Source organism: Pseudomonas sp. UBA6753, from assembly GCF_002453565.1.
Lineage (GTDB): Bacteria > Pseudomonadota > Gammaproteobacteria > Pseudomonadales > Pseudomonadaceae > Aquipseudomonas > Aquipseudomonas putida_Z.
Map to the genome: position 1 here is coordinate 229,543 of NZ_DKHD01000032.1, position 55,301 is coordinate 284,843.

53 protein-coding genes and 1 pseudogene (2 of these 54 only partly in view) are annotated in these 55,301 nt (G+C 64.2%); 24 read left to right on the forward strand and 30 right to left on the reverse strand.

Going from position 1 to position 55,301, the window contains the following annotated elements; all coding sequences use genetic code 11:
• Window positions 1–104, forward strand: partial view of a lysylphosphatidylglycerol synthase transmembrane domain-containing protein gene (locus B2790_RS12715; RefSeq protein WP_061551882.1) — the 3' portion only. It extends 889 nt beyond the left edge of the window; only the last 104 of its 993 coding nucleotides appear in the window; its start codon lies beyond the left edge, outside the window; its stop codon occupies window positions 102–104.
• A 285-nt stretch (window positions 105–389) separates the two neighbouring features.
• Here B2790_RS12715 and purU read toward each other — a convergent pair whose 3' ends face one another.
• Window positions 390–1,241 (reverse strand): formyltetrahydrofolate deformylase, encoded by an 852-nt coding sequence (gene purU / locus B2790_RS12725; RefSeq protein WP_023662871.1) that lies wholly within the window; start codon window positions 1,239–1,241, stop codon window positions 390–392.
• A 283-nt stretch (window positions 1,242–1,524) separates the two neighbouring features.
• Here purU and mvaT point away from each other — a divergent pair, with 283 nt between their 5' ends.
• Window positions 1,525–1,902 carry a histone-like nucleoid-structuring protein MvaT gene (gene mvaT / locus B2790_RS12730; protein ID WP_003259590.1) on the forward strand — a complete coding sequence of 126 codons (378 nt, stop codon included), beginning with the start codon at window positions 1,525–1,527 and terminating at the stop codon, window positions 1,900–1,902.
• Between the two features lie 85 nt (window positions 1,903–1,987).
• Here the strand turns inward: mvaT and sbcB are convergent, their stop codons facing one another.
• The 3 genes from sbcB to B2790_RS12745 form a co-directional block, all read right to left on the reverse strand.
• Window positions 1,988–3,421, reverse strand: coding sequence for an exodeoxyribonuclease I (gene sbcB / locus B2790_RS12735; RefSeq protein ID WP_286918947.1), 1,434 nt, complete (start codon window positions 3,419–3,421; stop codon window positions 1,988–1,990).
• A gap of 75 nt (window positions 3,422–3,496) precedes the next feature.
• Window positions 3,497–3,856, reverse strand: a complete 360-nt coding sequence (locus tag B2790_RS12740) for a PilZ domain-containing protein (protein ID WP_025340502.1) — start codon at window positions 3,854–3,856, stop codon at window positions 3,497–3,499.
• A 123-nt stretch (window positions 3,857–3,979) separates the two neighbouring features.
• Window positions 3,980–4,366, reverse strand: coding sequence for a hypothetical protein (locus tag B2790_RS12745; protein WP_025340503.1), 387 nt, complete (start codon window positions 4,364–4,366; stop codon window positions 3,980–3,982).
• A gap of 179 nt (window positions 4,367–4,545) precedes the next feature.
• On the opposite strand from B2790_RS12745, the gene pyk reads away from it, so the two are divergent.
• Window positions 4,546–6,000, forward strand: coding sequence for a pyruvate kinase (pyk, locus tag B2790_RS12750; protein ID WP_013974057.1), 1,455 nt, complete (start codon window positions 4,546–4,548; stop codon window positions 5,998–6,000).
• A gap of 138 nt (window positions 6,001–6,138) precedes the next feature.
• On the opposite strand, the gene B2790_RS12755 is transcribed toward pyk, so the two are convergent.
• Complete coding sequence (locus B2790_RS12755; protein WP_286918948.1) at window positions 6,139–7,059, reverse strand: iron-sulfur-binding ferredoxin reductase; 921 nt, start codon at window positions 7,057–7,059, stop codon at window positions 6,139–6,141.
• Between the two features lie 375 nt (window positions 7,060–7,434).
• Here B2790_RS12755 and B2790_RS12760 point away from each other — a divergent pair, with 375 nt between their 5' ends.
• Window positions 7,435–8,958: a fumarate hydratase gene (locus B2790_RS12760; RefSeq protein WP_025340505.1), complete on the forward strand. Its 1,524-nt coding sequence runs from the start codon at window positions 7,435–7,437 to the stop codon at window positions 8,956–8,958.
• Between the two features lie 120 nt (window positions 8,959–9,078).
• On the opposite strand, the gene B2790_RS12765 is transcribed toward B2790_RS12760, so the two are convergent.
• Window positions 9,079–9,951, reverse strand: coding sequence for a carbon-nitrogen hydrolase family protein (locus B2790_RS12765; RefSeq protein WP_286918949.1), 873 nt, complete (start codon window positions 9,949–9,951; stop codon window positions 9,079–9,081).
• Window positions 9,948–10,538, reverse strand: a complete 591-nt coding sequence (locus B2790_RS12770; protein WP_013974061.1) for a GNAT family N-acetyltransferase — start codon at window positions 10,536–10,538, stop codon at window positions 9,948–9,950. The genes B2790_RS12765 and B2790_RS12770 overlap by 4 nt, the downstream gene beginning before the upstream one ends.
• Before the next feature lie 115 nt (window positions 10,539–10,653).
• Between B2790_RS12770 and B2790_RS12775 the strand changes: the two genes are divergently transcribed.
• Window positions 10,654–11,052: a nuclear transport factor 2 family protein gene (locus B2790_RS12775; RefSeq protein ID WP_025340507.1), complete on the forward strand. Its 399-nt coding sequence runs from the start codon at window positions 10,654–10,656 to the stop codon at window positions 11,050–11,052.
• A gap of 118 nt (window positions 11,053–11,170) precedes the next feature.
• Here B2790_RS12775 and B2790_RS12780 read toward each other — a convergent pair whose 3' ends face one another.
• The 6 genes from B2790_RS12780 to B2790_RS12805 form a co-directional block, all read right to left on the reverse strand.
• Window positions 11,171–11,749: a DJ-1/PfpI family protein gene (locus B2790_RS12780; RefSeq protein WP_025340508.1), complete on the reverse strand. Its 579-nt coding sequence runs from the start codon at window positions 11,747–11,749 to the stop codon at window positions 11,171–11,173.
• Window positions 11,750–11,800: 51 nt separating this feature from the next.
• Window positions 11,801–12,958, reverse strand: coding sequence for a phospholipase D-like domain-containing protein (locus B2790_RS12785; RefSeq protein WP_025340509.1), 1,158 nt, complete (start codon window positions 12,956–12,958; stop codon window positions 11,801–11,803).
• 1 nt (window position 12,959) lies between these two features.
• The gene (locus B2790_RS12790; RefSeq protein ID WP_025340510.1) at window positions 12,960–13,541 is read right to left on the reverse strand and encodes a YceI family protein; all 582 of its coding nucleotides are present in this window, start codon (window positions 13,539–13,541) and stop codon (window positions 12,960–12,962) included.
• 44 nt (window positions 13,542–13,585) lie between these two features.
• The gene (locus tag B2790_RS12795; protein ID WP_025340511.1) at window positions 13,586–13,882 is read right to left on the reverse strand and encodes a hypothetical protein; all 297 of its coding nucleotides are present in this window, start codon (window positions 13,880–13,882) and stop codon (window positions 13,586–13,588) included.
• Window positions 13,879–14,931, reverse strand: coding sequence for a serine hydrolase domain-containing protein (locus tag B2790_RS12800; protein ID WP_286918950.1), 1,053 nt, complete (start codon window positions 14,929–14,931; stop codon window positions 13,879–13,881). The genes B2790_RS12795 and B2790_RS12800 overlap by 4 nt, the downstream gene beginning before the upstream one ends.
• A 205-nt stretch (window positions 14,932–15,136) precedes the next feature.
• Window positions 15,137–16,024, reverse strand: coding sequence for an acyl-CoA dehydrogenase (locus tag B2790_RS12805; protein WP_075046236.1), 888 nt, complete (start codon window positions 16,022–16,024; stop codon window positions 15,137–15,139).
• Window positions 16,025–16,184: 160 nt separating this feature from the next.
• Between B2790_RS12805 and olsB the strand changes: the two genes are divergently transcribed.
• Complete coding sequence (gene olsB, locus B2790_RS12810) at window positions 16,185–16,940, forward strand: L-ornithine N(alpha)-acyltransferase (RefSeq protein ID WP_015271672.1); 756 nt, start codon at window positions 16,185–16,187, stop codon at window positions 16,938–16,940.
• Entirely contained in the window at window positions 16,940–17,728 is a 789-nt protein-coding gene (locus B2790_RS12815; protein ID WP_075046238.1) for a lysophospholipid acyltransferase family protein, read from the forward strand. Before olsB ends, B2790_RS12815 begins: the two co-directional genes overlap by 1 nt.
• 122 nt (window positions 17,729–17,850) lie before the next feature.
• Here B2790_RS12815 and B2790_RS12820 read toward each other — a convergent pair whose 3' ends face one another.
• Window positions 17,851–18,435 carry an ACP phosphodiesterase gene (locus tag B2790_RS12820; RefSeq protein WP_085592081.1) on the reverse strand — a complete coding sequence of 195 codons (585 nt, stop codon included), beginning with the start codon at window positions 18,433–18,435 and terminating at the stop codon, window positions 17,851–17,853.
• Window positions 18,436–18,585: 150 nt separating this feature from the next.
• Between B2790_RS12820 and B2790_RS12825 the strand changes: the two genes are divergently transcribed.
• Window positions 18,586–18,888, forward strand: a complete 303-nt coding sequence (locus B2790_RS12825; protein WP_003258229.1) for an ArsR/SmtB family transcription factor — start codon at window positions 18,586–18,588, stop codon at window positions 18,886–18,888.
• A gap of 17 nt (window positions 18,889–18,905) precedes the next feature.
• Window positions 18,906–19,955 (forward strand): alkene reductase, encoded by a 1,050-nt coding sequence (locus tag B2790_RS12830; RefSeq protein WP_013974072.1) that lies wholly within the window; start codon window positions 18,906–18,908, stop codon window positions 19,953–19,955.
• Window positions 19,956–20,063: 108 nt separating this feature from the next.
• Here the strand turns inward: B2790_RS12830 and B2790_RS12835 are convergent, their stop codons facing one another.
• The 3 genes from B2790_RS12835 to B2790_RS12845 form a co-directional block, all read right to left on the reverse strand.
• Entirely contained in the window at window positions 20,064–20,933 is an 870-nt protein-coding gene (locus B2790_RS12835) for an ATPase (protein WP_286918951.1), read from the reverse strand.
• Window positions 20,934–21,020: 87 nt separating this feature from the next.
• On the reverse strand, window positions 21,021–22,016 hold the full coding sequence (locus tag B2790_RS12840) for an NAD-dependent epimerase/dehydratase family protein (RefSeq protein WP_286918952.1): 996 nt from the start codon (window positions 22,014–22,016) through the stop codon (window positions 21,021–21,023).
• 49 nt (window positions 22,017–22,065) lie between these two features.
• Window positions 22,066–22,956 (reverse strand): LysR family transcriptional regulator ArgP, encoded by an 891-nt coding sequence (locus B2790_RS12845; protein ID WP_054573319.1) that lies wholly within the window; start codon window positions 22,954–22,956, stop codon window positions 22,066–22,068.
• A 97-nt stretch (window positions 22,957–23,053) separates the two neighbouring features.
• Between B2790_RS12845 and B2790_RS12850 the strand changes: the two genes are divergently transcribed.
• From B2790_RS12850 to B2790_RS12890, 9 genes and pseudogenes are all read left to right on the forward strand, one after another.
• Window positions 23,054–23,653 carry a LysE/ArgO family amino acid transporter gene (locus tag B2790_RS12850; protein ID WP_085592088.1) on the forward strand — a complete coding sequence of 200 codons (600 nt, stop codon included), beginning with the start codon at window positions 23,054–23,056 and terminating at the stop codon, window positions 23,651–23,653.
• 309 nt (window positions 23,654–23,962) lie between these two features.
• Window positions 23,963–24,559 (forward strand): superoxide dismutase, encoded by a 597-nt coding sequence (locus B2790_RS12855; protein ID WP_013974076.1) that lies wholly within the window; start codon window positions 23,963–23,965, stop codon window positions 24,557–24,559.
• A 351-nt stretch (window positions 24,560–24,910) separates the two neighbouring features.
• Window positions 24,911–26,965 (forward strand): annotated as a pseudogene (locus B2790_RS12860) (putative bifunctional diguanylate cyclase/phosphodiesterase).
• A gap of 158 nt (window positions 26,966–27,123) precedes the next feature.
• Window positions 27,124–28,461 carry an imelysin family protein gene (locus tag B2790_RS12865; protein ID WP_274120373.1) on the forward strand — a complete coding sequence of 446 codons (1,338 nt, stop codon included), beginning with the start codon at window positions 27,124–27,126 and terminating at the stop codon, window positions 28,459–28,461.
• A 277-nt stretch (window positions 28,462–28,738) separates the two neighbouring features.
• Window positions 28,739–30,166 (forward strand): di-heme oxidoredictase family protein, encoded by a 1,428-nt coding sequence (locus tag B2790_RS12870; RefSeq protein WP_274120372.1) that lies wholly within the window; start codon window positions 28,739–28,741, stop codon window positions 30,164–30,166.
• 20 nt (window positions 30,167–30,186) lie between these two features.
• Window positions 30,187–31,251: an imelysin family protein gene (locus tag B2790_RS12875; RefSeq protein WP_025340522.1), complete on the forward strand. Its 1,065-nt coding sequence runs from the start codon at window positions 30,187–30,189 to the stop codon at window positions 31,249–31,251.
• A 2-nt stretch (window positions 31,252–31,253) separates the two neighbouring features.
• A complete protein-coding gene (locus B2790_RS12880; RefSeq protein ID WP_075046244.1) occupies window positions 31,254–32,351 on the forward strand; it encodes a DUF1513 domain-containing protein in 1,098 nt (365 codons plus the stop codon).
• Window positions 32,352–32,582: 231 nt separating this feature from the next.
• Entirely contained in the window at window positions 32,583–33,731 is a 1,149-nt protein-coding gene (locus B2790_RS12885; RefSeq protein WP_286918953.1) for an efflux RND transporter periplasmic adaptor subunit, read from the forward strand.
• A gap of 12 nt (window positions 33,732–33,743) precedes the next feature.
• Window positions 33,744–36,788 (forward strand): multidrug efflux RND transporter permease subunit, encoded by a 3,045-nt coding sequence (locus B2790_RS12890; protein ID WP_025340524.1) that lies wholly within the window; start codon window positions 33,744–33,746, stop codon window positions 36,786–36,788.
• Between the two features lie 342 nt (window positions 36,789–37,130).
• Here the strand turns inward: B2790_RS12890 and B2790_RS12895 are convergent, their stop codons facing one another.
• The 5 genes from B2790_RS12895 to colR all read right to left on the reverse strand — a co-directional run bounded on the left by B2790_RS12895 (window position 37,131) and on the right by colR (window position 40,843).
• Window positions 37,131–37,364, reverse strand: a complete 234-nt coding sequence (locus B2790_RS12895) for a hypothetical protein (protein WP_286918954.1) — start codon at window positions 37,362–37,364, stop codon at window positions 37,131–37,133.
• Window positions 37,361–38,062, reverse strand: coding sequence for a lipopolysaccharide kinase InaA family protein (locus tag B2790_RS12900; RefSeq protein ID WP_025340526.1), 702 nt, complete (start codon window positions 38,060–38,062; stop codon window positions 37,361–37,363). Before B2790_RS12900 ends, B2790_RS12895 begins: the two co-directional genes overlap by 4 nt.
• Before the next feature lie 6 nt (window positions 38,063–38,068).
• Window positions 38,069–38,752 (reverse strand): class I SAM-dependent methyltransferase, encoded by a 684-nt coding sequence (locus tag B2790_RS12905; protein WP_025340527.1) that lies wholly within the window; start codon window positions 38,750–38,752, stop codon window positions 38,069–38,071.
• Between the two features lie 107 nt (window positions 38,753–38,859).
• The gene (locus B2790_RS12910; RefSeq protein ID WP_025340528.1) at window positions 38,860–40,170 is read right to left on the reverse strand and encodes a sensor histidine kinase; all 1,311 of its coding nucleotides are present in this window, start codon (window positions 40,168–40,170) and stop codon (window positions 38,860–38,862) included.
• A complete protein-coding gene (gene colR / locus B2790_RS12915; RefSeq protein ID WP_003255215.1) occupies window positions 40,160–40,843 on the reverse strand; it encodes a two-component system response regulator ColR in 684 nt (227 codons plus the stop codon). The genes B2790_RS12910 and colR overlap by 11 nt, the downstream gene beginning before the upstream one ends.
• 183 nt (window positions 40,844–41,026) lie before the next feature.
• Between colR and B2790_RS12920 the strand changes: the two genes are divergently transcribed.
• Window positions 41,027–41,755 carry a phosphatase PAP2 family protein gene (locus B2790_RS12920; RefSeq protein ID WP_085592104.1) on the forward strand — a complete coding sequence of 243 codons (729 nt, stop codon included), beginning with the start codon at window positions 41,027–41,029 and terminating at the stop codon, window positions 41,753–41,755.
• 201 nt (window positions 41,756–41,956) lie between these two features.
• Here the strand turns inward: B2790_RS12920 and groL are convergent, their stop codons facing one another.
• The 5 genes from groL to B2790_RS12945 form a co-directional block, all read right to left on the reverse strand.
• A complete protein-coding gene (gene groL, locus B2790_RS12925) occupies window positions 41,957–43,597 on the reverse strand; it encodes a chaperonin GroEL (RefSeq protein WP_013974091.1) in 1,641 nt (546 codons plus the stop codon).
• A gap of 48 nt (window positions 43,598–43,645) precedes the next feature.
• On the reverse strand, window positions 43,646–43,939 hold the full coding sequence (locus tag B2790_RS12930; RefSeq protein WP_003260750.1) for a co-chaperone GroES: 294 nt from the start codon (window positions 43,937–43,939) through the stop codon (window positions 43,646–43,648).
• Window positions 43,940–44,273: 334 nt separating this feature from the next.
• Window positions 44,274–44,735: an FxsA family protein gene (locus tag B2790_RS12935; RefSeq protein ID WP_286918955.1), complete on the reverse strand. Its 462-nt coding sequence runs from the start codon at window positions 44,733–44,735 to the stop codon at window positions 44,274–44,276.
• A 67-nt stretch (window positions 44,736–44,802) separates the two neighbouring features.
• On the reverse strand, window positions 44,803–45,534 hold the full coding sequence (locus B2790_RS12940) for a HugZ family protein (RefSeq protein ID WP_274120371.1): 732 nt from the start codon (window positions 45,532–45,534) through the stop codon (window positions 44,803–44,805).
• A 190-nt stretch (window positions 45,535–45,724) separates the two neighbouring features.
• Window positions 45,725–46,735: a DUF481 domain-containing protein gene (locus B2790_RS12945; RefSeq protein ID WP_286918956.1), complete on the reverse strand. Its 1,011-nt coding sequence runs from the start codon at window positions 46,733–46,735 to the stop codon at window positions 45,725–45,727.
• Between the two features lie 166 nt (window positions 46,736–46,901).
• Here B2790_RS12945 and B2790_RS12950 point away from each other — a divergent pair, with 166 nt between their 5' ends.
• Together B2790_RS12950 and B2790_RS12955 are read left to right on the forward strand one after the other, a co-directional pair.
• Window positions 46,902–47,255 carry an MGMT family protein gene (locus B2790_RS12950; protein ID WP_075046251.1) on the forward strand — a complete coding sequence of 118 codons (354 nt, stop codon included), beginning with the start codon at window positions 46,902–46,904 and terminating at the stop codon, window positions 47,253–47,255.
• Window positions 47,256–47,298: 43 nt separating this feature from the next.
• On the forward strand, window positions 47,299–48,846 hold the full coding sequence (locus tag B2790_RS12955) for an AmpG family muropeptide MFS transporter (RefSeq protein ID WP_025340534.1): 1,548 nt from the start codon (window positions 47,299–47,301) through the stop codon (window positions 48,844–48,846).
• A 133-nt stretch (window positions 48,847–48,979) separates the two neighbouring features.
• On the opposite strand, the gene B2790_RS12960 is transcribed toward B2790_RS12955, so the two are convergent.
• The 3 genes from B2790_RS12960 to B2790_RS12970 form a co-directional block, all read right to left on the reverse strand.
• On the reverse strand, window positions 48,980–50,224 hold the full coding sequence (locus tag B2790_RS12960) for an MFS transporter (protein ID WP_274120370.1): 1,245 nt from the start codon (window positions 50,222–50,224) through the stop codon (window positions 48,980–48,982).
• A 226-nt stretch (window positions 50,225–50,450) separates the two neighbouring features.
• On the reverse strand, window positions 50,451–51,293 hold the full coding sequence (locus tag B2790_RS12965) for a mechanosensitive ion channel family protein (RefSeq protein ID WP_015271698.1): 843 nt from the start codon (window positions 51,291–51,293) through the stop codon (window positions 50,451–50,453).
• Between the two features lie 114 nt (window positions 51,294–51,407).
• Window positions 51,408–51,893, reverse strand: a complete 486-nt coding sequence (locus tag B2790_RS12970; protein WP_013974099.1) for a YajQ family cyclic di-GMP-binding protein — start codon at window positions 51,891–51,893, stop codon at window positions 51,408–51,410.
• 100 nt (window positions 51,894–51,993) lie between these two features.
• Between B2790_RS12970 and B2790_RS12975 the strand changes: the two genes are divergently transcribed.
• The 3 genes in view from B2790_RS12975 to B2790_RS12985 are tightly spaced (at most 38 nt apart) and all read left to right on the forward strand, a layout consistent with a single transcriptional unit that may run on beyond the window.
• Entirely contained in the window at window positions 51,994–52,911 is a 918-nt protein-coding gene (locus B2790_RS12975) for a putative 2-dehydropantoate 2-reductase (protein ID WP_286918957.1), read from the forward strand.
• 38 nt (window positions 52,912–52,949) lie between these two features.
• On the forward strand, window positions 52,950–54,980 hold the full coding sequence (locus B2790_RS12980) for a sensor histidine kinase (RefSeq protein ID WP_085592119.1): 2,031 nt from the start codon (window positions 52,950–52,952) through the stop codon (window positions 54,978–54,980).
• A gap of 1 nt (window position 54,981) precedes the next feature.
• A protein-coding gene (locus tag B2790_RS12985; RefSeq protein ID WP_286918958.1) for a cob(I)yrinic acid a,c-diamide adenosyltransferase crosses the window boundary here: on the forward strand, window positions 54,982–55,301 show its 5' portion. Its footprint extends 247 nt past the window's final position; 320 of the gene's 567 nt are visible here — the first part of the coding sequence; the start codon lies at window positions 54,982–54,984; the stop codon falls past the right edge of the window.

A 55,301-nucleotide genomic window follows, 5' to 3' on the forward strand; every position in this document is an offset into this window, starting at 1 on the left:
GGCGGGCTGTCACTTACTACTTTTATCTGCTGGCGGGTGGGCCGGTGTTTGTGTGCCTGCTGGCGCGCCCGCTGCTGGAGCGTTGGCGGCGTCAGGCGGGTTGAGCTGCTGCCAGAGTTCGGCGGCGCCGGGGAAATCGGTGCCATCGGTGTCGGCCAGGGCTTCGGGGTCGTAGCGGGCCAGGCAGCCTTCACCGAGTGTGGGTGGGGGTGAGGCGGTGGGGTTGTTGCGGGTCTTGGCCATTGCGTATGCCTCAAGATAGTCGGGGGCGCCTTGCGCCCCCTTCGCCGGCAAGCCGGCTCCCACACCGACCGCATCGACCTCGAGCCATGTGCAAACCTGTGGGAGCTGGCTTGCCGGCGATGGGCTGCAAAGCAGCCCCAAGGCCATCAATCAAAAACTACAGTCTTGTTGCCATGCACCAGCACCCGGTCTTCCAGGTGATAACGCAGGCCACGGGCCAGCACCATCTTCTCCACATCACGGCCAAAGCGGACCATGTCGTCGATGCTGTCGGCATGGCTGACACGCACCACGTCCTGCTCGATGATCGGTCCGGCGTCCAGCTCTTCGGTGACGTAGTGGCAAGTCGCGCCGATCAGCTTCACACCACGCAGGGCGGCCTGGTGATACGGCTTGGCGCCGACGAACGACGGCAGGAAGCTGTGGTGGATGTTGATCACCTTTTCAGCATAGTCCTGGCACAGTTGCGGCGGCAGGATCTGCATGTAGCGGGCCAGCACCACCACGTCGGCGGCGTGCTCCTGCACCAGGCGCGACACTTCGGCAAAGGCCGGGGCCTTGTCCTTGGGGTCGACCGGTACATGGAAGAACGGAATACCGTGCCACTCGACCATGCTGCGCAGGTCGTTGTGGTTGGAGATCACGCAAGGGATCTCGCAGTCCAGTTCATCGGTGTGCCAGCGGTGCAGCAGGTCGGCCAGGCAGTGCGACTCGCGGCTGGCCATCAGCACCACGCGCTTTTTCTGCGCCGAGTCGGTAATGCGCCAGGTCATGGAGAACTCTTCGGCGATCGGCGCAAACGCCTCGCGGAAGGCTTCGATACCGAATGGCAGCGATTCGGCGCGGATTTCATGGCGCATGAAGAACCAACCGCTCTGCTCATCGGAGTGGTGGCTGGCTTCGTTGATCCAGCCATTGTACAAGGCCAGGAAATTACTGACTTTCGCCACGATGCCAACACGGTCGGGGCAGGCGATCACCAGACGATAGGTGCGCATGAGTGAGACTCCAGAACTTCGCAAAGGCGCTCATTCTAGCGGCCCGCCAGGAAAAACGCAGTATTGATCGCAGCGGCCGTGGCCTGTGTTCCTGACGAAATGCACTGCCAGCATTCTCTGACAGACATGACGAAATGCAGGGTTAATTGTAAATTTTTGTTCACGTAGAAAATGGTTGTCACAGCTTAGTTAACAGTTAATTGCCCAACAATATGTTTACTTGCGAGTATTGCCTGTCTATTATTGCCCCACACATTTCTGAACACGCATTAAGGAACACTCCATGTCCCTGATCAACGAGTACCGCGCTACCGAAGAAGCCATCAAGGAACTTCAGGCCCGCCTGGCCAACCTGTCGCAGGATGACAAGCTGAAGAAAGAACTGGAGTTCGAAGGCAAACTGCGCACACTGATGGGCGAGTACTCCAAGTCGCTGCGCGACGTGATTGCCCTGCTCGACCCAGAGTCGAAACTGAGCAAGGCACCTCGTGGTGCGGTCAAGACTACCGCCACCAAGCGTGCACGCAAGGTCAAGCAATACAAGAACCCGCACAACAATGAAGTGATCGAAACCAAAGGCGGCAACCACAAGACCCTGAAAGAATGGAAAGCCAAGTGGGGTGGCGATGTGGTTGAAAGCTGGGCGACCCTGCTGGACTGATTGTCCGCACACGCCTGCTGCTTATCGCAACAAGAACGCCGGCATATTGCCGGCGTTTTTGTTTGTCCGCGTTTTGTGTCAGCGCTCAGCCAATTGCAAACTGTGCCTGCAATTGCCGGACATGTACCTGCCACGCGTCCAGCACGCGCCGCCCCGCCTCGTCGGCGCCCTCCCAGGCCTGCTGCCGCGCCTGTTCGAAGTCGCCCAGCGTATTCGGCGCGCCCCAATGCGGGTCGCTCAGGCGCTGCTGGCAGAAGCTGAACCAGCGTTGCCGCTCTTCGCCGGTCAGGGTCTCGGGGAAGTTGCGCGCCCGATAGCGGAACAACAGTTCAGGCAGGCGCGGGTCATCGAACATCCACTGCCCACGGCCCAACTGCGCCGGTTCCAGTGCACGAACTTGCTCACATAAGCGGCGGTCACGGTCCCCCAGAAAACCGTCATACAACTGTTGTTCCGGGTCTTCACTCGGGGTGAAGTCTTCCTTGCCGTAGATGTGTTCCAGCTTGTCTTGCCATTGCGCCTGTTGCTTGGCCAATTCTTCGCCGCGCAATTGTAACAACGTCAAGTCCAGGCCCAACCGTTGTTGATCGGCCGGACGCAATACCGAAAGTGGCGCCAGTACCGGGCAGCGATTGATCTGCACCAGTTTGAGCGGCACGGGTAATTCGCCTTCGGCCAGTTCTTCATGGCGGGTATACAAACGCTGGCGTAGAACTTCAGCACTTTCCCGTAGTAACGGTAGGGTTTCCTGATGCAGGTCGCACACAATCAGTGCATTGCGATTACGCGGGTGCCAGGCCAGTGGCAATACGACACCAAGGTAATTGCGTGCCGCCGAGAAGCGCCCGGATATATGCACCAGTGGCTGCAACAAACGGATCTGCTCCATCACTTTATGCTTGCTGCGCAACTGGAACAGCCAGTCATACAACTTGGGCTGTTTCTGCCGGATCAGGCGGGCCAGGGCGATGGTTGCCCGCACGTCGGAAAGCGCTTCGTGGGCATGCCCATGGTCGATGCCATTGGCCTTGCTCAGCAGCTCCAGGCGCAGGCTGGTGCGCCCGTCCTGCTGCGGCCACTCGATGCCGTCCGGGCGCAATGCATAGGCCGTGCGTACGATGTCGATCAGGTCCCAGCGGCTGTTGCCACCCTGCCACTCTCGGGCATAAGGGTCGAAAAAGTTGCGGTACAGGCTGTAGCGGGTCACTTCGTCGTCGAAGCGCAGGGTGTTGTAGCCGGCGCCACAGGTACCAGGGTGCGCCAGCTGCGCATGCACCCGGGTCATGAACTCGGCTTCGCACAGGCCCTGCTCGGCCAGCAGTTGCGGGGTGATGCCGGTCACCAGGCAGGCGGCCGGGTGCGGCAGGATATCGTCGGAGGGCCGGCAATAAAGGCTGATCGGCTCGTCGATTTCGTTGAGGTCGAAGTCGGTGCGCACGCCGGCCACCTGCAGCGGCCGGTCGCAGCGCGGGTTGATGCCGGTGGTTTCGTAGTCGTGCCAGAAAATGCTGGAGGTCACGGGGTCGTCCTGTATCGAGGTCGACCCGATTCTAGCGCGATTCTGGCGCGACTCCAGCGAGCCTGGGCCCGAGGCTCAGGCAGAGGCGTTGGCGGGGCGGAAACTGAAATAGTCGCGCAACGAGCGGACGAATTCGTCGTACTCGCGGGGCGCCTGCAGCAGCATGAAGCCCGAATCGTAGTGCCCGGGCGTCTGGTCTTCGCGGCACCACAGGCAGCTGGCGGTAAGGTTGACGAATTGATGCCCGCCACCAACCAGCGGCAGGCGTAATTGCAGATCGTAGTCGGGCCCGACCAGCACAGGTAGCTGGCTTATCAGCATCAGCCCGTCTTCGGAGGCGTTGCCCAGCTGGCCGATGGCCTGGCCGGTAATGCGGTTGAACACCTTGAGAACACAAGGCAGCTGATGGCGTTCGATGTGGCGCTTGTTGAACATGATCGCAAGTGCAGTCCGTATCCGATGCCAGGAATACGTGGAACTGGCGGTTGTTGTAACAGCTGAGTTACAGATTAGCGCAGCACGCGCGGCAAATCCCGTGAAATAAATCACACCTTGGTGTTAACGCCAAGGTGCGGCGGTCACCGGGTTTGCCACGGCGGCTTCGGCGCCGCGCAAATGGCCGAGTTTCTCCAGGGTCTGCAGGCGTGCCTGGGCGCGATAGGCGTATTCATTGCCCGGGTACTGCTGAATCAGGTACTGGTAGGTCTGCGCCGCATCCACGTACAAGGCCTGGCGCTCCAGGCACTGGCCGCGCAGCAGCGACACCTCGGGGTGGATGAACGGTCGCGCACGGCTGGTGCGGTCGACCTGCGACAGCTCGAGCATGACCCGTGCGCAATCGCCACGGTCGTAGGCGCGGTAGGCATTGTTCAGGTGGTGGTCCATGGACCAGCGGGTGCAGCCGACGGCGCTGGCCGCCAGGGCTAAAACGATCAGGGCTCGCATGGGGGTCTCCTTTGATGCCAGTGTATCGGCCTTTGCCGGCAAATCTTCACACCCTTTTGCAAGGATACCCTGCCCGTTCAAATGCCACCCTGCCTTGGTCGCAGGTAGTGCAACGGAACAATGACTACAGCGAGATTCAGGAGTAGCCTTTCGCTGCGCTTCACTATAGGAGTCTGTGCATGAGCATCCGCCGTACCAAAATCGTCGCCACCCTTGGCCCCGCCAGCAACTCGCCGGAAGTGATCGAACAGCTGATCCTCGCCGGCCTGGACGTGGCACGCCTGAACTTCTCCCACGGCACTCCGGACGAGCACAAGGCCCGCGCGCGCCTGATCCGTGACATCGCCGCCAAGAACGGCCGCCATGTTGCACTGCTGGGCGACCTGCAGGGTCCGAAGATCCGCATCGCCAAGTTCGCCAACAAGCGCATCGAATTGAAGATCGGTGACAAGTTCACCTTCTCCACCGCCCACCCGCTGACCGAAGGCAACCAGGACATCGTCGGTATCGACTACCCCGACCTGGTCAAGGACTGCGGCGTTGGTGACGAGTTGCTGCTCGACGATGGCCGCGTGGTGATGCGCGTCGAGACCGCCACCGCAGATGCCCTGCACTGCGTGGTGATCATCGGTGGCCCGCTGTCGGACCACAAAGGCATCAACCGTAAAGGTGGCGGCCTGACCGCACCTGCCCTGACCGAGAAAGACAAGGCCGACATCAAGCTGGCCGCGGAAATGGACCTGGACTACCTGGCCGTGTCCTTCCCGCGTGACGCCAGCGACATGGAATACGCACGCAAGCTGCGTGACGAAGCTGGCGGCAGCGCCTGGCTGGTGGCCAAGATCGAACGCGCCGAAGCGGTGGCCGACGACGAAACCCTCGACAAGCTGATCCTCGCCTCCGACGCCGTCATGGTCGCCCGTGGCGACCTGGGCGTGGAAATCGGCGACGCCGAGCTGATCGCCATCCAGAAGAAGATCATCCAGCACGCCCGCCGCAACAACAAGGCGGTGATCGTGGCGACCCAGATGATGGAGTCGATGATCCAGAACCCGATGCCGACCCGTGCCGAAGTGTCCGACGTGGCCAACGCCGTGCTGGACAACACCGACGCGGTGATGCTGTCGGCCGAGAGTGCCGCCGGTGCCTACCCGATCGAAGCCGTCCAGGCCATGGCCCGCATCTGCCTGGGTGCCGAAAAGCACCCGACCAGCCAGAAGTCCAGCCACCGCCTGCACACCACCTTCGAGCGCTGCGACGAGAGCATCGCGCTGGCGGCCATGTACACCGCCAACCACTTCCCGGGCGTGAAGGCGATCATCGCCCTGACCGAGAGTGGCTACACCCCGTTGATCATGTCGCGCCTGCGTTCGCATGTGCCGATCTTCGCCCTGTCGCCGCACCGCGCCACCCAGGCCCGTGCCAACATGTTCCGCGGCGTGTACCCGATCGCCTTCGACCCGGCCTCGCTGCCGGCCGACAAGGTGAGCCAGGCAGCGGTCGACGAACTGCTCAAGCGTGGCCTGGTGGAGCAAGGTGACTGGGTAATCCTGACCAAGGGTGACAGCTACCACACCATCGGTGGCACCAATGGCATGAAGATCCTGCATGTCGGTGATCCGCTGGTCGGTTGATTCCGCCAAGGGGCCGCGCCATGGCCCCGTTCGCGGGCACGCCCGCTCCCACAGGGTTAGCAACAAGCCTGAGGCTAGCGCTGTACCTGTGGGAGCGGGCGTGCCCGCGAATGGGCCGGCACGATCAACACAAATGCCTCAGGCATGCTCGACAAACACATCGGCAAACACCTGCCCCCGCGGCACCCCGGCAATGAACAGCCGCCGGGCAAACCGCTCGACACTCCCCGGCGCCCCGCACACCAGCGCTATCGTCTGCCGCGATGACGGCCGCAACCCGGCCAACGCTTCATCCAGCTGCTCTGCCAGTACCAGCTCGACATTCACATCCGCCATCTCCCGCAACGGCTCGGCCAGATAATGCCCAACGCCCTCGCGCGCCACATGCATGACCCTGATTTCCCCTTGGTGCCCCTGCCGCAGAGCCTCGCGCAAGATGCCCCACAACGGCGCCAGCCCGGTCCCCGCCGCCAGCAACCACAGCGGCCGCTGCTGCCAGTCCGGGTCGTAATGCAAGGCCCCACCCCTTAGCTCGCCCAGGCGCAGCACATCACCCAGCTGCAAGCCACGGGCCTGGTCACAGAAGGCGCCGGGGCGCTGGCAGTCGATATGAAACTCGAGAAAATCATCTTCGCCCGGCAGGCTGGCCAAGGAGTAAGGCCGTGCCACCGCGCCATTCCACAGCACCACATGCTGCCCCGCCTGGTAACGCATTGCCCGTTCGGGCCGCAGCCGCACGCGCAGCACATCGCCGAACCAGTCCAGGGCACAGACCTGCGCAGGCACGCCATCCTGCTGCGGGTCGAACAGCGCCACGCGCAGGTCCTCGACTACCCGGCACTGGCAGGCCAGGCGCCAACCCTGGGCATGCTTGTCCTGTGCCAGGGCCTCGGGCATGGCATCCAGCGGTTGCCCGCCCAGGCAGTGCACCAGGCAGGCATGGCAACTGCCGGCGCGGCAACTGTAGGGCACATTCAGCCCGGCCTCGTTCAGGGCATCGAGCAGGTTGCTGCCGGTCGGCACCGCCCAGCGGCGCTCGCCCACGCAAAGTTCGGGCATTTTCAGCTATCTCTTCCAGCTCTTGAGTTTCTGGGGCCGCTTTGCGGCCCTTCGCCGGCAAGCCAGCTCCCACAGGTAATGTGCAGGCTTCAGGCCTGATGCAATCCTGTGGGAGCTGGCTTGCCGGCGAAGGGGCTGCAGGGCAGCCCCCTCCAAGCATCCTATCTCTACAACAAGTCAGCAAGAACAATGCCTGCCAGCTGCCGACCATGGTCCCAGACCGGCCGCAGGTGTGCCCGGCACGGATGCGCGCTATACTGCCGCGCCTTTTTCCGTCGGCCTGACCTGCCGGCGCCTTGCAAGGCGCTTCGACACGCTGGTCGGCACCGTCGAGCGCCGTAATGAATGTTCCCGTCTTTAAGAGGAGCGCGCTGCATGACCGTGATCAAGCAAGACGACCTGATTCAGAGCGTCGCCGACGCCCTGCAATTCATCTCGTACTACCACCCCGTCGATTTCATCCAGGCCATGCACGAGGCCTATCTGCGTGAAGAGTCGCCTGCTGCGCGCGATTCCATCGCCCAGATCCTGATCAACTCGCGCATGTGCGCCACCGGCCACCGCCCGATCTGCCAGGACACCGGTATCGTCACCGTGTTCGTGCGCGTGGGCATGGACGTGCGCTGGGACGGCGCCACCCTGAGCGTCGACGACATGATCAACGAAGGTGTGCGTCGCGCCTACAACCTGCCTGAAAACGTCCTGCGCGCTTCGATCCTGGCCGACCCGGCCGGTGCCCGCAAGAACACCAAGGACAACACCCCGGCAGTGATCCACTACTCCATCGTCCCCGGCGACAAGGTCGAGGTCGATGTCGCAGCCAAGGGCGGCGGCTCGGAGAACAAGTCGAAGATGGCCATGCTCAACCCGTCCGACTCGATCGTCGACTGGGTACTGAAGACCGTCCCGACCATGGGCGCTGGCTGGTGCCCGCCTGGCATGCTCGGCATCGGCATCGGCGGTACCGCCGAGAAGGCCGCCGTGATGGCCAAGGAAGTGTTGATGGAGTCCATCGACATCCACGAACTGAAAGCCCGTGGCCCGCAGAACCGCCTGGAAGAAATCCGCCTGGAGCTGTTCGAGAAGGTCAACCAGCTGGGCATTGGCGCCCAGGGCCTGGGTGGCCTGACCACCGTGCTCGACGTCAAGATCATGGACTACCCGACTCACGCCGCTTCGCTGCCGGTGTGCATGATCCCCAACTGCGCCGCCACCCGCCACGCCCACTTCGTGCTCGATGGCTCCGGCCCGGCCGAGCTGGAAGCGCCGTCGCTGGACGCCTACCCGGAAATCGTCTGGGAAGCCGGCCCGAGCGCCCGTCGCGTCAACCTCGACGCCATCACCCCGGAAGAGGTCGCCAGCTGGAAGCCGGGCGAAACCATCCTGCTCAACGGCAAGATGCTGACCGGCCGCGATGCCGCGCACAAGCGCATGGTCGAAATGCTCAACCGTGGCGAAGAGCTGCCGGTGGACCTGAAAGGCCGCTTCATCTACTACGTTGGCCCGGTCGACCCGGTCGGTGACGAAGTGGTAGGCCCTGCCGGCCCGACCACCGCCACCCGCATGGACAAGTTCACCCGCCAGATCCTCGAGCAGACCGGCCTGCTGGGCATGATCGGCAAGTCCGAGCGCGGCCCTGCCGCCATCGAAGCGATCAAGGACAACAAGGCCGTGTACCTGATGGCCGTCGGCGGTGCTGCCTACCTGGTGGCCCAGGCCATCCGCAAGTCGAAGGTCCTGGCCTTCGCCGAGCTGGGCATGGAAGCGATCTACGAGTTCGAGGTCAAGGACATGCCGGTGACCGTCGCCGTGGACAGCAACGGTGAGTCGGTACACATCACTGGCCCTGCCCTGTGGCAGAGCAAGATTGCCCAGAGCCTGGCAGTCGAAGTGAAGTAAGCCTGATGTAACAGCGGCGGCCTCTTCGCGGGCTTGCCCGCTCCCACAGGTACAGCGCAAGCCCGAGGGCTACGCGTTACCTGTGGGAGCGGGTTCACCCGCGAAGAGGCCGCCCCTGCTCTACACAATTCTTTCGAACTGCTCCGGCCAATCCCTTCGGGTAAATACCTGCCCTTCCCGCCTCACCCGCCGTACTTCCTCAAGGTCCACCTCACAGACCAGCCACTGACTGGTTGCAGGGCTCGATTCTTCACTCAAGGCCACCACCCCATCCCCCGGCATCCCATGATCCGGCGGCACGAACAGCCCTGCCCGGCCGATATTCTCGTCCAGCGCCGGCGACCAGGGCGCCAGCCCGACCGTGGGGCACTGCAACACCGCAATCTGGTTCTCCAGCGCCCGCGCCTGGGCACCGATACGCACCCGGTGGTAACCCGCCTCGGTGTCGGTACAGCTCGGGGCGAGGATCAGGTCGGCACCACCCTCGGCCAGGCGCCGCGCCAGCATCGGGAATTCGTTGTCGTAGCAGATCAGGATGCCCAGGCGCCCCAGTTCGGTGTCGAACACCTGCAACCCCTGGCCTGCGGCTATATCCCATTGCTCCCGTTCGAAACGGGTCATCATCAGCTTGTCCTGATAACCCAGCACGCCCTTGGGGCCGAACAGCCAGGCACGGTTGCGGTAGCGCCCATCGCTGTCCAGCACCGGTACGCTACCCGGTTGCAGGTAGATTCCCCAGCGCCGGGCAAGGCTCTCGCACAAGGCCCTCCAGGGCTCGATCAGCGGCTGGATACCGGCGATGGAGGCCTTCAGGTCACCCCGCTGCTCGGCACTCAGCTGCCCGCTGAGCACCAGCCCGGCGTACTCCGGCAACAGCAGCAGGTGGGCCCCCGCCTCCACCGCTTCGGCACACAGGCCTTGCAGGTGGTCGGCGTAGGCATCCCAGGTTTCATGCAGCTCGATGGCGTACTGGCAGGCCGCCAGACGGATCATATCGGCAGTTCCTTGAGCCAGAACGACATCAGCTTGTCGGAGCTTTCCTGCTCGTCCAGGTCGCGCCAGGCGTAGCTGGTGCGCAGCGACGGGTCGTGCAGGAAGCCGCGGTTACGCCAGAAGCCATGCAATGGCTTGTAGTCCGCTGGCCGCCGTGGATGCACGCCTGGCCGCTCGACCGCACAGAACGCGCAGTAGTCGAACTCGGCCAGCTTGTGGGCGTAGGACTCGCGCTCGATGAAAAAGCGCACCCCCAGGCCCTGGCCACGGTACTCGGGCAGTACCACCGATTCACCGAAGTAGTACACGCTGGCCGGGTCGCGCCCCTGGGCCAGGAACGGCTGCTGGAACTCGGGGGCGACATCCACCAGCGGCAGGCCGGTGGAGGCACCAACGACCTTGCCGTCGTCCAGTGCCAGCACCACCAGGCTGCGCCCGGAGCGGGCATAGGTGGCCAGGTAGTCGGCCTCGTACTCCGGGGTGCCGTCGTAAAGGTAGGGAAACTCGCGGAACACGGTAAGGCGCAGGCGAGCGAGGTCATCGATGTAAGGCGCGATAGCGGCGCCGTGCAACAGGCGTATTTCCATGCTTGGCGGTCGTTTTGTCGATGTGGATGACGCGCTCGGCTAAGCCGGGCTTGAGGGGAAACCCTATCATCCGGAGCAACGACCCGCCTTTTCCCTCCACGACAGGTATTGTTCCATGACCGCTACCGAACTGGTAAATGCTTACTACGCCGCCTTCAACGCTGGCGACATGCCGGCCTTTCTCGCCCTGCTCAGCGAGGATGTGATCCACGACATCAACCAGGGCGAGCGGCAGATGGGCAAGGCCCGGTTTGCAGCGTTCATGGACAAGATGAACCGCTGCTACCGCGAGCGCCTGGCCGATATCGTGGTGATGCAGAACGCCGACGGCAGCCGCGCGGCGGCGGAGTTCACCGTGCATGGGGAATATCTGGCCGATGACGAAGGGTTGCCGGCGGCCAACGGGCAGACCTATGTACTGCCGGCGGGGGCGTTCTTCTATATCCATTGCGGGAAGATTGCCCGGGTGACCAACTACTACAACCTCAATGACTGGGTCGAGCAGGTGGCCTGATTAGAGTGTATTGCCTGTACTGGCCTCTTCGCGGGCACGCCCGCTCCCACAGGGATCCCACACGACTTGAGAGCAGTGAGGTACATGTGGGAGCGGGCATGCCCGCGAAGAGGCCCTGTCAGGCAATACGGGTACCAAGCACCTTGAGGAATGCCGCCAACCACGCCGGATGCGCAGGCCATGCCGGTGCCGTCACCAGGTTGCCGTCCACATGCGCCTGGTCCACCGCGATATCGATGAATGTCCCGCCCGCCAAGCGCACTTCCGGGGCGCACGCCGGGTACGCACTGCATTCGCGCCCTTCCAGCACGCCGGCCGCCGCCAGCAACTGGGCACCATGGCATACCGCCGCGATCGGCTTGCCGGCCTGGTTGAATGCGCGCACCAGCTCTAGGACCTTTTCATCCAGGCGCAGGTACTCCGGTGCACGTCCACCCGGGATCAGCAACGCGTCGTAACCCTCGGCACGCACCCGCACGAAATCGTAGTTCAGGGCAAAGTTGTGCCCCGGCTTTTCGCTGTAGGTCTGTTCGCCCTCGAAATCATGAATCGCGGTACGCACGGTCTGCCCCGCGACCTTTTCCGGGCATACCGCATGCACCGTGTGCCCGACCATGCTCAGCGCCTGGAACGGCACCATGACTTCGTAATCTTCGACGTAGTCGCCGACCAACATGAGAATTTTCTTCGCCGTCATCGCACCCACTCCTTCGATTGCCTTGAGACAGTCACTGCACGATAGCCGGTCTCAGTCGCGACGGTCGAGCAAGTTGACCACCAACCGGTCCAGCCAACCCCACAACCGCTGCTTAACCCGGCGCCACAGCGGCCGGGCATTCCAGTGGCCCAGGTCGACCACCTCGCTCAAGGCGAAATCACGCTCGAAACTGGCCTGCACGGCAGCCGTCAGCGGCGGGTCGAGTGCCTCGATATTGGCCTCGAGGTTGAAGCGCAGGTTCCAGTGATCGAAGTTGCATGAGCCGATACTGACCCAGTCGTCGATCAGCACCATCTTCAGGTGCAGGAAACACGGCTGGTACTCATAGATGCGCACCCCGGCGCGCAACAGACGCGGGTAATAGCGGTGCCCGGCGTAACGTACAGAGGGGTGATCGGTGCGCGGCCCGGTCAGCAGCAGCCGCACATCGACCCCCTTGCCGGCAGCCCGGCGCAGCGACCGGCGCACGCTCCAGGTCGGCAGGAAGTAAGGCGTGGCCAGCCACACTCGCTGCTTGCCGCTGTTGATCGCCCGCACCAGCGAATGCAGGATGTCCTGGTGCTGGCGGGCGTCGGCATAGGCCACCCGGCCCATGCCCTGCCCCTGCGCAGGCACCTTGGGCAGGCGCGGCAGGCCAAAGCCCTCGGCGGGGCGCCAGGCGGTGCGACGGTTGTTGGCGTGCCACTGGCGGTCGAACAGCAACTGCCAGTCGCTTACCACCGGCCCCTGCATCTGCACCATCACCTCGTGCCATTCACTGGTCGCCTCGCCCGGTGTCCAGAACTCGTCGGTGACGCCCGTGCCGCCCACCACTGCCCAGCGCTCGTCCACCAGCAGCAACTTGCGGTGATCGCGGTACAGGTTGCGCAGGCCACGTTTCCAGCGCAGGCGGTTGTACCAGCGCAGGTACACACCTGCGTCCAGCAGGCGCTGACGCAACTGGCTGTTGAAAGCCAGCGAGCCATAATCGTCGAACAGGCAGCGCACCCGCACGCCACGTCGGGCAGCCTGCTCCAGCGCTTCGACCACCGCATCCGCGCAGTCACCGGCCTCGACCAGGTACAGCTCCAGGTCGACCTGGAACTCGGCGCGCATGATCGCCAGGAGCATGCGCGGAAAAAACTCGGGGCCGTCGATCAGCAGTTCGAACTGGTTGCCATCCCGCCAGGGAAAGACCGGCCCGGGCATGTCAGCGGGCGGTGAAGATCAGCACCGCGCTAACCGGCACCGACGGGTTGATGGACTTGAGCCCGGCGAGCTTGCGCAGGCGTTGCAGCCCCGGCAGCAGGCCGAAATCCTCGGCGCGCAGCACAAGGGGCTCAAGGGTCACCACCTGGAAGCGTCGCTCGTCCAGGCGGGTGGCCAGCAGCAGGGCGTTGTAGCTGTGCGACTGGCCATGCAGGGTCACGGTCAATGGCAGGCGCAGTTCGATCTGGGCACCGTTGGCCAGATCGTTGATCGGCCGCAGGTCCAGTTGCGCCTGCACCTTGGCTTCGGCAAAGCGCTCGACCTCGAACAGGTCCTCGCGCATGCGTTCATCACGCAGCGGAATACCGCTGCTCACCGAGTCCATCTCGATGCTCAACCCGGCCACACCCTTGCGGTCGACCGTGCCATGCAGCACCAGGAAGCGGTGCACTTCGGCGGTGTTACCGTTCTTGCCGGTAATGAACGAAAGGCGCGAAGACTCGCCATCGAGGTGCCAGTTGGCATGGGCGGGCAGGCAAAAAGCCAGCAACAAGGCGGGCAGCAGGCGGGGCAGCTTGAACATGACAGATCTCGTGAAACCAGGCCGCCAACCTTACCCGCCCGCCTTCACGGCAGCAAGCGGCAGCCCTCGCGCGGGCCTTGCCAGGCGGCCTGGTTACGTCGGCCCAGGCCTTCGGCGGTGACCTGCCGCTGTTGGCTATCTTCCTCCAGCAGGCTCAGCGGCAGCCATTGCTTCACGTAGCCTTGGCAATACGCCGGCTCGAACCCCATGACGAAGCGGCACGAGCAATATTCCTTGGCCGAGTAGGCCGAAAGGATACCGGGGAAGTCCGCCAAGGCCTGGCGCTCGTGCCAGGCCCAGTACACCAGCCCCAGCAACACCACCAGCAGCACCCGCTTCATGCCCCCTCCCCGGCCAGCGCCGCGAGTATCCGCTTGAGCAGTTCGTCGTGCTGGTAGCTGCCGTCGCGGTCATCGGCGTAACGCACGATCACCAGCTTTTGCGCGGGCAGCACGTACAGCGCCTGGCCCCAGTGGCCAAGGGCGGCATAGGTGTCTGCGGGCGCACTCGGCCAAGGCCGTGCAGCGCCGGCCAGCGGCTGGTTGAGCCACCAGTGGCCACCGGGGTTGGCCTCGCCGGGCAGCGCTTGGGCCGCGGCAAACGGCGTGCGGTTGAAAGCCACCCAGGGCTTGGGCAGCAATTGCCGATCCTGCCAGCGCCCGTCGCGCTGCATCAGCAGGCCGATGCGCGCCAGGTCGCGAGCGCTGAGGTACAGGTAGGACGAACCCACGTAGGTACCCGCGCGGTCCCGCTCCCATACCGCGCTGTCGATCCCCAACGGGGTGAACAGTGCATGCCAGGGGTAGTCGGCGTACTGACCGGCATCGAGCATGCCGCGCAACGCGGCGGCCAGCAGGTTGCTGTCGCCACTGGAATAGAGAAACCGCTGGCCCGGGCTGGCCACCGCTTCCCGCGCCGCCGTATAGGCCGCCATGTCCTCGCGGCCACGGGTATACAGCATGGCCACCTCCGAGGACTTGAGCGGGGCGTACTCGTAGTCTTCCTGCCAGTCCAGGCCGCTGGCCCAATGCAGCAGATCGGCCATGCGCACGCCGGGATGGGCGTGCATGGCCGGGTAGAAGCGGGTGACCGGGTCCTGCAGCTGGAAGCGGCCTTCGCCCTGGGCTACGCCCAATAGCGTGGCGAGTACGCTCTTGCTGATCGACCAGGTCAGGTGGGCGGTGACGGCGGTGCTGGGGGCGGCGTAGCGTTCGTGGAGGATGCGGCCGTCGCGGATGATCAGCAGGGCGTCGGTGCGGATGCCGCTGCGTTCGGGGGTGGTGTGTGTGGGGAAGGCGTAGGCGTCGACGGCTTGCCAGTCGAGGGGGGCAGGGTCGTCATGCCAGTCAGGGTCAGGCCAGACCTCAGCCTTGGCAGGGGCCATGGCCATGCAAAAAAAAAAGCAGCAGACCTTTCAGCATCCCAGTACAGGCTCGCGTTTTTGGGGCTGCCTTGCAGCCCTTCGCGGGCCCGCCCGCTCCCACAGGGATCGCACCATTCATGGGGTAGGCGACATACCTGTGGGAGCGAGCAAGCCCGCGAAGGGCCGCAAAGCGGCCCCAGGATTCATCGGATCACACAAACCTATCAGGCATTCATGACAATCCCGCAGCAGCCCAAGCCTTGTTCAGCCGCTTCTCCCGCGCCGCCGCCGCCAGCGCCATCACCCCCTGGTCACGCTGCCAGATCTGCGCCCACTGCGCCGGCCCCGCCGCCAACGCAGCATCGATCTCCCCTCGCAGCGCCTGGAACTGTGCAAACAATCCCCCCAGCAACAAATGGCAGCCAACGCTATCGGCGCACTGCCGGCTACCTTCGGCACACCCGGCCAGCAGCCCAAGCAACTGCAGGCGCAGGGCCTGCGGCCAGGCGCACTCCTGCCCCACGCCATACAGCCAGGCCGTCAACGCCGTAAGCACATACAAGTCCTCCAGCGAACGGAACGGCTTCACATAGGCATCCCAACCATCACCGGCCAGTAGCTCGCACGCCGCCTGCTCCAGCACCAGTCGCCCATGGCCCACCTCCGGCATCAGCGGCAGGGTCGGCAGCGCTTCCAGCGTCACACCTGGCTCCCCGGGGTAGACCACCGCCAGGTTCAACTGTGGCGCCGCGCCCGTCGCCTCGCAGCGCGCCGCCACCAGCAACCATTCCGCCTCCAGGCCGGCAGTGACGAAGTCCTTGCTGCCGGTCAGCCGCAAGCCGTCCAGGCGCGTGCGCATGTCCGCCGGCCGCACGCTGCGCCGCTCGGTGGCGCACAGGGCACCGAGGCTCGGTGGAGCACTGGGCCACAGCACGCGCAAGGCGGCCTGGTAGCCGACCAGGAAGGCCAGGCCCGGGGTGGCCATCGCGCGCCCGCCGCGCACCGCCAGTTCGAACGGGGCAACCGGGCCAAGGCGCTCGAGCAGCGCGGCATAGGTTTCGCCCAGGGTGCCCGCCAGCGCTTGGCGAAGCGGGTCGTTGAGTCGTTGCAACCAGGCCATCGGTCGGCTCCTTGCTGAGGGGCTTTCAGTTGAGGCTCAGGGGATGTCACGCAAGCATCACCAAAGATTCACAGGGGTGACACCCCATCTACCTAGGCTGACTTTGCACAACAAAGCCGACCGGCCGCAACCCTTCATGGCTGGCTTATGGAGACTCGTAATGACTCGGATCGCTCACGCTGGCGACAACAGCACCGAACGCCGTCTGCAAGCCGAACGCCTGGTTGGCGCCGCGGCCCTGCAGGAAGCCCAGGCCCTGCGCTACAAAGTGTTCAGCGCCGAATTCAAGGCCAAGCTCAAAGGAGCCGAGCAAGGCCTGGACATGGACGACTACGACGTGCACTGCCGCCACATTGGCGTACGCGACCTGAGCACTGGCGAGCTGGTTGCCACCACCCGCCTGCTCGACCATCAGGCCGCCAGCAGCCTGGGCCGCTTCTATAGCGAAGAGGAATTCAGCCTGCACGGCCTGTTGCAGCTGCAGGGCCCGATCCTGGAGCTGGGCCGCACCTGCGTAGCCCCCGATTACCGCAACGGCGGCACCATCGCCGTGCTCTGGGGCGAACTGGCCGAAGTGCTCAACGAAGGCCGCTACAGCTACCTGATGGGCTGCGCCAGCATCCCCATGCAGGATGGCGGGGTGCAGGCCCACGCGGTGATGCAGCGCCTGCGTGACCGCTACCTGTGCACCGAGCACCTGCGCGCCGAGCCGAAGAACCCGTTGCCCAACCTGGCCCTGCCGAACAACGTCATCGCCGAAATGCCACCGCTGCTCAAGGCTTACATGCGCCTGGGCGCGAAGATCTGCGGCGAGCCGTGCTGGGACGAAGACTTCCAGGTGGCCGATGTGTTCATCCTGCTCAAGCGCGACGAACTGTGCCCACGCTACGCCCGCCACTTCAAGGCAGCGGTCTGATGCCGAAGCTGCGGGTAATGGCCCGCCTGACTCGACTGCTGCTGGTACTGCTGCTGGGCATGCTGATGGCCAGCGTGATCGCCCTGGGCGAACGCCTGGGGTTCAAGGCGCCCATCGAGCGCCGCCAGCGCTGGACCTGCCTGTTCATGAAGCGCCTGGTCGCGGCCCTGCCCTTCGATGTGCGGGTGGTCGGCGAGCTGCCGCAGCGGCCGATGCTGTGGGTCAGCAACCACGTGTCCTGGACCGATATCCCCCTGCTCGGCATGCTGCTGCCGCTGTCGTTCCTGTCCAAGGCCGAAGTGCGCCACTGGCCGGTGGCCGGCTGGCTGGCGGAAAAGGCCGGCACCCTGTTCATCCGCCGTGGCGGGGGCGACAGCCAGCGCCTGCGTGAACAGATCGCCGGGCAGCTGGGCCTTGCCCGGCCGCTGCTGATCTTCCCGGAAGGCACCACCACCAGCGGCCGTACCCTGCGCACCTTCCATGGTCGCCTGCTGGCAGGCGCCATCGACCGTGGCGTGGCGGTGCAGCCGGTCGCCATCCAGTACCTGCGCGATGGCCAGATCGACCCGATTGCACCGTTCATTGGTGACGATGACCTGGTGTCGCACCTGATGCGCCTGTTTGCCCTGCCGCGGGGCGAGGTATGCATTCACCTGCTGCAGCCGATCGGCAGCGTGGGCAAGGAGCGAGCGGTGCTGGCGTTGCAGGCGCAGCAGGCGATTCACCTGGCGTTGTTCGGGGTTGAAGAAGTTGAGCTGGCGTCACGGCGGCAGGCGCGGGCTGCCTGAATTCTTGCACTGCCAGTACCGGCCTCTTCGCGGGCTTGCCCGCTCCCACAGGGCCCGCGCATATCTTGAGAACTGCGCCAACCTGTGGGAGCGGGCAAGCCCGCGAAGAAGCCAGCGCAGGACTAACTGCCAGACAACCGGCCAGCCGCTGCAAACGCCTGCAACTGTGGATAAAACTCCCTGAAGTCCGCCAGCAATGGCTCGTACAGCCGCTCCAGCTCCCCCATCACCCCAACCATCCCCTCCGGCCGCGACAAGCGCCGGGCAATGCCGTTGAACACCTGCTCCAGCGTGGCAAAGTCGCCATACGCCCCCAGCCAGTCATCCGCCGCCATGAACGGCGCAATCCGCGCCAGCCGCCCCGGCAACTCGGGCTCCGCCAGCAACACCCGATAAAAGTCCCCGGTGAACTGCGCCAGCGGCTGCTCGGCATAATCCCGCCAATGCCGGGCCAGGCAATGGTCGAAAAACACATCCAGAACAATGCCGGCAAAGCGCCGCCGCTCCCGCGGAAAGCGCGCCAGTGCCGCCAGCACCAACGGATGCTGGTCGGTATAGCTGTCGATATGCCGGTGCAGCCGGATGGCCGCCTCCAGCGCAGGCGGGAAGCGCCCTTCCAGCGAGCCTTTGACGAAGTCGCCATACAGGCTGCCAAGCAGTTGTTGCGGCGCCGGGCCGCCAAGGTGCAGGTGTGCGAGGTAGTTCATGAGCGCAGTCTAGCACCGCCGCCCCCTATATCGTTATAACGCGATATAGCGATTCGTGCTCAGCTCAGAACCTCTTCATATTTGTATATCGGGAATCCACGATTTACATTTCGCCCTATCGCGATATACCGCTACAACGAGCCTCAACCCATGCCTCTCGATCTCGACGAAATCATAAAAGCGCTGGCCCACCCGGTCAGGCGAGAAATCCTCAGCTGGCTGAAGGACCCGGCAACGCAATTCCCCGACCAGTACCACAGCACCGAGAACGGTGTGTGTGCCGGGCAGATCGACCAACGCTGCGGCCTGTCGCAGTCGACCGTCTCCGCCCACCTGGCCACCCTGCAGCGCGCCGGGCTGATCAGCAGCCAGAAGATCGGCCAATGGCACTTCTTCAAACGAAACGAAGCCACTATCCAGGCGTTTCTCGAACAACTGCGCCAAGCACTCTGAACAGGCAGGTAACCGTCATGACCACGCTTTTCGATCCGATCACCCTGGGCGACCTGCAACTGCCCAACCGCATCATCATGGCCCCGCTCACCCGCTGCCGGGCCGACGAAGGCCGCGTGCCCAATGCGCTGATGGCCGAGTACTACGTGCAGCGCGCCAGCGCCGGGCTGATCCTCAGCGAGGCGACCTCGGTCAGCGCCATGGGCGTCGGCTACCCGGATACCCCTGGTATCTGGAACGACGAGCAGGTGCGTGGCTGGAACAATGTGACCAAGGCCGTGCATGCCGCTGGCGGGCGCATCTTCCTGCAACTGTGGCACGTTGGCCGCATCTCCCACCCCAGCTACCTGAACGGCGAGCTGCCGGTGGCCCCCAGCGCGATCCAGCCCAAGGGCCATGTAAGCCTGGTGCGCCCGCTCAGTGACTACCCCACCCCACGCGCGCTGGAAACCGAAGAAATCATCGACATCGTCGAGGCCTACCGCAGCGGTGCCGAGAATGCCAAGGCTGCCGGTTTCGATGGCGTGGAGATCCACGGTGCCAACGGCTACCTGCTCGACCAGTTCCTGCAGAGCAGCACCAACCAGCGCACCGACCGCTACGGCGGCTCGCTGGAAAACCGTGCGCGGCTGCTGCTGGAAGTGACCGATGCGGCCATCGAGGTGTGGGGCGCAAACCGCGTGGGCGTGCACCTGGCGCCGCGTGCCGATGCCCATGACATGGGCGATGCCGACCGTGCCGAAACCTTTACCTACGTGGCCCGTGAGCTGGGCAAGCGGGGTATTGCCTTCATCTGCTCACGGGAAAAGGAAGCCGATGACAGTATCGGCCCGCTGATCAAAGAGGCGTTCGGTGGCCCGTACATCGTCAATGAGCGGTTTGACAAGGCCAGTGCCAATGCAGCCCTGGCCAATGGCAAGGCCGACGCCGTGGCGTTTGGCGTGCCGTTCATCGCCAACCCTGACCTGCCGGCGCGGTTGGCGGCGGATGCGCCGTTGAACGAGGCGCGGCCGGAGACTTTCTATGGCAAGGGGCCGGTGGGGTACATCGATTATCCGCGGTTGTGATTCAGGGCCATTCGCGGGCACGCCCGCTCCCACAGGTACAGCGACAAGCTTGAAGATTGTGCTGCCCCTGTGGGAGCGGGCGTGCCCGCGAAGAAGGCTCAGGTGATCTCACGGGCGGGCATTGATCTGCTGCTGCAGGTTCTGGATCTGGCTCTGCAAGGTATTCAGGTTGCGGGTCGTCTGCGCCCGGAAGGCGTCGAATTCCTGCACCGAAGCACCACTGGACGCCGCCGCGGCCGGGCGGTTGTCGATCTGGCTCTTGAGCACCAGGATGTCCTGCTCCAGGTCCTGGATGGCAGCGCTCGGGTTACCCTGCTTCTTCAGCGCCGCCACCTCGCTGCCCAGGCTCTTGAGCTGCCCGTCCAGCTTGGCGCCATCAGCCTGCGCGGCCTTCAGCGCAGCAATCTGTTCGTTCAGGCCCTTGAACTGCGTATCCAGCTTGCCACCATCGACCTGCCCCGAGCGCAACGCGGCCAGCTCGCCATTCACTGCCTTCAGTTGCGCCTGCAACTGGCTCTGCAGCTCGGTCACGGCCTTCTGCTGTTCACGGGTATCGGCCAGCACCTGCTCCAGGCGCTTGCCCAGGTCGCCGGTCTGCCCGGCCACACCCTTCTGCAACTGGCGCAGCTGCAGCTTCAACGCCTCGCTGTTGGTAGTGGCGCCGGATTCGCTGGCCGCCACCTTGCCGCTGATCGCCTGCAGGCGCCCGGCAGCCTCTTCGCTGATGCGGGCGAAGCTTTCCTGGGTCGCCACCAGTTGCTGCTCCATCAGCGAGATCTGCTGGAAGCTCCACCAGCCAAGGCCCGCCAAGGCGATGAACGAGGCCCCGAGCAATGCCCATAGCGGCGCGGTGCTGGCACCGCGAGCGGCTTTCTGGCGGCTGCGCACCACGTGCGCCGGCATCAGTTCGTCATCGTCATGGGTGCCGGCCCTCAGGGTAGGCACATCATCGTAGTCATCGTGAGCATGGTTACGCATGGATACATTCAACCGCGGTAGTCGCAAAGAGGCACGAGTATAAACCGCCAGCGCGGCGCGTTGATGACCATTGTCAGCCGAGCGGCTTCACTGCCCCGGCGGCTGGTGCTTCCACCAGGCACAGAATTCATCCAGCGCCGTCCACAGGCTGACCTTGGGCTGGTAGTCCAGGTACTGCCGGGCGCGGCTGATATCCAGGGTGAAATCGCGACTCATCACCTGCATCCCCAGACGCGAAAGGGTCGGTTGCGGGCGCCCCGGCCACAACATGCAGGCCGCCTCGTTCAGCGCGGCCAGGCTGTAGGCCAGGCCGTAGGAGCGGTACCGGGTAACCTGCGGCAACTGCATCTGGCGCATCACGTAGTTGACCACGTCCCACAGCGGCAGCGGCTGGCCGTTGCTGATGTTATAGGCCTGGCCCAGCGCCCGGTCGTCAGCGAACAGGGCACTGAGCAGCGCTTCGTTGAGGTTGTGCACGCTGGTGAAATCGACTTTGTTCAGGCCGTTGCCGATGATCGCCACACGCCCCTTGCGCTGCATCTGCATCAGCCGCGGGAAGATACTGGCATCGCCGGCGCCGGTGACGAAGCGCGGGCGCAGCGCCAGCACCTCGAGGCCGAACTCCTGGGCACCGAACACTTTCTGCTCGGCCATGTGCTTGGTCTGCCCGCAGTGGTCATGGAAGCGGCGCGGCACCTGGTCTTCCCGGAGGTCCAGGCGCGAGCGGCCATTGAAGTAGATCGACGGCGACGACAGGTGTACCAGCCGCCGTACGTGCTCCTTCAAGCAGCCCTCGACCACGTTTTCGGTGACCACCACATTGCCTTGATAGAAGTCCTGGTAGCGCCCCCAGTTGCCCACTGCGCCGGCGCAGTGCACCACCGCCTCGACGCCCTGGCACAGGCGGCGGGCCAGCTCGGCATCACCCAGGTCGCCGGGGATGAACTGGGCGCCGCGCTTGACCAGGTGCTCGACCCCTTCGGCTCGACGGCCGCTGACCCGCACGTCCAGGCCCTGCTCCAGGGCAAAGCGCGCAAAGCGCCCGCCAATGAAGCCACTCGCGCCGGTGACCAGAATTCGCATGTAAGACTCCGTCTTGCCAGATTTCAGATGCAACTGACGCCAGCCGTGGCTACAAGGGCACCAGCCATTGCCGTGCGGTGTGCCGCAGGTGGTCGGTCAGTTGCGCGAGCAGTTGCCCGCCATTGCGCCAATGATGCCAGTACAGCGGCACATCGATGGGGGTATCGCTGCAGATTTCCACCAACTGGCCGCTGGCCAGTTGCTCGCGAGCCTGCAGTTCCGGCACCAGGCCCCAGCCCAGGCCGGCTTCGGTCATGCGCAGGAAGCCTTCGGACGACGGGCACAAGTGGTGCAGGAAGCCATCCTCGATGCCCAACGATGCCAGGTAGCGGTGTTGCAGGAAGTCGTCCGGGCCGTAAACGATCGCCGGGGTACGGGCCAGGCGGCTGGCAGCGAAGCCCTGCGGAAAATGCCGCGCCATGAACCCGGGGCTGGCCAGCGCCCGGTAGCGCATGGCGCCCAGCGGCAGGCTGCGCGCGCCGGCCACCGGCCGCTCGCTGCCACACAGGCAAGCCGCCACTTCGCCCGCACGCATGCGTTTCAGGCCCACTTCCTGGTCTTCCACCACCAAGTCGGTCAGCACGTTCTGCTGTGCGCAGAAGTTGCCCACTGCGCCGGCCCACCAGGTAGCCAGGCTGTCGGCGTTGAGGGCGATGCGCAGGCGCTCCGGCATGCCCTCCTCGTCCAGCGCCGGTACCTGGCGCTGCAGGTCGCGCTCGAGCAGGCGCACCTGCTGCACATGGTTGAGCAACTGGCGGCCGACTTCGGTCGGGCTTGGTGGTGTGGCACGCACCAGCACCGGCTGGCCGACCCGCGCCTCGAGCAGCTTGATGCGCTGGGAGATGGCCGACTGCGACAAGCCCAGCACCTGCGCCGCGCGTTCGAAACCGCCCTGCTCGATCACCGCGGCAAGGGCGGCCAGCAGCTTGTAGTCGAACATCGATTTTCCTAATGACGGATCAGCTCTATTTGTTTTTCTTATACAGCGTGGTTCATCACAATGACCAGCATCTTTTGGACTCTTTGGAGAGCACGCCATGTGGCAAAGCTATCTCAACGGCATGCTCGTGGCCTTCGGCCTGATCATGGCCATCGGTGCACAGAACGCCTTCGTCCTCGCCCAGAGCTTGCGTCGCGAGCATCATTTGCCGGTGGCGGCACTGTGCATCGTCTGTGACGCCATCCTGGTGGCGGCCGGAGTGTTCGGCCTGGCCACCGTGCTGGCGCACAACCCGACGTTGCTGGCGGTCGCCCGCTGGGGCGGTGCGGTGTTCCTGATCTGGTACGGCGCCAAGGCTTTGCGCAGCGCCTGCTCCAGGCAGAGCCTGCAGCACCAGCAAGGCCAGGGTGCGCGCTCACGCCGCGCGGTACTGCTCAGCGCCCTGGCGGTGACCCTGCTGAACCCGCACGTGTACCTCGACACGGTGCTGCTGATCGGCTCGCTGGGCGCCCAGCAGGCTGCGCCTGGCGCCTACGTGGCCGGCGCTGCCAGCGCCTCGCTGCTGTGGTTCTCGACCCTGGCGATCGGTGCCGCCTGGCTGGCACCGTGGCTGGCTCGGCCGGCGACCTGGCGCATGCTCGACCTGATGGTGGCGGTGATGATGTTCGCGGTGGCGGCGCAGTTGATCTTCAACTGACAACCAGGGCCCTATCGCCGGCAAGCCAGCTCCCACAGGGACATCACCAGGCCTGAGGTCGGTGATATCCCTGTGGGAGCTGGCTTGCCGGCGATGAGGCCCTTGCAGGCAATAGCTGACGCCACTGGTCGGCACGCCCCGACCGCTCTGGAACCTCTATTCCCTATCTTTGTTGCGTGGTTATGCGCCGGGCCCGGTGCTATGATCCAGCCCTTGCGTCGCAAAGAGTACAAACTCGCCGACGCTCATCGGGCCGCCCGTGATCGGCCTTGCGCAAACCGCAAACAGACCTGAATCAGGAGATCCACCATGGCTTTTGAATTGCCGCCGCTGCCGTACGCCCACGATGCCCTGCAGCCGCACATCTCCAAGGAAACCCTGGAGTATCACCACGACAAGCACCACAACACCTATGTCGTGAACCTGAACAACCTGGTCCCAGGCACCGAATTCGAAGGCAAGACCCTGGAAGAGATCGTCAAGAGCTCTTCGGGCGGCATCTTCAACAACGCCGCTCAAGTCTGGAACCACACCTTCTACTGGAACTGCCTGGCACCAAACGCCGGTGGCCAGCCGACCGGTGCCCTGGCTGACGCCATCAACGCCGCTTTCGGTTCCTTCGACAAGTTCAAGGAAGAGTTCACCAAGACTTCGGTTGGCACCTTCGGTTCCGGCTGGGGCTGGCTGGTGAAGAAGGCTGACGGTTCCCTGGCCCTGGCCAGCACCATCGGCGCCGGCTGCCCGCTGACCAGCGGCGACACCCCGCTGCTGACCTGCGACGTCTGGGAACACGCCTACTACATCGACTACCGCAACCTGCGTCCGAAGTACGTCGAGGCGTTCTGGAACCTGGTCAACTGGGCCTTCGTTGCCGAGCAGTTCGAAGGCAAGACCTTCAAGGCCTGAGTCATTCAGCCCTGAACGAAAAACCCGGCCCGGTGCCGGGTTTTTTTATGCCTGTACCGGCCTCTTCGCGGGCACGCCCGCTCCCACAGGGATAGCATCAGGTCCACAGGCGGCGCCCTACCTGTGGGAGCGGGCGTGCCCGCGAAGGGGTCACCACAGATTTCACCTTCAACCCACCAGCAAAGGCTTGCTCAGCCCGCATAGCACGCTAACATCAAACCTCTGGAAGATTGTTACAGCGCATTCAAGTTGCGGGGTCAGGCAACCGATACACTTCTGATGGTCGGCCGATAGTGTATCGTCATCGTTGATGGCAAAATGATGCCATGCGCATGGATTAAGGAAACCCCATTGAAGCTGGAATTGCGGAACAGCTTGTCGGTCAAGTTGCTCAGGGTCGTGCTGCTGTCGGCGCTAGCGGTCGGTGTCGTGCTCAGCTGTGCGCAAATCGTCTACGACACCTACAAGACCCGCCAGGCCGTGAACAACGATGCCCAGCGCATCCTCGACATGTTCCGCGACCCCTCGACCCAGGCGGTATACAGCCTCGACCGCGAAATGGGCATGCAGGTGATGGAAGGCCTGTTCCAGGACGAATCGGTACGCATGGCCTCCATCGGCCACCCCAACGAAACCATGCTGGCGGAAAAGTCCCGCCCGCTGCAGGACATGTCCATGCGCTGGCTGACCGACCTGATCCTCGGCCAGGAACGTACCTACACCACGCAACTGGTCGGCCGCGGCCCCTACAGCGAATACTACGGCGACCTGAGCATCACCCTGGACACCTCGTCCTACGGCGAAGACTTCCTGATTAACGCCGTGATCATCTTCATCTCTGGAGTGCTGCGGGCCCTGGCCATGGGCCTTGTACTGTACCTGGTCTACCACTGGCTGCTGACCAAACCGCTGTCGAAGATCATCGAGCACCTCACCCAGATCAACCCCGACCGCCCAAGCCAGCACCAGCTGCCGCTGCTCAAGGGCCACGAGAAGAACGAGCTGGGCCTGTGGGTAAATACCGCCAACCAGCTGCTGGCCTCGATCGAGCGCAACACCCATCTGCGCCACGAGGCGGAAAACAGCCTGCAACGCATGGCCCAGTACGACTTCCTCACCGGCCTGCCCAACCGTCAGCAGCTGCAGCAGCAACTGGACAAGATCCTCGTCGACGGCGGCCGCCTGCAACACCGCGTGGCGGTACTGTGCGTAGGCCTGGACGACTTCAAGGGCATCAACGAGCAGTTCAGCTACCAGGTCGGCGACCAGCTGCTGCTGGCCCTGGCCGACCGCCTGCGCGCCCACAGTGGCCGCCTGGGCGCCCTGGCACGCCTGGGTGGTGACCAGTTCGCCCTGGTGCAGGCCAATATCGAGCAGCCCTACGAGGCGGCCGAACTGGCGCAGAGTATCCTCGACGACCTGGAAGTACCGTTCGACCTCGACCACCACCAGCAGATCCGCCTGCGCGCCACCATCGGCATCACCCTGTTCCCGGAAGACGGCGACAGCACCGAGAAGCTGCTGCAAAAAGCCGAACAGACCATGACCCTGGCCAAGGCCCGTTCGCGCAACCGCTACCAGTTCTACATCGCCAGCGTCGACAGCGAGATGCGCCGCCGTCGCGAGCTGGAAAAGGACCTGCGCGAAGCCCTGCCGCGCAACCAGCTGTACCTGGTTTACCAGCCACAGATCAGTTACCGCGACCACCGCGTGGTCGGTGTCGAGGCATTGCTGCGCTGGCAGCACCCGGAGCTGGGCATGGTGCCGCCAGACCAGTTCATCCCCCTGGCCGAACAGAACGGCAGCATCATCAGCATCGGCGAATGGGTGCTCGACCAGGCCTGCCGGCAATTGCGCGAATGGCACGACATGGGCTTCAGCGAGCTGCGCATGGCGGTCAACCTGTCCACCGTGCAGCTGCACCACAGCGAACTGCCGCGGGTGGTCAACAACCTGCTGCAGGCCTATCGCCTGCCGCCGCGCAGCCTGGAACTGGAAGTCACCGAGACCGGCCTGATGGAAGACATCAGCACCGCCGCCCAGCACCTGCTGAGCCTGCGCCGCTCCGGAGCATTGATTGCCATCGACGACTTCGGCACCGGCTACTCGTCGCTCAGCTACCTGAAATCGCTGCCGCTGGACAAGATCAAGATCGACAAGAGCTTCGTCCAGGACCTGCTGGACGACGATGACGACGCCACCATCGTTCGCGCCATCATCCAGCTGGGCAAGAGCCTGGGGATGCAGGTGATCGCCGAGGGCGTGTAAACCGCCGAACAGGAAACCTACATCGTCGCCCAGGGCTGCCACGAGGGCCAGGGCTACCACTACAGCAAGCCGCTGTCGGCCCGTGAGCTGACCAACTTCCTCAAGCAGGCACAGCGAAACCAGGTTTCGATGCTCTGAGCCGCCTGCCCCGTTACAGGCCGTGACCGGCATTTACACGAATTGCATGCCCGCCCCCTTTACAGCAAATGCAAATCTTTCGCATGATGTTGCGGTTTCGCGTGCCACGGCGCACGGTCCACCCCTTGGTCCAACCACACGACGCAGGAAAACCAATAATGATTCGAATGCCTCTGGCCTCCGCCAGTCTGCTGGCCATTGCCATCGCTCTCGCCGGTTGCGGTGAAGGCAAGGACGACAAGGCCGCCGCGCCGCAAGCCCAGGCACCTGCTGCCGCCAGCACCACCGCTGCGGCGCCCGGGGCTGTCGACGAAGCCGCCGGCAAAGCCGTGGTCAAACATTACGCCGAGCTGGTCTACGCCGTGTACAGCGACTCGCTGAGCACCGCCAAGACCCTGCAGACCGCAGTCGACGCGTTCCTGGCCAAGCCCAACGACGAAACCCTGAAGGCAGCCAAAGAAGCCTGGTTCGCCTCGCGCGTACCGTACCTGCAGAGCGAAGCCTTCCGCTTCGGCAACACCATCATCGACGACTGGGAAGGCCAGGTGAACGCCTGGCCGCTGGACGAAGGCCTGATCGACTACGTCGACAAGAGCTATGAGCACGCCCTGGGCAACCCGGCGGCCAACGCCAACATCATCGCCAACACCGAGATTCAGGTGGGCGAAGAGAAGATCGACGTCAAGGACATCACCCCCGAGAAGCTGGCCAGCCTGAACGAGCTGGGCGGCTCCGAGGCCAACGTCGCCACCGGCTACCACGCCATCGAGTTCCTGCTCTGGGGCCAGGACCTGAACGGCACCGGCCCGGGCGCGGGCAACCGTCCGGCGTCGGACTACCTGGAAGGCAAGGGCGCCACCGGTGGCCACAACGACCGCCGCCGTGCCTACCTGAAAGCGGTCACCGACCTGCTGGTCAAGGACCTCGAAGAGATGGTCGGCAACTGGGCACCGAACGTCGCCGACAACTACCGCGCCAAGCTGGAAGCCGAGTCGGTCAACGACGGCCTGCGCAAGATGCTGTTCGGCATGGGCAGCCTGTCGCTGGGCGAACTGGCTGGCGAACGCATGAAGGTTTCGCTGGAAGCCAACTCGCCGGAAGACGAGCACGACTGCTTCAGCGACAACACCCACTACTCGCACTTCTACGACGCCAAGGGCATCCGCAACGTCTACCTGGGCGAGTACACCCGCCCGGACGGCAGCAAGGTGACCGGCCCGAGCCTGTCGTCGCTGGTGGCCAAGGTAGACCCGGCCGCCGACGCCACCCTCAAGGCCGACCTGGAAGCCACCGAAGCCAAGATCCAGGTGATCGTCGACCACGCCCTCAAGGGCGAGCACTACGACCAGCTGATCGCTGCCGACAACGCAGCCGGCAACCAGATCGTGCGTGACGCCATCGCCTCCCTGGTCAAGCAGACCGGTGCGATCGAGCAGGCCGCGGGCAAGCTGGGCATTGCCAACCTGAACCCGGATACCGCGGATCACGAGTTCTGATCCTGCTGTAGCGGTTCTGAAAGAGGCGGCCTTCGGGTCGCCTTTTTTGCTTCCGGCCCTATCGCCGGCAAGCCAGCTCCCACAGGTACCCCACAGGGCTCAAGGGCTGTGAAGTACCTGTGGGAGCTGGCTTGCCGGCGATAGGGCCCGACCAGGCAACCACAGACCATGGCCAACTGACACCGATTTCATCCAGCAATTGCAAATTGCTCTTATTCAAACTCCCTCACCCTGCTAAGCTTGCACGCCGGTTTTTCGCTCACGCCCAGGATTCTCGATGTCCTTGTCGCTGTCCCGACTCTCCCCCCTGCTGCTGGCCTTTGCCCTCGCCGCCTGTGACGACGCCCCGCGTTTCACCCAGGCCGAGCCCGGCGAAGCATTGTCGGGCGGCAAAGCCACCGTGCAGCGCACTGACCGCAATGCCTATTCCCTGCCCTCGGCCAACCTCTCGCCCGAGCGGCGCCTGGACTTCGCCGTAGGCAACAGCTTCTTCCGCAACCCCTGGGTGATCGCCCCGTCCACCACCACCGCCCGTGACGGCCTGGGCCCGCTGTTCAACACCAATGCCTGCCAGAACTGCCACGTGCGCGACGGCCGCGGCCACCCGCCAGAGCCGGGCGACAGCAACGCCGTATCGATGCTGGTACGCCTGTCGATCCCCGACCAGCCTTACCTGGCCAAGGTGGTCGAACGCCTCGGCGTGGTGCCGGAGCCGGTCTATGGCACCCAGCTGCAGGACATGGCCATCCCCGGCGTGACGCCGGAAGGCAAGGTGCGGGTGAGCTACACCAGCGAAACGGTGTCGTTCGAGGACGGCCACCAGGTCGAGCTGCGCAAGCCGGCCCTGCAGATCACCCAGCTCGGCTATGGCGTGATGCACCCCGACACGCGCTTTTCGGCGCGGGTGGCGCCGCCGATGATCGGCCTGGGCCTGCTCGAAGCCATCCCCGAAGCCGACCTGCTGGCCAACGAAGACCCGGATGACCACAACCGCGACGGCATCCGCGGCCGGGCCAACCGGGTGTGGGACGATGCCCTGGGCAAGACCGTGGTCGGCCGCTTCGGCTGGAAGGCCGGGCAGCCCAACGTCAACCAGCAGAACGTGCACGCCTTTGCCGGCGACATGGGCCTGACCACCACCCTGCAGCCCAACGACGACTGTACCCCGGCGCAGGCCGACTGCCTGGCCGCGCCCAACGGCGACGGTGCCAATGGCGAGAAGGAAGTCAGCGACAACATCCTGCGCCTGGTCACCTTCTACACCCGCAACCTGGCCGTGCCGGCCCGCCGCGACGTGGGCTCGCCGCAGGTGCTGGCGGGCAAGAACCTGTTCTATCAGGCTGGCTGCCAGGGCTGCCATACACCGCAGTTCACCACCGCCGCCAATGCCGCCGAGCCGGAGCTGGCAAACCAGCTGATCCGTCCCTACAGCGACCTGCTGCTGCATGACATGGGCCCGGGCCTGGCCGACGAGCGCACCGAATTTGCCGCCAACGGCCAGGACTGGCGCACCCCGCCACTGTGGGGCATCGGTCTGAGCGAAACGGTCAGTGGCCACAGCCAGTTCCTGCACGACGGCCGCGCCCGCAACCTGCTCGAAGCCGTGCTCTGGCACGGTGGCGAGGCCGAGGCGGCACGCAATTTCGTACTCACTTTCAATGCCGAGCAGCGTGCCGCGTTGCTGGCTTTCCTGAACTCACTTTAAAAAGCGCAAAGGAGCCGGGCATGTTCCGACCCAAACTGTTGTTCACCAGCCTCGCCGCACTCGCCCTCGGCGCCTGCTCGCCGCAGGACCCGCAAGCCGTGACCTCCGCTGCCATCGCCAAGCAGGTGATCCTGCCCACCTACAGCCGCTGGGTCGAAGCCGACCGCACGCTGGCCGCCAGCGCCCTGGCCTACTGCGAAGGCAAGGAAACCCTGGACAAGGCCCGTGCCGACTTCCTCAACGCGCAAAAGGCCTGGGCCGAGCTGCAACCGCTGCTGGTCGGCCCGCTGGCCGAAGGCAACCGCGCCTGGCAGGTACAGTTCTGGCCCGACAAGAAGAACCTGGTCGGCCGCCAGGTCGAGCAACTGGTCAACGCCGACCAACCGGTCGATGCCGCGGCCCTGGGCAAGGCCAGCGTGGTGGTACGTGGCCTGTCGGCCTACGAGTACATTCTGTTCGACAGCAAGCCGGACATCGCCACAGCCGAGCAGAAAGCCCGCTACTGCCCGTTGCTGGTGGCCATTGGTGAACACCAGAAGGCCCTGGCCGAAGAGATCCTCAAGGGCTGGAACAGCACCGACGGCATGCTCTCGCAGATGACCAAGTTCCCCAACCAGCGCTACGCCGACTCCCACGAGGCCATTGCCGACCTGCTGCGCGCCCAGGTCACCGCCCTGGACAGCCTGAAGAAAAAGCTCGGTGCGCCGATGGGCCGCCAGAGCAAGGGTATCCCGCAGCCACTGCAGGCCGAAGCCTGGCGCAGCCACAGCTCGCTCAAGAGCCTGGAGGCCAGCCTCAAGGCCGCCGAAGCGGTCTGGGTCGGGGTCGACAACCAAGGCCTGCGCGGCTTGCTGTCCAGCGATCAGAAAGCCCTGGCGGACAAGATCGATGCCGCCTACGCTGCCTCGCTCAAACTGCTGGCCGCCAACCAGAAGACCCTGGGCGAGCTGCTGGCCGACGACGCCGGCCAGCAAACCCTGAACCAGATCTACGACAGCCTCAACGCCGTCCACCGCCTGCACGAAGGCGAGCTGGCCAAGGCGTTGAACATCCAGCTGGGCTTCAATGCCAACGACGGTGACTGATCATGCTGCGACGCCAGGCCCTCAAACTCGGTAGCGTATTGCTCAGCGCCCTAACCCTGGGCGGCTGGAGCCTGTTCCGCAACAAAGGCAGCGAGCCCCTGCTACTGTCGGCGCGTGACGACGGCGACGGCAAGCACTATGCGGTCGGGTTCCGCCTGGACGGCACCCAGGTGTTCAGCACCCAGGTCGCCCAACGTTGCCATGCCATCATCCATCACCCGGACCTGCCGATCGCCCTGTTCGTCGCCCGCCGTCCCGGCACCGAAAGCTACCTGGTCGACCTGCGCGACGGGCGCCTGCTGCAGACCGTCACCTCGCAGCCGAACCGGCACTTCTACGGCCACGCGGTCATTCACAAAAGTGGCGAATGGCTGTATGCCACCGAGAACGACACCACCGACCCGGGGCGTGGCGTACTCGGTGTGTACCGCTTCGAAGGCGAGCGCCTGGTGCACAGCGGGGAGATCCCGACCCACGGCATCGGCCCGCACGAAGTGGCCTGGCTGCCGGACGGCGAAACGCTGATCGTGGCCAACGGCGGTATCCGCACCGAAGCCGAAAGCCGGGTGGAGATGAACCTCGACGCCATGGAACCGAGCCTGGTGCTGATGCAGCGCGACGGTACCCTGCTGAGCAAGGAAACCCTGGCCCAGCAGATGAACAGCGTGCGACACCTGGCGGTAGGCAGCGATGGCACCATCGCCGCCTGCCAACAGTTCATGGGTGATGCCGATGAAACCGCAGAGCTGCTGGCGATCAAGCGCCCGGGCGAGCCGTTCAAGGCCTTCCCGGTGCCGGAGCGGCAGTTGCAGGCCATGGCCCAGTACACCGCCAGCGTGGCTATCCACAGCGAGCTGCGGCTGGTCGCGCTGACCGCGCCACGGGCCAACCGCCTGTTCGTCTGGGACCTGGACAGCGGCGCGGTGCGGCTGGATGCGCCAATGCCCGATTGCGCGGGGGTGGGCGCGGTACAGGACGGCTTTGTCGTCACCTCCGGGCAGGGCCGTTGCCGGTTCTATGATTGCCGCAAGGCCGAGCTGGTCGGGCAACCGATGAACCTGCCGTCCGGTTTCTGGGACAACCACCTGCATCTGGTCTGATTTTTCTGCTGCATTTACCGGCCTCTTCGCGGGCACGCCCGCTCCCACGGGGACCGCGCAACCCACTGACTGCGCGGTTCCTGTGGGAGCGGGCGTGCCCGCGAAGAGGCCGGCACAGGCATTCCACTCCCCTTCCCCCAAAAAACAGTCAATAATTCCCCCATTCACGTGGGCAGGATCGCCCGTTGTCGTGTCTAAGCGAATAACAACCGCATCCAAGGAACCGGACCTATGCTGCGCCGCCGCATGCTCATCATGTTGGCCGTGGTTCTGCTGATCGTGCTGGCCCTGGGGGGCTACAAAGCCTTTTCGATCTACCAGCAGATCCAGATGTTCACTGCCCCCAAGCCGCCCATCACCGTGGCGGCCGCCTTGGCCGAACAGCGCCCGTGGCAAGAGCGCCTGCCCGCCGTCGGCAGCCTCAAGGCGCTACAGGGCGTGGAGCTGAGCCTTGAGGTGGAAGGCATCGTCAAGGCCCTGCATTTCGACTCGGGCCAGCAGGTCAAGGCCGGGCAACTGTTGCTGCAACTCAACGACGACCAGGAAACCGCCCTGCTCGGCACCGCCCAGGCCGACCTGGGCCTGGCCAAGGTAGATTTCGGCCGTGGCAGCCAGCTGGTCGGCGACTCGGCCATCTCCCGCGGCGAGTTCGACCGCCTCACCGCCCAGTACCGGCGCAACCAGGCGGTGGTCGACCAGCTCAAGGCATCGAAGACCAAGAAGAGCATCAGCGCCCCGTTCAGCGGCACCATCGGCATTCGCCAGGTGGACGTCGGCGACTACCTGGCCGCCGGCACGGTGATCGCCACCCTGCAGGACACATCCAGCCTCTACGTCGACTTCAACGTACCGGAACAGGCCCTGCCGCACCTCAGCCTGGGCCAGCAGGTGCTGGTGCAGGTGGCCGCCTACCCGGGCCAGACCTTCCCCGCCAGCCTCAGCGCCATCAACCCCAAGGTCGAGGAAGCCACGCGCAACCTGCTGGTGCGCGCGACCATGGCCAACCCGGATGGCAAGCTGCTGCCGGGCATGTTCGCCAGTCTGCTGATCCTGCTACCCAACCCGCAGCCACAAGTGGTAGTGCCGGAAAGCGCCATCACCTACACCCTGTATGGCAACTCGGTGTACGTCGCCACGCCGAAAAAGGACAAGGATGGCAAGCCGGAAAACGACGACAAGGGCCAGCCGCAGCTCACCGCCGAGCAGCGCACGGTGCAGACCGGCGAGCGCCGTGACGGCGTGGTGGTGGTCAGCAAGGGCCTGCAGGCCGGGGAACAGGTGGTCACCGCCGGCCAGCTGAAGCTCACCCCCGGCGCCGCGATCCGCATCGGCCAGGACAAAGCCCTCAAGCCCGCACAGGGCGCGCAGGGCAAGGACTGACAGGAGGCTGGCATGGCGTTCACCGACCCGTTCATCCGCCGCCCGGTGCTGGCCAGCGTGGTCAGCCTGCTGATCCTGCTGCTGGGCTTCCAGGCCTGGAACAAGCTGCAGATCCGCCAGTACCCGCAAATGGAAAACGCCCTGATCACGGTGACCACCGCCTACCCCGGCGCCAACGCCGAGACCATCCAGGGCTATATCACCCAGCCGCTGCAGCAAAGCCTGGCCAGCGCCGAAGGCATCGACTACATGACCTCGGTGAGCCGGCAGAACTTCTCGATCATTTCCATCTACGCCCGCATCGGCGCCGACAGCGACCGGTTGTTCACCGAACTGCTGGCCAAGGCCAACGAAGTGCGCAACAAGCTGCCCCAGGACTCGGAAGACCCGGTACTGAGCAAGGAAGCCGCCGATGCCTCGGCGCTGATGTACATCAGTTTCTACAGCAAGGAGATGAGCAACCCGCAAATCACCGACTATCTGTCACGGGTAATCCAGCCCAAGCTGGCGACCCTGCCGGGCATGGCCGAAGCGGAAATCCTCGGCAACCAGGTGTTCGCCATGCGCATCTGGATCGACCCGGTGAAACTGGCAGGCTATGGCCTGTCGGCCACCGACGTGACCAATGCCGTGCGCCGCTACAACTTCCTTTCCGCGGCCGGCGAGGTGAAGGGCGAATACGTGGTCACCAGCATCAACGCCAGCACCGAGCTGAAGTCGGCCGAAGCGTTCGCCGCCCTGCCGGTCAAGACCAGTGGCGACAGCCGCGTGCTGCTGGGCGATGTGGCACGGGTCGAGATGGGGGCGGAAAACTACGACACGGTCAGCTCGTTCGACGGCACCCCATCGGTGTACATCGGCATCAAGGCCACACCGGCCGCCAACCCGCTGGATGTCATCAAGGAAGTGCGGCGCATCATGCCCGAGCTGGAAAGCCAGCTGCCCTCGGCACTGAAGGTATCGATCGCCTACGACGCCACGCTGTTCATCCAGGCCTCCATCGACGAAGTGATCAAGACCCTCGGCGAAGCGGTACTGATCGTCATCGTGGTGGTGTTCCTGTTCCTCGGTGCCCTGCGTTCGGTGCTGATCCCGGTGGTAACCATTCCGCTGTCGATGATCGGCGTGCTGTTCTTCATGCAGATGATGGGCTACTCGCTCAACCTGCTGACCCTGCTGGCCATGGTGCTAGCCATCGGCCTGGTGGTGGACGACGCGATTGTCGTGGTGGAGAACATCCACCGGCACATGGAAGAAGGCAAGTCACCGTTCGACGCCGCCCTCGAGGGCGCCCGCGAAATCGCCATGCCGGTGGTGTCGATGACCATCACCCTGGCGGCGGTGTATGCACCGATCGGCTTCCTTACCGGGCTCACCGGCGCGCTGTTCAAGGAGTTTGCCCTGACGCTGGCCGGTGCGGTGATCATCTCCGGCATCGTTGCCCTCACCCTGTCACCGATGATGTGCGCCCTGCTGCTGCGCCAGGAACAGAATCCCAGCGGCCTGGCCCACCGCCTGGACGTGCTGTTCGAACGCCTGAAGGTGCGCTACCAGCGCCTGCTGCACACCACCCTCGACAGCCGGCCTGTCGTGCTGGTGTTTGCCGTGATCATCCTGTGCCTGATTCCGGTACTGCTGAAGTTCACCCAGAACGAACTGGCGCCCAACGAGGACCAGGGGGTGATCTTCATGATGAGCAGTTCGCCGCAGCCGGCCAACCTTGATTACCTCAACGCCTATACCGACGAATTCACCCCGCTGTTCAAGGCTTTCCCCGAGTATTACTCGTCGTTCCAGATCAACGGTTTCAATGGCGTGCAGACCGGCATCGGCGGCTTCCTGCTCAAGCCCTGGAACGAGCGCGAACGCACGCAGATGGAGTTGCTGCCGCTGGTGCAGAGCAAGCTCGAGGAAATCAGTGGCCTGCAGATCTTCGGCTTCAACCTGCCGTCGCTGCCCGGCACCGGCGAGGGCCTGCCATTCCAGTTCGTGATCAACAGCGCTGGCGACTACCCGGCACTGCTGGATGTGGCCCAGCGCATCAAGGCCCGCGCCCAGGAATCCGGCAAGTTCGCCTTCCTCGACATCGACCTGGCCTTCGACAAGCCCGAGGTGGTGGTGGATATCGACCGGGCCAAGGCGGCGCAGATGGGGGTGTCGATGGACACCTTGGGCAGTACCCTGGCGACCTTGCTGGGCGAGGCGGAAATCAACCGCTTCACCCTCGAAGGCCGCAGCTACAAGGTGATTGCCCAGGTCGAGCGGCCGTACCGCGACAACCCCGGCTGGCTGAACAACTACTACGTGAAGAACGACCAGGGCCAACTGCTGCCACTATCCACCCTGATCACCCTCACCGACCGCGCCCGCCCGCGCCAGCTCAACCAGTTCCAGCAGCTGAACTCGGCGATCATCCAGGGCGTGCCCATGGTCAGCCTGGGCGAGGCGCTGCAGACCGTGCAGGGCATCGCCCGCGAAGAGGCTCCGGAAGGCTTCGCCTTCGACTATGCCGGCGTGGCCCGCCAGTACGTACAGGAAGGCAGCGCGCTGTGGGTGACCTTCGGCCTGGCGTTGGCGATCATTTTCCTGGTGCTGGCGGCGCAGTTCGAAAGCTTCCGCGACCCGCTGGTGATTCTGGTGACGGTGCCGTTGTCGATCTGTGGCGCGCTGCTGCCGCTGTTCCTGGGCGTATCGAGCATGAACATCTACACCCAGGTCGGGCTGGTGACGCTGATCGGGCTGATCAGCAAGCACGGCATCCTCATTGTCGAGTTTGCCAACCAGTTGCGTGAGGAGCGCGGCCTGAGCGTGCGCGAGGCGATCGAGGAGGCCGCGGCGATTCGCCTGCGGCCGGTGCTGATGACCACGGCGGCGATGGTGTTCGGCATGGTGCCGCTGATCCTGGCGACCGGGGCGGGGGCGGTAAGCCGCTTCGACATCGGTACGGTGATTGCCACCGGGATGTCGATCGGCACGCTGTTTACCCTGTTCGTGTTGCCTTGTATCTACACCCTGCTGGCGCACAAAGAGGTGGCCAGAGCGACATCGGTTGCCTGAACCGGCCTCTTCGCGGGCTCGCCCGCTCCCACAGGTGCGGCATCAGTTTCAGGACCGGTGCCATACCTGTGGGAGCGGGCAAGCCCGCGAAGAGGCCGGCAAGGCATTTCCATCTCCACAGGTGCGGCGCCAGTTTCAGGACCGGTGCCATAGCTGTGGGAGCGGGCAAGCCCGCGAAGAGGCCGGCAAGGCATTTCCATCTCCACAGGTGCGGCGCCAGTTTCAGGACCGGTGCCATACCTGTGGGAGCGGGCAAGCCCGCGAAGAGGCCGGCAAGGCAGATGCAAAAATGCCAAAGGCCCCGCAATCGCGAGGCCTCTGGCATTTCCATCTACACCGGGTTCAACCGAACGGCCGCAACCCCTGGCGCATGCCGAACAGGAACAGCAACAGGTCCTGATCCGGCGCGGCCTCGGTCTGTTGCTGCGGTTTCACATCCCGCGGCAACGCGCACTGGTCGGCCAGTTCGGCCTTGCTGAACACTGTCGGCCTCGGCTCTTCCCACGCAGCCACCGCCGCGGTGGTCACCGCCAGGCCAGCTACCAGGAACAAAGCTCGAGCTATTTCTAGTTTCATTGCCCTAACCCTTTGACAGCGCTGCCAAACGCCATCTGGTAAAAGTAGAGCAGTGTTTGCCATTCCGCGTCATTGATCGACGAATGGCGGCGCAGCTGGCGCAGGTCATTGCCCGCCGCGCGCTGGCAACTGATGCGCCGCCGGCATTTTTCCAGGTCCAGCAGGGCGACTTCGACCCTGGCCTGCTCGCCCTCGCCAATCACCTTGATGAACACGTGCTTGCCATACAGGCAGCCGTGCTGCCAGTGCCCCAGGTGCATGCGCGCCAGGTTGTCCGCCAGGTCCTTGAGCATGCGCTCATGCACCACCTGCGGGTAACGCTCGCGGGCACCTTCGGCATGCCAGGTGTCGAGTTCGACGAAGCCGTCGAGTGCTTCGCTCACCAGCAGCGCACGCCACTGCTGGTCGGCACCACGCTCGGCGCCACAGAAGACGATGCGCGGTACACGCACGCCCAGTTGCTCGAAGCTGTTCAACGCATCGAGTTCACGCAATACGGTCGGCCGGCCGAAAGGGTGCAGCAGGCTACGGTAGATATGCCCGACCTGGCGCTTGGCATACAGCAGCTTGCCATTGCCATCGTCGAGGCGTTGCACACCGCTCTCGCCACCACGGCGCTGGTTAGGCTCCTCGACCCACTCGCCTTGCTGGCGCCAGTAAAAATCGAACCGCGACTCCCCTCTCTGGGCTACAGCCATCAAACACTACCCCTTACGCAATACATAGACCCGCCACATGGCATAGAACGGCAGGAAGTCGAGGCGTTCCTGGATTCTGAAGCCGGCGGCTCGGAATTCTTCTTCGACCGTGTCGGCCGGTAACACAAAACGGTTCTGGTAATTGTCCTGGTCGCCCTTTCTGGCGCTGCGACGCTGTTCCAGCTTTTTCCGGCGCCAGGCCTTGAAGTTGCCATCCACCCACAAGGACAGGATCACACTATCACGGCTAACCCGTTGAAATTCCGACAGAATGGTCTTTCTGTGCGCCGCTTCGCCAATGTGGTGGAACAAGCGCATGCAGAAAATGCTGTCCACCGAGTTGTCCGGCAAGTCGATGGCAAACGCCGAAGTCTGCAAAGGGCGTACCCGTGCAACCACCTCTGGCGCTTGCGCGGTACAGGCTGTCTCAATCATCGCTTCGGAGTTGTCGGCGCCGATGATCACCCGGTTGGGCTTTTCTGCCAGCAATGGCCAGAAGCGGCCGGCACCGCATGGCAGGTCGAGGACTAGCCCAGGCTCACCAGCCAATGCCAAGGCGCGACGCGCCAGTTGCTCATCACGCTTGTGGGAAAGGCGTCGCGCCAGGCCATCCTGGTGCTTGAGAAAGTACTCGCGCGCATGTTCTTTGTCGTACTTCTCGGAAAATTCAAGCTTGATGGGGCTACGCATTGGGCATCTCCTGACTCCATTCCACCCACATTAGGTAAGCAAGCGTAGGAATCAGGTCATGCTGATGTGAAAAATATGTTGAGCGCCGAATGACCTGTTACAACAGATTACTCGACCAAAGCCTCCGGGTCGCCCTTGGCCGCGGTATTGCTTAGGTCCACCATGAAACGGCAGCCGTGCGGCAAGGTCGAGGTCAGGGTGACATGCCAGCCCTGGTCGTCGCAGATCCGCTGTACCAACGACAGGCCCAGGCCCAGGCCCTCGCCGCGCCGCTCGTCGCCGCGCACGAACGGCCGGAACATCGCCTCGCGCTGCTCCTCCGGGATACCTACGCCGCTGTCCTCCACGCTGAAGCCGTTGGCTTCCAGGCTCAGGCGGATGTAGCCACTGTCGGTGTAGTGCGCGGCATTGCGCAGCAGGTTGCCCATCACCGACTGCAGGAAGGTGGCGTTGTACAGCACCGGGCTGGCACTGACGCGACCATCGAAATACAGGGCCAGGCCCTTCTGTTCGATGGTGTCGCGCCAGACCCCGACCAGTTCGTCCGCCACTTCCCGCAGGGTGGCCCGCGAAGCCACGGCGCCCTCGTCGCGCTGTGCCCGGGCCAGCATCAGGAAGGTCTTGACCAGTTCGCGCATTTCTTCCGTGGCCCGCGCCACGCGCTCCACCTGGCTGCGCGAACGGGCGTCCAGCGTCGGGTTTTCCATCAGCAGTTCGCACGAGGTGGCCAGCACCATCAAGGGCGTACGCAGTTCATGGCTGACGTCGCTGGTGAACAACCGTTCGCGGGTCAGCGCATCGCGCAGGCGGCCCAGGGTATCGTCGAAGGCTACCGCCAGCTGGCCGACTTCGTCCGCGGCATAGTCCGGCGCCAGCGGCGGGGCCAGGCCCAGCAACTGGTCACGGTGGCGTACCTGGCGCGCCAGGCGGATCACCGGCGCCATCACTCGGCGCGCCACCAGCCAGCCGAGGATGACCGCCAGCACCAGGCTGAGCAGGAAGCCCACCACCACCACCGCGAACAGCACGCGCTCGCGCTCCTCGAAGTCGCTCTGGTCCTGCAGCAGCACATAGCGGCGGCCATCGACGATCTCGACCATGGCGTGGTACGACAGCTGATCGCGGAATACCTCGTGGAAGCCGCGGTCGAGGTGGCGCAGGTCCTTGGGCAGCTCGAAGTCGTCACGCCCGCCGCTGAAGTAGAACAGCTGGTCGGGGCGTGGCCGGTGGCTCCAGTCGCTGACGCTGTCCATGCGCAGCAGGCGTTGCAGGTCACCGCCCAGCACCGAGGAAATCAGCCGCTCTTCGACCAGGTGCACGGTGCCGACGATGCCGAAGGCGAAGGCCCCAGCCACCAGCGCGCTCATCAGGGCAAAGGCGATGATGATGCGCTGGGCAAGGCTTTGCTTAAACTCCATCACGGCCCTCGGCGAGGCGATAGCCGACGCCATGGACGGTATGCAGCAGCGGTTTTTCAAACGGCTTGTCGATCACCTGGCGCAGCTGGTGCACGTGGCTGCGCAGGCTGTCGCTGTCAGGGCAGTCATCGCCCCACAGGGCTTCTTCCAGCACTTCGCGACGCAATACGTGCGGGCTCTTCTGCATCAGCACCGCCAGCAGCTTGAGGCCGACCGGGTTGAGCTTGAGCAAGCGGCCCTGGCGGGTGACTTCGAGGGTGTCGAGGTCATAGCTGAGGTCGGCCACCTGCAACGTGCGGCGCCCGCCGCCCTGGGCCCGGCGCAGCACCGCTTCGATGCGGGCGGCCAGCTCCGACAGGGCGAAGGGCTTGAGCAGGTAATCGTCGGCACCGGAGCGGAAGCCTTGCAGGCGGTCGTCCAGTTGGTCGCGGGCGGTGAGCATGATCACCGGCGTATCGCGGCGGGCGTCTTCGCGCAGGCGCTTGCACAGGGTGTAGCCGTCGATGCCCGGCAACATGATGTCGAGCACGATCAGGTCGTAGTGCTCGGTGGCAGCCAGGTGCAGGCCGGACAGGCCATCCTGGGCGCAGTCGACGGTGTAGCCCTTCATGCCCAGGTAATCGGCCAGGTTGGCCAGGATATCGCGGTTGTCTTCAACCAAAAGAATGCGCATCGGTTTCTCCTGTGCGGCGCTTCTCGCTGTGGTGCGCGGCAGGCGCAGCTTAAGGCCTATGCCTGCAGGGTGCCAGCCCCAGGGAAAATTCAGCGCACTTGACGGTTTTTTCACTGATCCTTCACGGACACAGGATAGCGGGCGGCCGACAATGCCCGATCTTTTTCGCGCCCTGGAGCCGTCATGCAGCAACCAACCCGCCCTCGCCCGATCAATTTCTGGCTGTACCTGGGGCTACCCCTGGCGACCGCGCTTGGCCTGATCCTGCTGGAACTGACCTCGGTCGACATGGACATTGCCAACCTGTTCTTCGACCCTGCTGCCGGGCAATTCATCGGCCGCCACAGCTATTTGCTGGAGAACATCCTGCATGACCGGGTCAAGCAGGGGGTGATCCTGCTGGGCGTGATGTCGCTGGTGACCTTTGCTGCCAGCTTCTTCTGGAAGCGCCTGTTCGGCTGGCGCCGTGAGCTGGGCTGCCTGGTACTGGCACTGGGCCTGTCCACGGCGTTTGTCACACCGCTGAAGAAAGTGACCCAGGTGCAATGCCCGTGGAGCCTGACCCAGTTTGGCGGCAAGGAAACCTACAGCAAGCTGCTGGAACCGCGGCCGGCGACCGACAAGCCCGGGCTGTGCTGGCCGGGCGGGCATGCCGCCACCGGGTTCTGCCTGTTCGGGCTGTTCTTCATGTTGCGTGATCGCAAGCCGAGGCTGGCGCGGGTGGCGTTGGCGGTGGCCTTAGTGGCCGGGTCGGTGCTTTCGCTGGGGCGGATGATGCAAGGGGCGCACTTCCTTTCGCACAACGTGTGGACGGCGGTGTTCTGCTGGTTGATCGGCTTGGGGTCGTATTACTTGGTTCTGTATCGTCGGGGAATGGCTGAGGTACCCGCCGCTGAGCGTAGCGTCGCTTGAACCCGGGGCCGCTTTGCGGCCCTTTCGCCGGCAAGCCAGCTCCCACCTCGACCGCATTGACCTCAAGCCATGTGCGATCCCTGTGGGAGCTGGCTTGACAGCGATGGGCTGCAAAGCAGCCCCAATGGCCCCAACAGGAAAACAAAAAAGCCCCGGTTCTCACGAACCGGGGCTTTTCATGGTGCAGGGGGTAAGGCTGGCTTACATCATGCCGCCCATGCCACCCATGCCGCCCATGTCAGGCATGCCAGCAGCTGGCTTGTCTTCCGGCAGGTCGGCAACCATGGCTTCGGTGGTGATCATCAGACCGCCGATCGAAGCAGCAGCTTGCAGCGCCGAACGGGTGACCTTGGCTGGGTCCAGGATGCCCATCTCGATCATGTCGCCGTATTCGCCGGTAGCAGCGTTGTAACCGAAGTTACCCGAACCTTGCTTGACCTTGTCAGCGACAACGCTTGGCTCGTCGCCGGCGTTGGCAGTGATCTGGCGCAGCGGCGCTTCAACAGCGCGACGCAGCAGGGCGATACCGACGTTCTGGTCTTCGTTGTCGCCTTTGAGGTTGGCAATGGCAGCCAGGGAGCGAACCAGGGCTACACCACCGCCAGGCACCACGCCTTCTTCAACGGCTGCACGGGTAGCGTGCAGGGCGTCTTCAACGCGGGCTTTCTTCTCTTTCATTTCAACTTCGGTGCCGGCACCGACCTTGATCACGGCAACACCGCCAGCCAGCTTGGCCAGACGCTCTTGCAGCTTCTCACGGTCGTAGTCCGAGGAAGTCTCTTCGATCTGGGCACGGATCTGCTTGACGCGTGCTTCGATCTCGGTGTCGGCGCCAGCGCCGTCGATGATGGTGGTGTTTTCCTTGGACAGGATGACGCGCTTGGCGTTACCCAGGTGCTCCAGGGTAGCGGTTTCCAGGGACAGGCCGATTTCTTCGGAGATGACCTGGCCGCCAGTCAGGACGGCGATGTCCTGCAGCATGGCCTTGCGGCGGTCGCCGAAGCCCGGAGCCTTGACCGCAGCAACCTTGACGATGCCGCGCATGTTGTTGACTACCAGGGTAGCCAGGGCTTCGCCTTCAACGTCTTCGGCAACGATCAGCAGTGGGCGGCCGGCCTTGGCAACGGCTTCCAGAACTGGCAGCAGCTCACGGATGTTGGAGATCTTCTTGTCGACCAGCAGCAGCAGCGGGCCTTCCAGCTCGGCAACCATGGTGTCCGGCTTGTTGACGAAGTACGGCGACAGGTAGCCACGGTCGAACTGCATGCCTTCCACGACCGACAGTTCGTTTTCCAGGCCCGAGCCTTCTTCAACGGTGATCACGCCTTCTTTACCGACTTTTTCCATGGCTTCGGCGATGATTTCACCGATGGAGTTGTCGGAGTTGGCGGAGATGGTACCTACCTGGGCGATGGCCTTGGAGTCGGCGCATGGCTTGGACAGGTTCTTCAGCTCGGCGACGACGGCAGCGGTGGCCTTGTCGATGCCGCGCTTCAGGTCCATCGGGTTCATGCCGGCAGCGACGGCTTTCAGGCCTTCGTTGACGATGGCCTGAGCCAGGACGGTAGCGGTGGTGGTGCCGTCACCGGCAGCGTCGTTGGCCTTGGAAGCAACTTCCTTGACCAGCTGGGCGCCCATGTTCTCGAAGGCGTCTTTCAGCTCGATTTCCTTGGCGACGGAAACGCCGTCCTTGGTGATGGTCGGCGCGCCGAAGCTCTTGGCCAGCACCACGTTACGGCCTTTCGGGCCCAGGGTCGCTTTTACCGCGTCAGCCAGAACGTTGACACCAACCAGCATTTTCTTACGAGCGGAGTCGCCGAATTTTACGTCTTTAGCAGCCATGATCGTTTAATCCTTGGAATTCTTTGGAGTAACGGGAAGTCGGGGAAATCAGCCTTCGATAACGGCGAGGATTTCGTTTTCGGCCATGACCAGCAGGTCTTCGCCATCGACTTTCACGGTGTTGCTGCCCGAGTAAGGGCCGAAAACCACTTTGTCACCCACTTTCACGGCCAGCGCGCGAACTTCGCCGTTGTCCAGGATGCGACCGGTGCCGACGGCGACGACTTCGCCGCGGTTTGGTTTTTCAGCGGCCGAACCCGGCAGGACGATACCGCCAGCGGTTTTCGATTCTTCTTCGCTGCGACGGATAACGACGCGGTCATGCAGAGGACGAAGCTTCATTGTCGATCTCTCCCAAATAGTGGTTTTCATCGGCCGGTGTCGACACCGGCGGTTTGATGCAGTCCGGCGTTGCCGGGGGTGATCCGCAATGGGCGAAGCACCTGTGTAATGTCTGGTGTCACCACCAGAAACCTTGCGGTGACCACATACATGAGGCCGCCATATTCAATTACAAGGCTTGTTTCAGAAAATTTTTCATTAGCGCCTTGGCCCCGCAAAAAGCTGGGGCCGCTGCGCGCCCCTTTTGCGACACAAGGCCGCTCCCACAGGAGGTGTGCATTCCCTGTGGGAGCGGCCTTGTGTCGCGAAAGGGGCGCGAAGCGGCCCCCGGCTATTACTTGTCGCGGCGCTCGTACTCGCCTTCGATCACATTCGGCCGATGCCCGCCATCCTGCGGCCGGGCCTGGAACGGGTCGTCCTGGAAGGCGCGCTGGCGCATGGCCTGGGCCTCGGCACGCTCGCGCATCTTGCGCGCGGCCAGCTGACGGGTGAATGGCAGCAGGCAGAGCAAGCCCAGCACGTCGCTGATGAAACCTGGCAGCAACAGCAGGCCACCACCAACGGCCAGCATCATGCCCTGGAACATGTCCTCGGCGGGCAGTTCGCCACGCTGCAGGCTTTCACGGGCGCGCAGTGCGGTGGCCAGCCCGGCCACGCGCATCACCAGCACACCCAGGGCGGAGCCGGCGATGATCAGCAGCAGCGCCGGGAAGAAACCGATGGCGGCACTGACCTTCACGAAGACGAACAGCTCCAGCACGGGAAACAGTAGAAACAACAGTAGAAAAGCACGCATCAAAGCATTCCTCGTCGGAAGAGACCCTTCCTGTAAGACCAACAAATGGATGCGGGCGCTCGGCTTTTCAACCCTCGACTTCTGTCGCAACCGGCCACTGGTCGGCGCGAGCCAGCAAAACCAGGGCTTCGCGGACTTGTGTCGGCGTGTTGCAAGTACTTGGGAAAGGCAACCAGTACACCGCCTGGCCGATACGCAGGTGCATGCCTTCGCTGTCTACCCCGACCATCTGTGCTGGCGCATGGTTTGGCAGCTCGGTCAGTTGCACATAGTGGGCGATGGCGTTGGCGTGGTCGTTGTTCATGTGTTCGACCATGCTTGCCTCGGCTTTACCGGCGAACGGGTTGGCCAGGGTTACCTGGTCAAGCCAGTGGATCGCGCCGAAGCCGCCGATGTAGCGGTGGCGCACCGGCTGCAGCACCCAGAAGTCGAAGTCGTGGGCCTTGTGGTAGTTGGCCGCGTCCGGGAAATAGCGGTAGTAGCGCTCGGCGGCGGCCTCGATGGCGGCCTCCTCCACCAGCTTGTGCGCCTCGGCCATCACCGTCAGGCGCCCCACGGCCTGTACGTCCTCGGCTTCGCGTTCGCCCACCAGCAGCGAGCACTTGGGGTCTTTCTGCAGGTTGTGGGTGTGCTGGGCGATGCGGCTGATGAGGATCAGCGGGTTGCCCTGGGCGTCCAGGCAGTACGGCACGACCGAGCCGAACGGGTAGCCGGGCATCGACTTGGAATGGGTCGAGAGCACGCCGCGGTATTCCTTGAGCAGCAGCTCCCGGGCGGGGCGGATGGCATTGGTACTCACTTGGGGGCGGCTCCTGATATCGGGCTGGATGGGACAAGATAAGCATTATCAGATCCAGTGCCAATGGGGCTGCTACGCAGCCCTATCGCCGGCAAGCCAGCTCCCACACTGACCGCGCAATGCCAAGGCCTGTGCAGTACCTGTGGGAGCTGGCTTGCCGGCGATAGGGGCGCAACGCGCCCCCGGCGGTTTACCAGGTAACGCCAAAGCCTGCGGTATAGCGGGTCTTGTCCAGGTCACTGTCACGCGTACCGGTGATGATGTCCTTCTCCGCCTTGAGGTTGAGCGAGGCCCACTCGGTGACTTTGTAGCGCAGGCCAATCTCGGCATCCAGCGCGTAATCGGCCACGCCACCCAGCGGCTTGGCGAACTCGCCGTTGGTGAACAGCTGCACGTTCTTGCCAATCAGGTAGCGGGTGTAGTCCCACTTCACCGCCGCGGAATAGAAGTTGTCCTTGGCGCCATCCTGGTATTCGAAGTCGGTACGGTTGATCAGCGAACCCAGCGAGAACGCGCCCAGTTCGTCGTCCCAGAACTGGTAACCCGGGCCGGTACCCACGGTGCGCTGGCGGGCGAGGTCTTCGATGCGGTCGCGCTTGTACTCCACGCGCCCCTGCCAGAACCACTTCTCGGTGAGGAAGCGGTCCAGGGCGTACTCGGCACTCCAGTTGTCGGTGGTGGTGACGTCGTCCTTGGTCTCGCGGTTGTATTCGCCTTCGGCGTTGTGCCGCCAACGGCCATGGCGGGCGCTGGTCTTGAAGCCGACGTCGTAGTCGTCGGTGTCGTTCTCTGCGCGCTTGTAGTCCAGCGCCACATCGACGTTGCCCTTCCACACGAAGTCCTCGACCAGCGGCTTGGGCTTCATGATCTGCTCGATGCTGGCCAGCTCCACGGTCTTCGGCGCCTCGCCATTGGCCAAGGTCACCTTGCCGGGCTCGGCGGCCTTCAGCGACTTGGCGCGCTCACCGCTGTAGGCGTCCTGCTTGACCAGCATCTCCTGGTCGCTCTCCAAGGTCTGGACTTCTTTCCAGTCCAGGGCGATGGAACCGCCATAGGGGGTTTCCAGCAGCAGCTTGCCGCCATCGAAGACTTTGATCTTGCCGCTGAGCCGGTCACCGTTCTTCATCCACACGGTGTCGGCGAACACCGGGGAGGCGCACAGGGAAACAGCAAGCAGGCACAACAAGGATCTAGAATTCATAAGCGGGCTATGTTTTGCGGACTACGGGTTCGATTTGGCGAAAAAAGCCGGGCATTATCCAGATAACCACGACCAGAGCAAGGAAAGACCGGGAGCATGCCGTTGAGTTCAACTCTCATTTGCCAGACCGCCGGTCCGGTTTCATCTGCAGCCCAGAGGGGGCCTGATGTCTGACGGATATGAGCACGCCCTCGAGTCCGCCGAGGGCCGACGAACGGCGCTGTATTCGGTACTCGGCCAAGTGCCGGCCGGCAAGGTGGTCAGCTATGGCCAGTTGGCCGAGCTGGCGGGGCTTGGGCGGGCGGCACGCTGGGTCGGGCGTACCCTCGGGCAACTGCCCGCGGACACTCGCCTGCCCTGGCACCGGGTGCTTGGCGCAGGCGGCCGGCTGAGCCTGGCACTGGGTACCCCGTCCGGGGATGAACAACGGGCGCGACTGCGTGCGGAGGGTGTGAATGTAACCAACAATCGTGTGGATATGACGCGCCATGGCTGGCGCCCGATGGAGCACAGCGGTTAGAGTGCGCGCTTTGTTTTCGCAAACTTGAGGCAGATGTTGGCCCATGCCCCGTAAAACCTGGCGCGCTGCGCTTGCTGCCTATGCCAGCCCGTCAACCTTGGTACTTTTGCTGCTCGGCTTCGCTGCCGGTCTGCCTTACATGCTGGTGTTCTCCACCCTTTCGGTGTGGTTGCGCGAAGCTGGCGTGGCCCGCGAGACCATTGGTTACGCCAGCCTGATCGGCCTGGCCTACGCCTTCAAGTGGGTGTGGTCGCCGCTGCTCGACCAATGGCGCCTGCCGCTGCTCGGCAGCCTGGGGCGTCGGCGTTCGTGGCTGCTGCTGTCGCAGGCGCTGGTGGTGGTCGGGCTGGTCGGCATGAGCCTGTGCGATCCGCAGCAGCACCTGTCATGGCTGATCGCCCTGGCGGTGCTGGTGGCCTTCGCCTCCGCTACCCAGGACATCGCCGTCGATGCCTACCGCCTGGAAATCGCCGACGACCAGCGCCAGGCTGCGCTCGCTGCCAGCTACATGGCCGGTTACCGCGTGGCGGCCCTGCTGGCCACGGCTGGTGCACTGTTCTTCGCCGAGTGGTTCGGCTCCACCGGTTTCAGCTACCTGCACAAGGCCTGGGCCGGCACCTACGTCATGTTCGCGGTGATGATGCTGCCCGCCGTGTTCACCACCCTGATCATGCGCGAACCGCCCGTACCCATGCGTACCCAGCTGTCGGCAGCGCGCTATGGGCTGGTGCACCAGCTGGCCTCGGTGTTCGTGCTGATCATCCTGCTGGTTTCGGTACCGGCCAGCTTCACCCAGATGTTCAATACCGGCTGGTCCAGCGTCATCTCCGGTGATGCCACGCCACTGGACCTGCTGCTGGAAGACCGCGCCTTCCTGCGCCTGATCCTCTACGTGCTGCTGACCTGGGCGTGCCTGTCGAGCCTGGGCCGTCGCGGCCTGGCCCCGGTGCTGACCCCGGTCAACGACTTCATCGCCCGCTACCGCTGGCAGGCCCTGCTGCTGCTCGGCCTGATCGCCACCTATCGCATGTCGGACACGGTGATGGGCGTGATGGCCAACGTGTTCTACATCGACATGGGCTTCACCAAGGACCAGATCGCCAGCGTCAGCAAGATCTTCGGCCTGATCATGACCCTGGTCGGCGCCGGGGTTGGTGGCCTGCTGATCGTGCGCTTCGGCATCATGCCGATCCTGTTCATCGGCGGTGTGGCCTCGGCGGGCACCAACATCCTGTTCCTGATGCTGGCCGACATGGGCCCGAACCTGCAGATGCTGGTGGTGACCATCTCGCTGGACAACTTCAGCTCCGGCATGGCCACCTCGGCCTTCGTCGCCTACCTGTCGAGCCTGACCAACCTGAAGTTCTCGGCTACCCAGTACGCGTTGCTCAGTTCGATCATGCTGCTGTTGCCAAGGCTGATCGGGGGTTATTCGGGGGTGATGGTGGAGAAGTTCGGTTACCACGACTTCTTCCTGATCACTGCCCTGCTGGGCGTGCCGACCTTGATCCTGATTGCCCTGCAGTGGCGCCAGGAGGCCGGGCCGGGCAAACCGGTGGCAGAGGAAGGTTCGGCGGCTGAGCGGCCCTGACAGATTTGTATTGCCTGTACTGGCCTCTTCGCGGGCTTGCCCGCTCCCACAGGTAAAGCACTGCCCTTGAGAGCTGTGCAGTCCCTGTGGGAGCGGGCAAGCCCGCGAAGAGGCCGGTACAGGTAATCAAAGATTATTGAGTGACAGCCCCTTCCCCAGGCCTTCCACCCACCACAAACCACAGCGGCCACAGCGCCAAGGCCCCCGCCACGCCTGCCGCCAGGGCAAAGTGCAGCAAGCTGGCCCCGGCGCCAATCATCGCCAGCACCGCCCCACCCAACCCCAGCAAGGCGATGGTGATCATTCCCAGCATGGCCGAGACCAGGCCCTTGCTCTGCTCGCTGGCGAACAGCGTCATGCGATACAGCACCGCGTTGGCCACGCCCAACCCCAATGCGTACAGCGACATGCCCGCCACCACGCTGGTCACGCTCGGCCAGTACCAGGTCGCCAGCACCATCAGGCACAGGCCGGCCAGGTATGGCCACAACGCACCCCGCACCAGCGCCGGCAGCGGATAGCGGTCGGCGATGCGGTTGATGATCAGGTTGCCCAGGATCAGCCCGCCAAACACCGGCAACTGCCACAAGGCGTACTCCATGGTGCTCAGCCCCTCGTCGTGGATCAGCAGCACCGGCGACAGGCCGATCCAGCCAATCAGCGGCAGACCGACCAGGCCCAGAGCCGCGCTACCAGCGACAAAGCGGCGGTTGGCCAGCAACTGGCCGTAGCCGGCCAGCAGCGGCAGCAGGTGGATGGGCGTGAATTCCAGGCGCGAGCCATCACGGCGTTCCACGCCCAGGGTTTCCGGCATCAGCCGGTGAAGCAGCAGCCAGGCCAGAACCGCGCCGATGGCAAAGGCCACGAACAGCCAGCGCCAGTCCAGCCACTGCAGCAGCAAGGTGCCCACCAGCGGCCCAAGCAGTGGCGAGAGCAAGGCGATGTTGGCCAGCAGGGCCATCATGCGCACGGCGTCCGCTTCGCTGAAGGCTTCATTCAGGGCCGGGTAACTGACCGTGACCACAAAACCCAGGCCGATGCCCTGCAGCAGGCGCAGCAAGTTGAACAGGCCGATGTCGTGGACCCAGAAGGTGGCCAGGCAGGCCAGGCCGAAGAACCCGCAGCCGATCAGCAGCAACGGGCGCCGGCCATAACGGTCGGCCAGCGGGCCGATCAGCCATTGCAGCACCACGCCACCCAGCAGGTACAGGTTGAGGGCGTGGGGAATGTATTCGGGGCTGGCGTTCAGGTCGCCGACCACCACCGGCATGGCCGGCATGACGGCGTCGCTGGCCAGGTAGGTGAGCAGCTCGAACAGAGCCAGGGTCAGGCCGAACAGCAAGGCGCGCAGGGGGGTGATGTACAGCAGTGGTTTCATGATGGCGTATCGGGTGTGGCAGGTGGGGTCAGGCTATATGCCAGAAATGGCGGGGTATTGCTGTGAACAAGTGTAATCAGGGCAGAAAAAGCTGGGGCCGCTTTGCGCCCCTTCGCGGGCTTGCCCGCTCCCACAAGTTCGGCGCCGCTCTCGAACCCGGCGCTCGACCTGTGGGAGCGGGCAAGCCCGCGAAGGGGCGCGAAGCGGCCCCGGCTTCAACGCGGTATTACTGCGCTGCAGTCTCCTGCACCACGCGAATCACCCGCTGCGGAAACGGAATGTCGATCCCTTCAGCCTTCAACCGGTCGCGCGCATGCTCGTTGAGCATGAACATCACATCCCAGTAATCGGCAGTCTTGGTCCACAAGCGCAACGACACGGTGATCGAGCTGTCGCCCAGGGTCGCGACCACCGCCTGCGGCGCAGGGTCGGGCAGCACACGCGGGTCCTGCGCCAGCTCCAGCAACACGTTGCGGGCCTTCTGCAGGTCGGCCTCGTAGTCCACGCCCACATCGAACACCACCTTGCGCGTCGGCTGGCGGTTGGTGTTGGTGATGATGCCGTTGGACAGGCTGCCGTTGGGCATGATCACGGTCTTGTTGTCACCGGTGCGTAGCACGGTGTGGAAGATCTGGATGCTGTCGACGGTGCCGGCCACGCCTTGCGCTTCGATCCAGTCACCGATGCGGAACGGGCGGAACATCAGGATCAGCACACCGCCGGCGAAGTTCGCCAGGCTGCCCTGCAAGGCCAGGCCGATGGCCAGGCCCGCGGCACCGATGGCGGCAACGAACGAGGTGGTCTCGATACCGATCATCGACGCCACGCTGACGAACAGCAGCACCTTCAGCACGATATTCGACAGGGTGCTGATGAACCCCTGCAGCGCCAGGTCGGCGTTGCGCAGGCCAACCAGCTTGCCCAGGCGGGCGCTGACCTTGTTGATGATCCACCAGCCGACCGCCAGGGTCAGCAGCGCCAGCAGCACACGGCTGCCGTATTCCATGATCAAGGGAATCCAGGTCTGGGATTGGCGGACCAGCTGATCGACTTCAGCGTTCAAATCCATATTCATCTCCTGATGCCGAGCGGCAAGTACACGGTAGAACAGGCCGCGCGCGATTGCGCAGCCCCGGCCCCCATGGACATCATCTCGCCATCGGGGTTCCGGGTGGTGCCCACATCAGTCGCGGAAGTTGTTGAACTGCAACGGCATGTCGAATTCCTTGGTACGCAGCAGGGCAATGGCTTCCTGCAGGTCGTCACGCTTTTTACCGGTAACGCGTACCTGTTCGCCCTGGATGGCGGCCTGCACTTTCAGCTTGGCATCCTTGATGGTGGCGACGATCTTCTTCGCCAGGTCCTTGTCGATGCCTTCGCGGAACTTGGCTTCCTGTTTCTTTTCCTTGCCCGAGGCGTACGGGTCCTTGGTTTCCAGGCACTTCACGTCGATCTTGCGCTTGACCAGCGCCAGGCGCAGGATTTCCAGCATCGCTTCGAGCTGGAACTCTTCCTCGGCGGTGAGCATCACGGTCTGCTCTTTGTCCTTGAACTCGAAGGTACCCTTGCCCTTGAGGTCGTAGCGGCGGTCCAGGTCCTTGATGGCGTTGTCGACCGCGTTCTGCACTTCGTGCTTGTCCAGTTCCGATACCACGTCGAACGAAGGCATGGTTGTTCTCCCAAAATAAAAGCGCGCTCAGGCTGAAGATGGAGCGCGCTGGGTTTGACGGTTAAAATGCGGGCTCATTATAACGGGTTGCGAAACGCATATGAGCAGCACCTGGCATATTCTCGGCGCCGGTAGCCTGGGCAGCCTGTGGGCTTGCCGCCTGGCGCGCGCAGGCAAGGCAGTACGCCTGATCCTGCGTGACGGGCAACGGCTGCAGGCCTACCAGCAGGCCGGCGGCCTTACCCTGGTCGAACAGGACCAGCCCCGCCACTACGCCATCCCCGCCGAAACCGCGCAGGCACACGGCCCGATCCATCGTCTGCTGGTGGCCTGCAAGGCCTACGACGCTGCCCCGGCCATTGCCGGCGTGGCAGCGCGCCTGGCCGAGGGCGCCGAAGTGGTGCTGCTGCAGAACGGCCTGGGCAGCCAGGACGAAGTCGCCGACCTGGTGCCCCACGCGCGCTGCATCTTCGCCTCCAGTACCGAAGGGGCGTTCCGCGAGGGTGACTGGCAGGTACGCTTTGCCGGCCACGGCTTCAACTGGCTGGGCGACCCACGCAATCCGACGATCCCGACCTGGTTCGATGACCTGCACGAGGCCGGCATCCCCGCCGAGTGGACGGTGGATATCCTCACCCGCCTGTGGCGCAAGCTGGCGCTCAATTGCGCCATCAACCCGCTGACCGTGCTGCACGATTGCCAGAACGGCGGGCTGCTGGGGCACCTGGGCGAAGTGGACGCCCTGTGCGTCGAGCTGGCCCAGCTGCTGCGCCACTGTGGCCAGCCAGAAGCGGCAAACGGGCTGGACGAAGAAGTACAGCGGGTGATCCTCGCCACCGCAGCCAACTACTCTTCCATGTACCAGGATGTACGCGCTGGCCGGCGCACCGAGGTGCACTACCTGCTTGGCCACGCCTGCCGCGCCGCTGGCCGTCATGGCCTGCAGCTGCCAGAGCTGGAACGCCTGCTGCAGCACCTGGTCGATAACCTGCGCGTGCGTGGTTTGCCCTGCGACTGACGCGGCCCTTTCAACCGGATATGGACATTGCCTAGCCCATGACCTTGCGCCAACGCCTGGAAAACCTCCCGGTCGGGCAGAAGCTGCTGGCGGCCCTGCTGGTGTTGCTGGTGACCATCCTGCTGGTGGCCAACCTCACCTTCATCAGCGCCGCCTACTGGATCACCCAGGAAAGCATGGCGCCACAGGCGCTGCACACCATCGGCCGGCTGGTGGCCAACCCGCAGCTGGCGGCCCGCGCCGGCGACAGCCCGGACACCGCCAGCGCCCTGCTCAAGGAACTGGACAGCTACACGCCGCTGCGCGCCGCCGCCGTCTACGGTGGCGATGGCCGCATACTGGCGCAACTGCAGCACGGCGAGCCGCTGGCGTTGCCCAGGCGTTTTCGCGACATCGACGGCTGGCGCCTGATGGAGTTTCGCAGCACCCAGCTGATCCGCATGCCACGCGACGCCAACCCGCCCGCGCACCTGCTGCTGGTGGCCAGCAGCGAACTGCCCACGGCTTTCTATACCGGCACCCTCAGCGCCAGCCTTGGCATCCTGGTGTTCAGCATCCTGCTGTGGATCGTCATCGCCCGGCAGATCAAGCGCCTGATCACCCAGCCGATCAACCAGCTCGAAGAACTCAGCCGCCAGGTCACCCGCGAAGAAAGCTATGCCCTGCGTGCGCATCGCGGCAACGACGACGAAATCGGCAGCCTGGCCGAAGCGTTCAACACCATGCTTTCGCGCATCGAGGCCCGCGAACAGCAGCTCAAGCGCACCCGCGACGAGTTCCAGGAGGCCTATGACCAGGCCCAGGGCCTGGCTGAGGAAACCCGCCATACCAACCGCAAGCTGGAGCTGGAAGTCCAGGTGCGCAGCAAGATCGAGAAGAAACTCACCGGCTTCCAGAATTACCTCAACAGCATCATCGACTCGATGCCTTCGGCGCTGATCGCTCTCGACGAACAGCTCTACGTGACCCAGTGGAATCACGAAGCCACGGTGCTTTCCGGCACGCCACTGGACGAGGCGCTGAACCAGCCGATCTTCATCGCCTTCGAACCGCTCAAACCGTTCCTGCCACAGCTGAAGGAAACCGTGGAAAAGCACCGGGTGGCGAAGATCGAGCGGGTCACCTGGCCCAAGGGCGACGACCTGCGCCACTACGCCCTGACCTTCTACCCGCTGACCGGTGGCGGCGGCCGTGGCGTGGTCATCCGTATCGACGACATCACCCAGCGCCTGTCGCTGGAGGAAATGATGGTGCAATCGGAGAAGATGCTTTCGGTCGGCGGCCTGGCCGCCGGCATGGCCCACGAGATCAACAACCCGCTAGGCGCGATCCTGCATAACGTGCAGAACATCCGCCGGCGCCTGTCACCCGAGCTGCCGCGCAACCAGGAGCAGGCCGAGGAACTGGGCATCGACCTGCCCACGGTCAACCGCTATCTGGAGAGCCGCGAAGTGCCGCTATTGCTCGACGGCATCCAGCAGGCCGGTGCGCGGGCGGCGAAGATCGTCACCCACATGCTCAGTTTCAGCCGCCGCAGCAACCGCCAGTTGGCGCCGTGCGACCTGCCGGCGCTGATCGATCAGGCGGTGGAGATTGCCGGCAACGACTTCGACCTGGCCATCGGCTTCGACTTCAAGGGCCAGGCCATCGTGCGCCAGTTCGACCCCGAACTGGGGCAGGTGCCGTGCACGGCCAACGAATTGGAACAGGTGCTGCTGAACCTGCTGAAAAACGCCGCCCAGGCCATCCACCAGCGGCCGCAGCCGAGCGAGCCCGGGCGCATCACCCTGCGCACCCGCTTGAGCCCGCCATGGGCGGAAATCCAGGTCGAGGACAACGGCGTCGGCATGCCCGAGGGGGTGCGCAAACGCACCTTCGAGCCGTTCTTCACCACCAAGGAAATCGGCCAGGGCACCGGGCTGGGCCTGTCGGTCTCGTACTTCATCATCACCAACAACCACAAGGGGCAGATGGAAGTGCAATCCACGCCCGGCCAGGGTACCTGCTTCACCCTGCGCCTGCCCCTCGGCCAGCCGGCAGCGGTGGCGCCGGCCAAAACGGAGAAATGACATGGGTTACCGCCTGTCGAAGATCTACACCCGCACCGGCGACAAAGGCGAAACCGGCCTGGGCGACGGGCGTCGGGTGCCCAAGGACCACCCACGGATCGAAGCGATTGGCGAGGTGGACAGCCTGAACAGCCAACTGGGTTTGCTGCTGGCGGGGCTGGCCGAACAAGGGTTGGATGAAGTGAGCGCAGTATTGGCGCCGTGTCAGCACCGCCTGTTCGACCTGGGCGGTGAGCTGGCGATGCCCAGTTATCAGGCGTTGAACCTGGCGGAAGTGGAACGCCTGGAAGCAGCGATCGATGTGTGGAATGAAGAGCTGGG

Excerpts from the sequence above, each read along its gene's own strand:
- purU (WP_023662871.1), bottom strand. The coding sequence starts at position 1,241 with ATGCGCACCTATCGTCTGGTGATCGCCTGCCCCGACCGTGTTGGCATC.
- mvaT (WP_003259590.1), top strand. The coding sequence starts at position 1,525 with ATGTCCCTGATCAACGAGTACCGCGCTACCGAAGAAGCCATCAAGGAA.
- B2790_RS12740 (WP_025340502.1), bottom strand. The coding sequence starts at position 3,856 with ATGTTCAACAAGCGCCACATCGAACGCCATCAGCTGCCTTGTGTTCTC.
- B2790_RS12745 (WP_025340503.1), bottom strand. The coding sequence starts at position 4,366 with ATGCGAGCCCTGATCGTTTTAGCCCTGGCGGCCAGCGCCGTCGGCTGC.
- pyk (WP_013974057.1), top strand. The coding sequence starts at position 4,546 with ATGAGCATCCGCCGTACCAAAATCGTCGCCACCCTTGGCCCCGCCAGC.
- B2790_RS12755 (WP_286918948.1), bottom strand. The coding sequence starts at position 7,059 with ATGCCCGAACTTTGCGTGGGCGAGCGCCGCTGGGCGGTGCCGACCGGC.
- B2790_RS12760 (WP_025340505.1), top strand. The coding sequence starts at position 7,435 with ATGACCGTGATCAAGCAAGACGACCTGATTCAGAGCGTCGCCGACGCC.
- B2790_RS12765 (WP_286918949.1), bottom strand. The coding sequence starts at position 9,951 with ATGATCCGTCTGGCGGCCTGCCAGTACGCCATCGAGCTGCATGAAACC.
- B2790_RS12770 (WP_013974061.1), bottom strand. The coding sequence starts at position 10,538 with ATGGAAATACGCCTGTTGCACGGCGCCGCTATCGCGCCTTACATCGAT.
- B2790_RS12775 (WP_025340507.1), top strand. The coding sequence starts at position 10,654 with ATGACCGCTACCGAACTGGTAAATGCTTACTACGCCGCCTTCAACGCT.
- B2790_RS12780 (WP_025340508.1), bottom strand. The coding sequence starts at position 11,749 with ATGACGGCGAAGAAAATTCTCATGTTGGTCGGCGACTACGTCGAAGAT.
- B2790_RS12785 (WP_025340509.1), bottom strand. The coding sequence starts at position 12,958 with ATGCCCGGGCCGGTCTTTCCCTGGCGGGATGGCAACCAGTTCGAACTG.
- B2790_RS12790 (WP_025340510.1), bottom strand. The coding sequence starts at position 13,541 with ATGTTCAAGCTGCCCCGCCTGCTGCCCGCCTTGTTGCTGGCTTTTTGC.
- B2790_RS12795 (WP_025340511.1), bottom strand. The coding sequence starts at position 13,882 with ATGAAGCGGGTGCTGCTGGTGGTGTTGCTGGGGCTGGTGTACTGGGCC.
- B2790_RS12800 (WP_286918950.1), bottom strand. The coding sequence starts at position 14,931 with ATGGCCATGGCCCCTGCCAAGGCTGAGGTCTGGCCTGACCCTGACTGG.
- B2790_RS12805 (WP_075046236.1), bottom strand. The coding sequence starts at position 16,024 with ATGGCCTGGTTGCAACGACTCAACGACCCGCTTCGCCAAGCGCTGGCG.
- olsB (WP_015271672.1), top strand. The coding sequence starts at position 16,185 with ATGACTCGGATCGCTCACGCTGGCGACAACAGCACCGAACGCCGTCTG.
- B2790_RS12815 (WP_075046238.1), top strand. The coding sequence starts at position 16,940 with ATGCCGAAGCTGCGGGTAATGGCCCGCCTGACTCGACTGCTGCTGGTA.
- B2790_RS12820 (WP_085592081.1), bottom strand. The coding sequence starts at position 18,435 with ATGAACTACCTCGCACACCTGCACCTTGGCGGCCCGGCGCCGCAACAA.
- B2790_RS12825 (WP_003258229.1), top strand. The coding sequence starts at position 18,586 with ATGCCTCTCGATCTCGACGAAATCATAAAAGCGCTGGCCCACCCGGTC.
- B2790_RS12830 (WP_013974072.1), top strand. The coding sequence starts at position 18,906 with ATGACCACGCTTTTCGATCCGATCACCCTGGGCGACCTGCAACTGCCC.
- B2790_RS12835 (WP_286918951.1), bottom strand. The coding sequence starts at position 20,933 with ATGCGTAACCATGCTCACGATGACTACGATGATGTGCCTACCCTGAGG.
- B2790_RS12840 (WP_286918952.1), bottom strand. The coding sequence starts at position 22,016 with ATGCGAATTCTGGTCACCGGCGCGAGTGGCTTCATTGGCGGGCGCTTT.
- B2790_RS12845 (WP_054573319.1), bottom strand. The coding sequence starts at position 22,956 with ATGTTCGACTACAAGCTGCTGGCCGCCCTTGCCGCGGTGATCGAGCAG.
- B2790_RS12850 (WP_085592088.1), top strand. The coding sequence starts at position 23,054 with ATGTGGCAAAGCTATCTCAACGGCATGCTCGTGGCCTTCGGCCTGATC.
- B2790_RS12855 (WP_013974076.1), top strand. The coding sequence starts at position 23,963 with ATGGCTTTTGAATTGCCGCCGCTGCCGTACGCCCACGATGCCCTGCAG.
- B2790_RS12865 (WP_274120373.1), top strand. The coding sequence starts at position 27,124 with ATGATTCGAATGCCTCTGGCCTCCGCCAGTCTGCTGGCCATTGCCATC.
- B2790_RS12870 (WP_274120372.1), top strand. The coding sequence starts at position 28,739 with ATGTCCTTGTCGCTGTCCCGACTCTCCCCCCTGCTGCTGGCCTTTGCC.
- B2790_RS12875 (WP_025340522.1), top strand. The coding sequence starts at position 30,187 with ATGTTCCGACCCAAACTGTTGTTCACCAGCCTCGCCGCACTCGCCCTC.
- B2790_RS12880 (WP_075046244.1), top strand. The coding sequence starts at position 31,254 with ATGCTGCGACGCCAGGCCCTCAAACTCGGTAGCGTATTGCTCAGCGCC.
- B2790_RS12885 (WP_286918953.1), top strand. The coding sequence starts at position 32,583 with ATGCTGCGCCGCCGCATGCTCATCATGTTGGCCGTGGTTCTGCTGATC.
- B2790_RS12890 (WP_025340524.1), top strand. The coding sequence starts at position 33,744 with ATGGCGTTCACCGACCCGTTCATCCGCCGCCCGGTGCTGGCCAGCGTG.
- B2790_RS12895 (WP_286918954.1), bottom strand. The coding sequence starts at position 37,364 with ATGAAACTAGAAATAGCTCGAGCTTTGTTCCTGGTAGCTGGCCTGGCG.
- B2790_RS12900 (WP_025340526.1), bottom strand. The coding sequence starts at position 38,062 with ATGGCTGTAGCCCAGAGAGGGGAGTCGCGGTTCGATTTTTACTGGCGC.
- B2790_RS12905 (WP_025340527.1), bottom strand. The coding sequence starts at position 38,752 with ATGCGTAGCCCCATCAAGCTTGAATTTTCCGAGAAGTACGACAAAGAA.
- B2790_RS12910 (WP_025340528.1), bottom strand. The coding sequence starts at position 40,170 with ATGGAGTTTAAGCAAAGCCTTGCCCAGCGCATCATCATCGCCTTTGCC.
- colR (WP_003255215.1), bottom strand. The coding sequence starts at position 40,843 with ATGCGCATTCTTTTGGTTGAAGACAACCGCGATATCCTGGCCAACCTG.
- B2790_RS12920 (WP_085592104.1), top strand. The coding sequence starts at position 41,027 with ATGCAGCAACCAACCCGCCCTCGCCCGATCAATTTCTGGCTGTACCTG.
- groL (WP_013974091.1), bottom strand. The coding sequence starts at position 43,597 with ATGGCTGCTAAAGACGTAAAATTCGGCGACTCCGCTCGTAAGAAAATG.
- B2790_RS12930 (WP_003260750.1), bottom strand. The coding sequence starts at position 43,939 with ATGAAGCTTCGTCCTCTGCATGACCGCGTCGTTATCCGTCGCAGCGAA.
- B2790_RS12935 (WP_286918955.1), bottom strand. The coding sequence starts at position 44,735 with ATGCGTGCTTTTCTACTGTTGTTTCTACTGTTTCCCGTGCTGGAGCTG.
- B2790_RS12945 (WP_286918956.1), bottom strand. The coding sequence starts at position 46,735 with ATGAATTCTAGATCCTTGTTGTGCCTGCTTGCTGTTTCCCTGTGCGCC.
- B2790_RS12950 (WP_075046251.1), top strand. The coding sequence starts at position 46,902 with ATGTCTGACGGATATGAGCACGCCCTCGAGTCCGCCGAGGGCCGACGA.
- B2790_RS12955 (WP_025340534.1), top strand. The coding sequence starts at position 47,299 with ATGCCCCGTAAAACCTGGCGCGCTGCGCTTGCTGCCTATGCCAGCCCG.
- B2790_RS12960 (WP_274120370.1), bottom strand. The coding sequence starts at position 50,224 with ATGAAACCACTGCTGTACATCACCCCCCTGCGCGCCTTGCTGTTCGGC.
- B2790_RS12965 (WP_015271698.1), bottom strand. The coding sequence starts at position 51,293 with ATGGATTTGAACGCTGAAGTCGATCAGCTGGTCCGCCAATCCCAGACC.
- B2790_RS12970 (WP_013974099.1), bottom strand. The coding sequence starts at position 51,893 with ATGCCTTCGTTCGACGTGGTATCGGAACTGGACAAGCACGAAGTGCAG.
- B2790_RS12975 (WP_286918957.1), top strand. The coding sequence starts at position 51,994 with ATGAGCAGCACCTGGCATATTCTCGGCGCCGGTAGCCTGGGCAGCCTG.
- B2790_RS12980 (WP_085592119.1), top strand. The coding sequence starts at position 52,950 with ATGACCTTGCGCCAACGCCTGGAAAACCTCCCGGTCGGGCAGAAGCTG.